At 65.4% G+C, this 56470-nt stretch carries 49 protein-coding genes and 2 pseudogenes; 24 read left to right on the plus strand and 27 right to left on the minus strand.

The annotated features are described in order from the left end of the window. Positions 1–582: 582 nt before the first annotated feature. The 3 genes from AB4Y42_RS06180 to AB4Y42_RS06190 are packed head-to-tail and all read left to right on the plus strand — an operon-like array spanning position 583 to position 2364. A complete protein-coding gene (locus AB4Y42_RS06180) occupies positions 583–1260 on the plus strand; it encodes a CsgG/HfaB family protein (RefSeq protein ID WP_368693667.1) in 678 nt (225 codons plus the stop codon). A gap of 58 nt (positions 1261–1318) precedes the next feature. Then, positions 1319–1684, plus strand: a complete 366-nt coding sequence (locus tag AB4Y42_RS06185; protein WP_368693668.1) for a DUF4810 domain-containing protein — start codon at positions 1319–1321, stop codon at positions 1682–1684. A 14-nt stretch (positions 1685–1698) separates the two neighbouring features. After that, entirely contained in the window at positions 1699–2364 is a 666-nt protein-coding gene (locus AB4Y42_RS06190; RefSeq protein WP_368693669.1) for a DUF799 domain-containing protein, read from the plus strand. A 92-nt stretch (positions 2365–2456) separates the two neighbouring features. Here the strand turns inward: AB4Y42_RS06190 and rpoD are convergent, their stop codons facing one another. The 4 genes from rpoD to AB4Y42_RS06210 all read right to left on the minus strand — a co-directional run bounded on the left by rpoD (position 2457) and on the right by AB4Y42_RS06210 (position 6626). Then, the gene (gene rpoD, locus AB4Y42_RS06195; protein ID WP_368691809.1) at positions 2457–4439 is read right to left on the minus strand and encodes an RNA polymerase sigma factor RpoD; all 1983 of its coding nucleotides are present in this window, start codon (positions 4437–4439) and stop codon (positions 2457–2459) included. Between the two features lie 411 nt (positions 4440–4850). Next, positions 4851–5441, minus strand: coding sequence for a class I SAM-dependent methyltransferase (locus AB4Y42_RS06200; RefSeq protein ID WP_368693670.1), 591 nt, complete (start codon positions 5439–5441; stop codon positions 4851–4853). A 146-nt stretch (positions 5442–5587) separates the two neighbouring features. Continuing rightward, positions 5588–6025 carry a GFA family protein gene (locus AB4Y42_RS06205; RefSeq protein WP_368693671.1) on the minus strand — a complete coding sequence of 146 codons (438 nt, stop codon included), beginning with the start codon at positions 6023–6025 and terminating at the stop codon, positions 5588–5590. A gap of 259 nt (positions 6026–6284) precedes the next feature. Then, positions 6285–6626, minus strand: coding sequence for a helix-turn-helix transcriptional regulator (locus tag AB4Y42_RS06210; protein WP_342923052.1), 342 nt, complete (start codon positions 6624–6626; stop codon positions 6285–6287). Positions 6627–6705: 79 nt separating this feature from the next. On the opposite strand from AB4Y42_RS06210, the gene AB4Y42_RS06215 reads away from it, so the two are divergent. Both AB4Y42_RS06215 and AB4Y42_RS06220 read left to right on the plus strand, forming a co-directional pair. Continuing rightward, complete coding sequence (locus tag AB4Y42_RS06215) at positions 6706–7602, plus strand: hypothetical protein (RefSeq protein ID WP_368693672.1); 897 nt, start codon at positions 6706–6708, stop codon at positions 7600–7602. Beyond that, a complete protein-coding gene (locus tag AB4Y42_RS06220; RefSeq protein ID WP_368693673.1) occupies positions 7550–7798 on the plus strand; it encodes a hypothetical protein in 249 nt (82 codons plus the stop codon). The genes AB4Y42_RS06215 and AB4Y42_RS06220 overlap by 53 nt, the downstream gene beginning before the upstream one ends. Before the next feature lie 112 nt (positions 7799–7910). Here AB4Y42_RS06220 and bcsR read toward each other — a convergent pair whose 3' ends face one another. The 9 genes from bcsR to bcsB all read right to left on the minus strand — a co-directional run bounded on the left by bcsR (position 7911) and on the right by bcsB (position 23172). Next, the gene (gene bcsR, locus AB4Y42_RS06225) at positions 7911–8120 is read right to left on the minus strand and encodes a BcsR/BcsP family cellulose biosynthesis protein (RefSeq protein WP_368693674.1); all 210 of its coding nucleotides are present in this window, start codon (positions 8118–8120) and stop codon (positions 7911–7913) included. Next, the gene (gene bcsG / locus AB4Y42_RS06230; RefSeq protein ID WP_368693675.1) at positions 8120–9706 is read right to left on the minus strand and encodes a cellulose biosynthesis protein BcsG; all 1587 of its coding nucleotides are present in this window, start codon (positions 9704–9706) and stop codon (positions 8120–8122) included. The genes bcsR and bcsG overlap by 1 nt, the downstream gene beginning before the upstream one ends. Before the next feature lie 39 nt (positions 9707–9745). Continuing rightward, positions 9746–12340 (minus strand): UDP-forming cellulose synthase catalytic subunit, encoded by a 2595-nt coding sequence (gene bcsA, locus AB4Y42_RS06235; protein WP_368693676.1) that lies wholly within the window; start codon positions 12338–12340, stop codon positions 9746–9748. Beyond that, positions 12337–13170 (minus strand): cellulose biosynthesis protein BcsQ, encoded by an 834-nt coding sequence (gene bcsQ / locus AB4Y42_RS06240; RefSeq protein ID WP_368693677.1) that lies wholly within the window; start codon positions 13168–13170, stop codon positions 12337–12339. The genes bcsA and bcsQ overlap by 4 nt, the downstream gene beginning before the upstream one ends. Beyond that, positions 13167–13370 carry a hypothetical protein gene (locus AB4Y42_RS06245; protein WP_368691800.1) on the minus strand — a complete coding sequence of 68 codons (204 nt, stop codon included), beginning with the start codon at positions 13368–13370 and terminating at the stop codon, positions 13167–13169. Before AB4Y42_RS06245 ends, bcsQ begins: the two co-directional genes overlap by 4 nt. Before the next feature lie 9 nt (positions 13371–13379). After that, on the minus strand, positions 13380–15233 hold the full coding sequence (gene bcsE / locus AB4Y42_RS06250; RefSeq protein ID WP_368693678.1) for a cellulose biosynthesis protein BcsE: 1854 nt from the start codon (positions 15231–15233) through the stop codon (positions 13380–13382). Positions 15234–15305: 72 nt separating this feature from the next. Continuing rightward, positions 15306–19319, minus strand: coding sequence for a cellulose synthase subunit BcsC-related outer membrane protein (locus tag AB4Y42_RS06255; RefSeq protein ID WP_368693679.1), 4014 nt, complete (start codon positions 19317–19319; stop codon positions 15306–15308). Between the two features lie 101 nt (positions 19320–19420). Beyond that, on the minus strand, positions 19421–20752 hold the full coding sequence (bcsZ, locus tag AB4Y42_RS06260; RefSeq protein WP_368693680.1) for a cellulose synthase complex periplasmic endoglucanase BcsZ: 1332 nt from the start codon (positions 20750–20752) through the stop codon (positions 19421–19423). Between the two features lie 2 nt (positions 20753–20754). Then, the gene (bcsB, locus tag AB4Y42_RS06265) at positions 20755–23172 is read right to left on the minus strand and encodes a cellulose biosynthesis cyclic di-GMP-binding regulatory protein BcsB (protein ID WP_368693681.1); all 2418 of its coding nucleotides are present in this window, start codon (positions 23170–23172) and stop codon (positions 20755–20757) included. Positions 23173–23640: 468 nt separating this feature from the next. Here bcsB and AB4Y42_RS06270 point away from each other — a divergent pair. Further along, a pseudogene (locus tag AB4Y42_RS06270) lies at positions 23641–24308 on the plus strand (O-methyltransferase). A 107-nt stretch (positions 24309–24415) separates the two neighbouring features. Here the strand turns inward: AB4Y42_RS06270 and AB4Y42_RS06275 are convergent. Beyond that, positions 24416–26646: pseudogene (locus AB4Y42_RS06275) on the minus strand (TonB-dependent receptor). A 511-nt stretch (positions 26647–27157) separates the two neighbouring features. Between AB4Y42_RS06275 and AB4Y42_RS06280 the strand changes: the two are divergent. Beyond that, positions 27158–27889, plus strand: a complete 732-nt coding sequence (locus AB4Y42_RS06280; RefSeq protein WP_342923025.1) for a PIG-L deacetylase family protein — start codon at positions 27158–27160, stop codon at positions 27887–27889. After that, positions 27886–28581, plus strand: a complete 696-nt coding sequence (locus AB4Y42_RS06285; RefSeq protein WP_368691793.1) for a 4-carboxy-4-hydroxy-2-oxoadipate aldolase/oxaloacetate decarboxylase — start codon at positions 27886–27888, stop codon at positions 28579–28581. Before AB4Y42_RS06280 ends, AB4Y42_RS06285 begins: the two co-directional genes overlap by 4 nt. Before the next feature lie 127 nt (positions 28582–28708). On the opposite strand, the gene AB4Y42_RS06290 is transcribed toward AB4Y42_RS06285, so the two are convergent. The 3 genes from AB4Y42_RS06290 to AB4Y42_RS06300 form a co-directional block, all read right to left on the minus strand. Next, positions 28709–29836 (minus strand): aminotransferase class V-fold PLP-dependent enzyme, encoded by a 1128-nt coding sequence (locus AB4Y42_RS06290; protein WP_368693682.1) that lies wholly within the window; start codon positions 29834–29836, stop codon positions 28709–28711. 113 nt (positions 29837–29949) lie between these two features. Continuing rightward, on the minus strand, positions 29950–31449 hold the full coding sequence (locus AB4Y42_RS06295) for a sensor histidine kinase N-terminal domain-containing protein (protein WP_368693977.1): 1500 nt from the start codon (positions 31447–31449) through the stop codon (positions 29950–29952). Further along, positions 31446–32129, minus strand: a complete 684-nt coding sequence (locus AB4Y42_RS06300; protein ID WP_368693683.1) for a response regulator — start codon at positions 32127–32129, stop codon at positions 31446–31448. The genes AB4Y42_RS06295 and AB4Y42_RS06300 overlap by 4 nt, the downstream gene beginning before the upstream one ends. A gap of 139 nt (positions 32130–32268) precedes the next feature. Between AB4Y42_RS06300 and AB4Y42_RS06305 the strand changes: the two genes are divergently transcribed. The 4 genes from AB4Y42_RS06305 to AB4Y42_RS06320 all read left to right on the plus strand — a co-directional run bounded on the left by AB4Y42_RS06305 (position 32269) and on the right by AB4Y42_RS06320 (position 37465). Beyond that, entirely contained in the window at positions 32269–33363 is a 1095-nt protein-coding gene (locus AB4Y42_RS06305; RefSeq protein WP_368693684.1) for an ABC transporter substrate-binding protein, read from the plus strand. A gap of 137 nt (positions 33364–33500) precedes the next feature. Beyond that, positions 33501–35237 carry an ABC transporter permease gene (locus AB4Y42_RS06310; RefSeq protein ID WP_368691820.1) on the plus strand — a complete coding sequence of 579 codons (1737 nt, stop codon included), beginning with the start codon at positions 33501–33503 and terminating at the stop codon, positions 35235–35237. Continuing rightward, a complete protein-coding gene (locus AB4Y42_RS06315; protein ID WP_368691789.1) occupies positions 35230–36297 on the plus strand; it encodes an ABC transporter ATP-binding protein in 1068 nt (355 codons plus the stop codon). Before AB4Y42_RS06310 ends, AB4Y42_RS06315 begins: the two co-directional genes overlap by 8 nt. Before the next feature lie 97 nt (positions 36298–36394). Next, complete coding sequence (locus AB4Y42_RS06320) at positions 36395–37465, plus strand: porin (protein ID WP_368693685.1); 1071 nt, start codon at positions 36395–36397, stop codon at positions 37463–37465. 20 nt (positions 37466–37485) lie between these two features. On the opposite strand, the gene AB4Y42_RS06325 is transcribed toward AB4Y42_RS06320, so the two are convergent. Next, positions 37486–37908, minus strand: a complete 423-nt coding sequence (locus tag AB4Y42_RS06325; protein WP_368693686.1) for a hypothetical protein — start codon at positions 37906–37908, stop codon at positions 37486–37488. A 236-nt stretch (positions 37909–38144) separates the two neighbouring features. Here AB4Y42_RS06325 and AB4Y42_RS06330 point away from each other — a divergent pair, with 236 nt between their 5' ends. Next, positions 38145–39233, plus strand: a complete 1089-nt coding sequence (locus AB4Y42_RS06330; protein ID WP_368693978.1) for an NADH:flavin oxidoreductase/NADH oxidase — start codon at positions 38145–38147, stop codon at positions 39231–39233. A 34-nt stretch (positions 39234–39267) separates the two neighbouring features. Here AB4Y42_RS06330 and AB4Y42_RS06335 read toward each other — a convergent pair whose 3' ends face one another. After that, positions 39268–39660, minus strand: a complete 393-nt coding sequence (locus AB4Y42_RS06335; RefSeq protein ID WP_342923020.1) for a cupin domain-containing protein — start codon at positions 39658–39660, stop codon at positions 39268–39270. A 2-nt stretch (positions 39661–39662) separates the two neighbouring features. Next, positions 39663–40253, minus strand: a complete 591-nt coding sequence (locus AB4Y42_RS06340; RefSeq protein WP_368691785.1) for a LysE family translocator — start codon at positions 40251–40253, stop codon at positions 39663–39665. Between the two features lie 101 nt (positions 40254–40354). Here AB4Y42_RS06340 and AB4Y42_RS06345 point away from each other — a divergent pair, with 101 nt between their 5' ends. Next, the gene (locus tag AB4Y42_RS06345; protein WP_368693687.1) at positions 40355–41245 is read left to right on the plus strand and encodes a LysR substrate-binding domain-containing protein; all 891 of its coding nucleotides are present in this window, start codon (positions 40355–40357) and stop codon (positions 41243–41245) included. 27 nt (positions 41246–41272) lie between these two features. On the opposite strand, the gene AB4Y42_RS06350 is transcribed toward AB4Y42_RS06345, so the two are convergent. Next, on the minus strand, positions 41273–42163 hold the full coding sequence (locus AB4Y42_RS06350) for a LysR family transcriptional regulator (RefSeq protein ID WP_368691783.1): 891 nt from the start codon (positions 42161–42163) through the stop codon (positions 41273–41275). A gap of 122 nt (positions 42164–42285) precedes the next feature. On the opposite strand from AB4Y42_RS06350, the gene AB4Y42_RS06355 reads away from it, so the two are divergent. Further along, positions 42286–43026, plus strand: coding sequence for an SDR family NAD(P)-dependent oxidoreductase (locus AB4Y42_RS06355; protein WP_368693979.1), 741 nt, complete (start codon positions 42286–42288; stop codon positions 43024–43026). 65 nt (positions 43027–43091) lie between these two features. Continuing rightward, a complete protein-coding gene (locus tag AB4Y42_RS06360) occupies positions 43092–43685 on the plus strand; it encodes an NADPH-dependent F420 reductase (RefSeq protein ID WP_368691782.1) in 594 nt (197 codons plus the stop codon). A 103-nt stretch (positions 43686–43788) separates the two neighbouring features. On the opposite strand, the gene AB4Y42_RS06365 is transcribed toward AB4Y42_RS06360, so the two are convergent. Together AB4Y42_RS06365 and AB4Y42_RS06370 are read right to left on the minus strand one after the other, a co-directional pair. Further along, positions 43789–44337 (minus strand): hypothetical protein, encoded by a 549-nt coding sequence (locus AB4Y42_RS06365; protein ID WP_368693688.1) that lies wholly within the window; start codon positions 44335–44337, stop codon positions 43789–43791. Between the two features lie 105 nt (positions 44338–44442). Continuing rightward, positions 44443–44796 carry a glutathione binding-like protein gene (locus AB4Y42_RS06370; protein WP_368693689.1) on the minus strand — a complete coding sequence of 118 codons (354 nt, stop codon included), beginning with the start codon at positions 44794–44796 and terminating at the stop codon, positions 44443–44445. Positions 44797–45144: 348 nt separating this feature from the next. Here AB4Y42_RS06370 and AB4Y42_RS06375 point away from each other — a divergent pair, with 348 nt between their 5' ends. The 3 genes from AB4Y42_RS06375 (at position 45145) to AB4Y42_RS06385 (ending at position 47856) form a co-directional block, all read left to right on the plus strand. Beyond that, complete coding sequence (locus tag AB4Y42_RS06375) at positions 45145–45780, plus strand: glutathione S-transferase family protein (RefSeq protein WP_368693690.1); 636 nt, start codon at positions 45145–45147, stop codon at positions 45778–45780. A 253-nt stretch (positions 45781–46033) separates the two neighbouring features. Next, complete coding sequence (locus tag AB4Y42_RS06380) at positions 46034–46651, plus strand: LysE family transporter (protein WP_342923049.1); 618 nt, start codon at positions 46034–46036, stop codon at positions 46649–46651. 320 nt (positions 46652–46971) lie between these two features. Then, positions 46972–47856 (plus strand): GNAT family N-acetyltransferase, encoded by an 885-nt coding sequence (locus tag AB4Y42_RS06385; RefSeq protein WP_368693691.1) that lies wholly within the window; start codon positions 46972–46974, stop codon positions 47854–47856. Positions 47857–47924: 68 nt separating this feature from the next. On the opposite strand, the gene AB4Y42_RS06390 is transcribed toward AB4Y42_RS06385, so the two are convergent. Both AB4Y42_RS06390 and AB4Y42_RS06395 read right to left on the minus strand, forming a co-directional pair. Continuing rightward, positions 47925–49184 (minus strand): LysR family transcriptional regulator, encoded by a 1260-nt coding sequence (locus AB4Y42_RS06390; protein ID WP_324157845.1) that lies wholly within the window; start codon positions 49182–49184, stop codon positions 47925–47927. 40 nt (positions 49185–49224) lie between these two features. Beyond that, a complete protein-coding gene (locus tag AB4Y42_RS06395; RefSeq protein WP_368691777.1) occupies positions 49225–49962 on the minus strand; it encodes a GntR family transcriptional regulator in 738 nt (245 codons plus the stop codon). Between the two features lie 373 nt (positions 49963–50335). On the opposite strand from AB4Y42_RS06395, the gene AB4Y42_RS06400 reads away from it, so the two are divergent. From AB4Y42_RS06400 to AB4Y42_RS06420, 5 genes are all read left to right on the plus strand, one after another. Beyond that, entirely contained in the window at positions 50336–51181 is an 846-nt protein-coding gene (locus AB4Y42_RS06400) for a gallate dioxygenase (RefSeq protein ID WP_368693692.1), read from the plus strand. After that, a complete protein-coding gene (locus AB4Y42_RS06405) occupies positions 51178–51537 on the plus strand; it encodes a protocatechuate 3,4-dioxygenase (RefSeq protein WP_324157852.1) in 360 nt (119 codons plus the stop codon). Before AB4Y42_RS06400 ends, AB4Y42_RS06405 begins: the two co-directional genes overlap by 4 nt. A 254-nt stretch (positions 51538–51791) precedes the next feature. Further along, positions 51792–52847, plus strand: a complete 1056-nt coding sequence (locus AB4Y42_RS06410; protein WP_368693980.1) for a porin — start codon at positions 51792–51794, stop codon at positions 52845–52847. A 160-nt stretch (positions 52848–53007) separates the two neighbouring features. Continuing rightward, positions 53008–54117, plus strand: coding sequence for an NAD(P)/FAD-dependent oxidoreductase (locus AB4Y42_RS06415; RefSeq protein ID WP_368693693.1), 1110 nt, complete (start codon positions 53008–53010; stop codon positions 54115–54117). A 50-nt stretch (positions 54118–54167) separates the two neighbouring features. After that, positions 54168–54461 carry an antibiotic biosynthesis monooxygenase gene (locus AB4Y42_RS06420; protein WP_368693694.1) on the plus strand — a complete coding sequence of 98 codons (294 nt, stop codon included), beginning with the start codon at positions 54168–54170 and terminating at the stop codon, positions 54459–54461. A gap of 24 nt (positions 54462–54485) precedes the next feature. Here AB4Y42_RS06420 and AB4Y42_RS06425 read toward each other — a convergent pair whose 3' ends face one another. Together AB4Y42_RS06425 and AB4Y42_RS06430 are read right to left on the minus strand one after the other, a co-directional pair. Next, on the minus strand, positions 54486–55607 hold the full coding sequence (locus AB4Y42_RS06425; RefSeq protein ID WP_368693695.1) for a CmpA/NrtA family ABC transporter substrate-binding protein: 1122 nt from the start codon (positions 55605–55607) through the stop codon (positions 54486–54488). 20 nt (positions 55608–55627) lie between these two features. Next, positions 55628–56212, minus strand: coding sequence for an ANTAR domain-containing protein (locus AB4Y42_RS06430; RefSeq protein WP_342923004.1), 585 nt, complete (start codon positions 56210–56212; stop codon positions 55628–55630). Positions 56213–56470: the final 258 nt, after the last annotated feature.

A 56470-nucleotide genomic window follows, 5' to 3' on the forward strand; every position in this document is an offset into this window, starting at 1 on the left:
AAACAGCTCCACGCCGATGATAGTGCGGATTGCCCGTGTGAAAGTAGGTAATCGTCAGGCTCCTTATGCAGTACGTCCAGAACCCCGGTGGCTCCGAAAGAGCACCGGGGTTCTGGCGTTTGGGCGCAAGAAAAAACAATCATTTCCAGCGACCTGATTTATTCGCGGCCAATACCAAAAATCTCCAAACCGCTTTAAATCGCATTTCATGCATGCGTCAATACGCCTCAGAAATCGCGCAAATAAAAATCTGATTCGCATTAAATTGCAATTTTCCTAAAGTTTCTCCCTAATCCGGCCGATAGACGCGTGTGTAGTCATTAACTACAAACTAAAGATCACACGCTACACCAATAAAAACCGGGGAGCTTCCGCGCATGCACTCGCCTGCGGGAAGCGAGAAACATGCACGACCGATGGAATGACTTGCGCGCGCAGCGAAGCTCTGCGCCCTCTATCTCCGCCGCAACGACGCTTGCGGGGACGCCCTGCGTGCTCAGCGTGCACGCCGCCGCCGTCTGGCACCGCATCTCGCCAATCTCCCTTGTCCAGCCGTTTTTGCCCTGACAACAAGGAGAATTCATGAAGTCGTCCAAAACGTGGGGTGCGCTTCTCGCCGCCGCCACCATCGCAGCCCTCGGCGGTTGCGCGACGGAGTCGTCGCGTTCGCTGCCAGTGCCGCCTGTCACCAGCGCGCAGCGCCCTGCCGTCGGCAAGCCGGTGCAGATCGCAGTCGGCAAGTTCGATAATCGCTCGAGCTACATGCGCGGCATCTTCTCCGACGGCATCGACCGGCTCGGCGGGCAGGCCAAGACCATCCTGATCACGTCGATGCAGCAAAGCGGTCGCTTCAGCGTGCTCGATCGCGACAACCTCGACGAGATCCGCCAGGAAGCGGGCTTCACCAAGAAAGCCCAGGCGATCAAGGGCGCCAACTATGTCATCACCGGCGACGTCACTGAGTTCGGTCGCAAGGAAGTCGGCGATCACCAGCTGTTCGGCATTCTCGGCAGCGGCAAGAACCAGATCGCCTACGCGAAGGTGAGCATCAACGTTGTCGATACCACGACTTCGGAAGTCGTCGCATCGGCGCAGGGCGCGGGCGAGTACAGCCTTTCGAACCGCGAGATCATCGGCTTTGGCGGCACCGCGAGCTACGACTCGACGCTCAATGGCAAGGTGCTCGAGCTCGCGATCCAGGAAGCGGTCAACCATCTGGCCGACCAGGTCGACGCGGGCGCGCTGCGCATCGCGCACTGACCGTCCACGTTGTCCGCGCTTCACGCTGAATCAGAACAACTACTCATACGGGGTTTTCATGAAATACATCGGCACGCTTCGGGGACTCTGCCTGCCCATCACGGCGGCAACGCTGCTGCTCGCAGGCTGCGCGAACACCACGCCGCCGCTCTACCAGTGGAGCGGCTATCAGCCCGGGGTCTACGACTACCTGAAGGGCGAGAAGGCGCCGCAGCAACAGATCGATGCGCTCGAGAAGTCGCTGCAGGAGATCCGCGCGAAGGGCAACATGCCGCCGCCCGGATTCCATGCGCAACTGGGCCTGCTCTACGCGAACGTTGGCAACGACACGCAAGCCATGCAGGAATTCGACGCCGAGAAGCACCTGTTCCCGGAGTCGTCGACCTATATGGACTTCCTCATGAAGAAACCGAAACAACAATAAGCGAGCGTACCGATATGTCCAGATTTTCCACACTCAAGCTCTGGCTGGCTCTGTCCGCGCTCGCATTACTGGCCGCCTGTGCACAGCCGGTCAAGCACGCGGATTACACGGCGTTCAAGAACGCGCGCCCGCGCTCGATCCTCGTGCTGCCGCCCGACAACGCGACGACGGATGTGAATGCATCGAACAGCATGCTCTCCCAGATGACGATGCCGCTCGCCGAGGCGGGCTACTACGTGATTCCGGTCGCGGTCATGGAGGAGACGTTCAAGCAGAATGGGCTGACGACGGCAGGCGACATCCAGCAGACCCCGCCGGAGAAGCTGCGCGAGATCTTCGGCGCCGATGCGGTGGTGTACTCGAAGATCACGCAATTCGGGACGCAATACCGTGTGCTCGACAGCGCGACGGTGGTGACGGCGACGGCGAAACTCGTCGATCTGAAAACCGGCAAGGTGCTGTGGCAAGGCGCGGCAAGCGCCAGCAGCAACGAAGGCAACAACAGCAGTGGCGGCGGCCTGATTGGCATGCTGGTGGTGGCGGCAATCAAGCAGGTCGCGAATTCGCTGACCGACAAGAGCCACGATATCGCCGGTGTCACGAGCTATCGTCTGCTGCACGCGGGCCCGCCGACGGGCCTGCTCTACGGTCCGCACTCGCCGAAATACGGCACGGACTGACTGGCGTTCGCGTCGCATAAAGAAAAAGCCCGTCACCGGAAGGTGACGGGCTTTTTTCAATCCGGCTCCAGAGAGCGCAGCGATAAATCCGCTTAGCGCTCGAGGAACGGACGCAGCTTGTCTGCGCGGCTCGGGTGCATCAGCTTGCGCATCGCCTTGCTTTCGATCTGGCGGATACGCTCGCGCGTCACGTCGAACTGCTTGCCCACTTCTTCGAGCGTGTGGTCCGACGTCGTGTCGATGCCGTAGCGCATACGCAGCACCTTCGCTTCGCGCGGCGAGAGAGCCTTGAGCGCCTCGTCGATGGCAGCACGCATGTTCGCGTGGATCGCGGCATCGGCCGGCGAGGCCGAACCTGCGTCCTCGATCATGTCGCCGAGCGTCGCGTCGCCGTCGTCGCCCACCGGGCTTTCGAGCGAGACCGGCTGCTTGGCGATCTTGAGGATGCCGCGCACCTTCTCTTCGGTCATGCCCATGCGCGCGGCGAGGTCCGCCGGATGCGCTTCCATACCCGTTTGTTGCAGGATCTCGCGCGAAATGCGGTTGAGCTTGTTGATCGTTTCGATCATGTGCACCGGCACGCGGATCGTGCGCGCCTGGTCGGCGAGCGCACGCGTCACGGCCTGACGCACCCACCACGTCGCGTACGTCGAGAACTTCCAGCCGCGGCGATATTCGAACTTGTCCACCGCCTTCATCAGGCCGATGTTGCCTTCCTGGATCAGGTCGAGGAACTGCATGCCGCGGTTCACGTACTTCTTCGCGATCGAGATCACGAGACGCAGGTTGGCCTTGACCATCTCACCCTTCGCCTGACGCATCTTCGATTCGGCGACGGTCATGCGGCGATTGATCGCCTTGATCTGCTGCAGCGACAGCGATGCGGCCGCTTCGATCTCGGCGAGCTTGCGCTGCTCTGCCTGGATAGCCGGCAGGCTGCGCTCGATCGACGGACCGTACTTGCTCGACGCGGCTGCGGCGCGCACGCCCCAGTCCAGATCGGTCTCGTGGCCCGGGAACTGCTCGACGAAGGCTTCGCGCGGCATGCCGCAGCGATCGACGACGATGGAGAGCACATTGCGCTCGATCGCGCGAATCTGCGCGACCTGCTCGTGCAGCAGCGAGCACAGGCGGTCGATGGTGCGGGCCGTGAAGCGGATCGGCGCGAGTTCCGTCTGGATGTCGGCGCAGATCTGCATTTCCGCGGCCGAGGCGCGCGCATTCGCGTCCGACGTGCAGGCCATCTGTTCGAACAGCGTGCGAACGCGCGCGAAGATCGCGAGGCTGTCTGCCTTCAGTTGCGCGAGCAGGGCTTCGTTGGCCTTGCTGTTGTCGGCGTCGCTGTCTTCGTCGTCGTCCGAGTCGTCCGACTCTTCTTCTTCCGATGCCTGGGCTTCGACTTCTTCGCTCGCGTCTGCGTCGGCCGCCGCGGCCGGTTCCTGCGCGGCTTCGTCGCTGCCGATGCCGTCGACGAGTTCGTCGATGCGCATCTCTTCAGCCGCGACGCGGTCGGCGTCAGCGAGGATGGTCGCGACGATCGACGGGCATGCCGCGATCGCCTGGATCATTTCCTGGAGGCCGTCTTCGATGCGCTTCGCCACTTCGATTTCGCCGGCGCGCGTGAGCAGCTCGCTCGAACCCATTTCGCGCATGTACATGCGCACGGGGTCGGTCGTGCGGCCGAATTCGGAGTCGACGGTCGAGAGCGCGACTTCGACTTCTTCGTCGGCTTCGTCGTCGGCCTGCTGGTCGGCGCGGGAATCTTCGTTCAGGAGCAGCGTGTCGGCGTCGGGCGCCTGTTCGTACACCTGCACGCCCATGTCGTTGAACGTGGCGACGATCGTTTCCAGCGCGGCCGTCTGCGCGAAGTTGTCGGGCAGATGGTCGTTGATGTCCGCGTGGGTCAGATAACCGCGTTCACGGCCGAGCTTGATGAGCGCCCGCATTTGATGCTGGCGTTTTTCGAGTTGCGAACCTGCGTCCATGGGCGTCGTATCGCCGGTCTTGTCTTTGGACGAGCGGCGTGCGGGGCGGGCAGACGAGGTCAGCGCGTCGTCCCGGTCATGGCTTGTCAATACATTCTCCTCGAAGGGATAGCCCGACAAGGGCAAAAAGGGTCACGCGCCAGCGGCGTGGCGTCCTGGCGATGACGAAATTGCAGGGGAGTGGGCGGGGCGCATGCCGGTCCCGCCAAGCGAGCGCCAAACGTCTGACGACGTGGCAGCCTGGATTTTCGTGCAATGCAGAAAGACCGCGTATGGTAGTGCGTTACGGCATGCGAGGCAACCCGAATCGTCGTGTTTGCGGCACATTGTCCGCCTTTAGGGTCGTACCGCTTGATAGCGTTCCACCTTACATATTTCCTACATGAGTCCCTTAGACCAATTTTCAAGCGAGAAGTTCACGTTTTTGTCACTCGCCTCGCCTATGGCACGCTGTTATTCCCCGCGAATTCCCCGTTGTCCGATCGTCATGCGCGGCAGCGCTCACGCGCGAATCGCGACAATACGTTGAACGCGTTTGCCGGAGGACCGGTTGACCGTCTCCTCGTCGAGCGCGATGGTCGTGCCCTCGAGCGCGCCGGTGATGAGCGCCGGATCGAACGCACTATATAGACGTCCCGCCGGGTCGCGTGCGCTGTCGCCGTCGGTTACGCGCCAGCTCAGATAGAGCACGCCGCCGGGCCCGAGCAGTTCGACGAGACGGCGGCAGGCCGCGCCGATCTGTGCGACGGGCAAATGCATGATCACGGTCTCGCAGAGGACGTTGTCAAAGCTCGCGGCGGGCACATCCTTCAGTTCGGGCAACGCGGCAAGACCGAAGGCGTACTGCGGGTAGTCGGCGGCGGCCTGTGCGATCAGACCCTCCGACGCGTCGTAGCCCGTCGTCGGGTAACCATGGGCGTTCAGCCATGCCACGTCGCGACCCGACCCGCAGCCGATGTCCACCGTCCTTCCCTCCCGCCGGAAATACTGCATGAGACGCGCATAGAGGTCGTCGGGCGCAGGCTGGTTCGCCCATTCGGCTGCGTAGTCTGCAGCGCCACTCGTGTACGTCTCGATCGTCATGGAGTCCATATGGGGCTCGCCGTTCTTGTGACAAGAGGACAGGACGCTTCGAGACTAGCCGATCAACGCAAAGACAGGCAGTTGCGCGGCGATACCGGGATGGCCGCTGCCACGCTCGCCAATGGCGCCATGCGACAGAGCCGACGCACGCAGCGTCAGGGCGGGAATTTGTCGTACTGGGGCAGCGAATCGGCGATCTCGAACCACGGCGCTTTCGAGCGCACGAAGATATGGCCGGCGGGGCGGATGTCGGGCGGATCGGTCAGCGTGCCGAGCGTCACGTGCACATAGGCCCCTTCGCGCACGACTGAATAGAGCAGCGAGCCGCAGCGGCCGCAATGGATGTCGTGGGCGGCCTGCGGGTCGCCGTAGACCAGCGTCTGCCCTTCGCCCGCGGTGAGTCGCAGCGCCCCGCTTTCGATGCCCGCAAACGGCTTGAACGCGGAACCCGTGGCGCGGCGGCACTGCGAGCAGTGGCAATTGAATGCGTAGCGGAACGCATTGGCTACCGCATAGCGCACGGCGCCGCAAAGGCACTGGCCGCGCAGCGTGGCGGGAGCATTCGTGTGGGTGGGGGCAGTGTCGGCGGACATGATGGGCGCGGTGCTCTGGTGGCAAGTGTCGAACATTGCGATCGGGCGGCTGCGATGTGCGCACTCACATCATACGTTTGAGTCGCCCGCAGCGCAGGAAAACGCAAAGGTCACCACATATGGGGATTGGCCGGCCAGTCATGGCCTCCGCACGGTTCGTGGCGCCCCCGTCGCCCCGAAATGCAGGGCAAATTTCCCATGGATGGCTACCTTTGGCGCCCTCGCGCAAAACGCACCGCCCAAGCCCACCCAGGCGAATCTACGCGCCCCGTTCCCTCAACTCCTTCAATCCCTTGATGACGACGAGCAGCGCGCGGCCGTGCTCTTCCGAGCCGTCCCACGCCTCGACGATCGCATTGCGCAGCAATTCGTTGTAGGCGGCGGCGTGCCGGCTCGACGGTCGCGCCTGCACACCATAGAAACTGCATAGCTTATTGAATGACGCGCTCCGGCGTACCCGCCGCCCGTTCGACGTGCGAAGACGCGAGACAGTAGGCTGGCTGACCCCGGAAAGCCGCGCAATTTCGCTGGCAGAGCGTGAATCGTCCGATAACCGCCGCAGCAGTTCCTGCACCGGAAAATGAGTATCTGGGGCTTCCATGTCATGCATTATACCTATACAGTAACGGTTATTGAATTGCCCGCCAAAATCGGCGGGCGGCTGCATTCCGAGGAAGTCGATGGCACTACAACACCTACCGCCCACGTTTTGCTGGTCCCGAATCGGGCCAGAGGCCGGCGTCGATCTCCCCACGCTGGTCCTGCGCAAGGAGTGGGAGCGTCGGCAGGGCGGCGGGCGTTTCCTGTGGGGCATCGGCCAGTCGCTCGGCAACAGCGCTCAAGTCGCCGCGCTGCGCACGGGCTCGCTGCTCGCCCTGTTCTCGCCGGCGGCGAGCCGCCCGCGCGCCACGCAAGACAAGTGCGCCAAGCGTGCCGGCGTGGTCGTCTGGAATGCGTGGGTCGATGCGAGTGGCCAGGTGCGCCAGCTCCCGCAGCACGTGTTCGTCACGAGCAGCGCCACGCTGCCCTCGGGCGCCGCGCGCGAGCATCACTACGCGCTCGTGTGCGTCTCGCCAACCGAACTGAGCGTCGGCAGCTCGCTGCGGGTGGTTCCGGAGCGGCTGCGCAGCGTGAGCACGGCGAAGCCGCCAAGCCGCTCGCAGGGCACGGTAGTGGTGGATTGCGTCGAGCGCGCCGCCCAGGCGGGCGGCAAGAGCCATCCGCTCGTGTTCACGGCGGAGCTGGAGGCGCCGTACTTCGTGCGGCTCACGCAGCCCACGCTCGTCAAGGCGCGCGACCTCGCGGCCATTCACGAGGCGTCGCGCATGGGCGACTTCGACACCTACGCAGATCTCACCAAACGCGTGCGCAGCGAGGCCTGCGCGCAGCAGGCGCGCGGCGTCACGCGCGATCTCTTCGACGTGCCGCCTGCCGAGCACACGGCGTCTTCACGGCTTGGCGGCGCAAGAACGCGCCATGTCTCCCGGGCGGGAGACTGGACACAGCTGACAATGGAACTCTTCCATGGCGATTCACATCCGTTCACAAGAGGCCGAGGCCGCGCAACGCTTTTTTGAGGCGAGCCGCAACGTCGACCGGGCATTTCGCGCCCTGCGTGGCGAGGCCAACGACCACGTGGCCGCGCCGCCTGGCTATGGCGCCGCGCAATCGCGCCTCGACCACGCGCTGGACGAACTGGCGCGTGCCGAGGCGTTGTTCGATTCGGTTACCGAATTGCAGGCGCGTCAGACCAGGGATCATCAGGACCACTGAGGAACTGGCGCGATGACCCGCGAAGCGGCGCGCACCGGCACGGGTCCCACGACGCTGGTCGCCGTCGAGCAAAAACGGCGGCGGGTCGTGGCCCGCGAGTTCGCGCGCTAACTCAGTCCTTTTCCCCTTCAACCGGCAGCTCCAGCACGGCCGCCACCAGTGGCCAGCGCTGCGCGGCCGCCTGCCAGGCGTCCTCGGCTTGAACGTCGAGATAACGGTCGCGGTCCACGCCCTCGACGAGACGCGCGAGCGCGTCGATATCGCTCGGCAGCGCGGGACCACTGCGCGAACGCCGGCCGGACCCCCACAAGCGCATCGCCATTACTTGCCCTCCACCCACACGCCGTCCGGCGTATGGATCACGTAGCCGGTGGGCGTCGTCATCGTCACCGTGCCTTCGTTTTCGCCGACCATGCGCGTTTGCGGCAGGTTGTTCGCATACTGCGCGAGCGGCGGCGCGCCGGTGGCGAACGGGCTGTGCGCCACGAGATTCGACAGCAGCTGCGCGAGCGCGAGATAGCTCGTGGGCGTGTCGATCGTCGTCACGCCGCCGGTGTGCTCGCTGCCGGCCGGCAGACCCACCACCTTCACGCCCACCGGCACGTGGACGATGTTCGGCGTGGGGATCTCGCGCATGCCGGCAATCTGGTTCTCTTCGCCCTGTAGCGCCGCGCCGTGTTCGGGTACGAAGACGATCACCGCCTTGCGCCCCGACTGCGCGACGAGGTCGATCAGCTTGTCGACGTCTCCGAGCAGCCGCTGCAGGCGAATCGGGTAGGACTGCAGGCTCGTGAGCTTGTCGTTCGGCGTGGGCAGCCGGTTGCCGTCGTGCATCGAGACCGTGTTGTAGTAGAGCGCGACTGGCCCGCCGCCAGCGGCAATGCGCTGCTTGTACCAGCGCGCGAGCACGTCGTAGTCGTCGGCCAGCGTGGAACCGTCGAACTCCTTCATGAACTCCGGGAAGCCTTCGTTCGCGGGGATCGTCACGCCCGGCACGCCGATTTCACTGATCACCGTGCTGCGGAAATTGTCGAAACGGCCGTTGTGGTTGAGCATCGCGTTCGGCGTGTAGCCGGCCTGCGCGAGCTGCGCGAACAGGTGGCACTCGGCAGGCGCGGGGTCATAGAGCGCCTTGTGCGGCTCCTGCCCGCAGGTGGCGCGCAGCACGCGGATCGCGGCGGGCCCGCTATAGCTGGCCCCCGAGCTGAAGTTCTGGAAGATGTAGTCGAAGCGCGAGAAGAGCGGGTTGTTGCGCATCTTCACGACATCCATGTCGTTCCACGAGAGCGAGCAGATATGCACCACGATGATGTCGAACTGCGCGCTCGCATCGGTGGTGAGCGGCGTGAAACTCACGTGCCGGCCTTCTTCGTTGGCGCGGAACGCCGCGAGCTGCTGGTCGTAGCTGCCCGACTGCTCGTCGCGCTTCTTGCCCGTGCCGCTGTCCTCGTCGCCGGTGCTGGCGAGCGAAGCATTGGCGGTGGCGTTCGCCACGAACGTGCCCACGCCCTGCCAGACCGGCATGACGACGAGCGCGATCAGCACGAGCGTCGTCACGCGCACCCAGCGGTTGATGAGGAAGTAGAGCAGCACGGCGATCACCGCCGACACGACCATCGAAAGCGAAATCACGCGCCGCGTGAGTTCGAACATGTACGAGGGCGTGAAGGTGAGGAGCACGGGGATCTGCGAGATCGCCCGGCCGATGTCGGGCATGCTCGACTCGTGGTACGCAATGGCGATGCCCACGATCACGGCGATCCCATTGCGCGCGATACGCAGCCACCGGTTGTGCAGCGGCACGAGCAGCAGGATGACGAAGGCGAAGTTCATCCACCACTCGGGCTTGAGCGTGCCGATCGAGTAGAGGTACAGCTTGGCGAGGAAGTAGAGATTCCAGAGACCCATAGTGTTTCGCGTTCCAGGGTGTAGCGGTGGTTCCGGTGATCAGGGCTGGCGGACCTGGCCGGCCCGGCGTCGCGTGAAGAGGTTTTCCAGCGCGTCGAAGAACGCGTCGATGAGGCGCATGTAGCCTTGCCAGCTCAGCTCGATCAGCTGAATGAGGCCGTGCAGCGGCGCGTCGGAGGGCGGCACGTCCTCCCATTCGAGCCAGGCATCGGCGCGGCCGAACGTGCATTCCACGAGCTTGCGCTCCATCTCCATCGTCATGCCGACGAAGCGCACGCCGAGGCGCCGGTCGGCCAGACGCGCGACCACGGCGGGGAAGTCGTGCTCCAGCACGCCGCGCGCGAGCGTCACGTTGATGCGCTCGCCGGGCTCGAGCTTCGCGACGGCGTCGGCGGGCAGCATGAGGCCGATGCCGCCCATCGAATAGTTCTCGGTCTTGCAGGCGAGCGTGCGGCCGTCGGGCAGCGTGAGCATGGCGGGCACGCGCAGCGGAATGCGGTGCGCTACGCGCACCTGCTTCGCTTCTTTGGCCACGCCGAGCGCGAGCCCGAGAATGGTGAGATTCACGCCGGCCCAGAAGAGGTTCATGAACACGGTGGCGGGTTCCTCGGACCGCCAGATCGTGAGGCGGCCGATGCCGGCGAGCACCGAGCACACATTGATCGCGAGCAGCACGAGGTAGGGCTTCGAAATCGTCCAGTCGAGATACTCGTGCTCGATATGGCCGCCCTTCGAGGTCACGTTGAACTTGCCGAGCTTCGGATTGATGAGCGCCATGGTGGTGGGCAGCACGATGTACCACGCGAGCACGGACTCATACGCTTCGGCCCAGAACGAATGCCGGTAGCGTCCCTGGATGCGCGAGTTGGCAATCGCGGCAATCACCAGATACGGCACCACGTAAGCGAGGATCACGGGCGCAGGCGTGTTGATCACGTGCAGTCCGAAATACAGGTACGCGCCGGGCATCACGAGGAAGATGAGCCGCGGGAAGCCGTAAAAGAAGTGCAGCATGGCGTTGCTGTAGCACATGCGCTGGAAGAACGAGAGCCCCTTGCCGATCCACGGATTGTCGACGCGGAAGATCTGCGTCATGCCGCGTGCCCAGCGGATGCGCTGGCCGATGTGGTCGGCGAGGCTGTCGGTGGCGAGGCCCGCCGCCTGCACGGTGCGCAGGTAGGCCGACGTATAGCCGTGGCGATGCAGCCGCAGCGAGGTGTGGGCGTCCTCGGTCACGGTCTCGGTCGCGATGCCGCCAATGTGCTCGAGCGCCGAGCGCTTGATGACCGCGCACGAGCCGCAGAAGAACGTGGCGTCCCAGAAGTCGTTGCCGTCCTGGATCAGCCCGTAGAACAGGCTGCCTTCGTTGGGCACGCGGTGGAACGTGTCGAAGTTGCGCTCGAACGGATCGGGCGAGAAGAAGTGGTGCGGTGTCTGCACCATCGCGCATTTTTTATCGGCGAGAAAGACGCCTATGGTCGTTTGCAGGAAGGAGCGCGTGGGAATGTGGTCGCAGTCGAAAATCGCGATGTATTCGCCTTCCGTGAGCGGCATCGCGTGATTGATGTTGCCCGCCTTCGCATGTGTGTGTTCGTCGCGGCGCAGGTAGCCCACGCCCGCCTCGCGCGCGAAGTCGCGGAATTCGTCGCGGTCGCCGTCGTCGAGAATGTAGACGCGCAGCTTGTCGCGCGGCCAGTCGATCGAGCTTGCCGCGAACACGGTTGGCCGCACCACCGAAAGCGGCTCGTTGTAGGTCGGAATGTAGAGGTCGACGGTCGGCCAGTCGGCGGGGTCGTCGGGCAGCGGCTGCGGCTTGCGGCGCAGCGGCCACGCGGTCTGCACATAGCCGAAGATCAGCACAATCCACGTGTAGAGCTCGGCCGCGTAGAGGATGTAGCCGACGATGGCCTCGGCGGGGCTCGAAAGATGCAGAGTTTGCGTGCTGCGCCACCAGACGTAGCGGCCCGTCATGAGGATCGAGAGCATCACCATGAGCATGGTGGCGAGGCGCCCCGGCAGGCGGCGCGCGATCATCACCACGACGTACACGAGCAGGAACAGCAGCACCTGGCCGGCGAACGGCAGCGGCGTCGTGCACACGGCGACCGCCGCGACGAACGCGAGCCACAGGAGGCCCTGGCGCAGATAGGGCACGCTGTCGAGCGCCGCCGAAAGCTTTTCGAGTTGCTGCTCGATGCCTTCCCACGGCACGTCGGGCAGGCGCGCGCCGACTGCCGCGCTCGCGCGCGCGGCGCGGCGATAGATCGGTTCGAGCCGCCTGTCGAGCCACGCGCGCAGCGCGAAACGATGATGCCCTTGCGGCGCCTTGTGAAGCTTGCGCAGATCGGCGGCGAGACGCTGACGCGCGCGCCGCGGGCGCAGGAAGATGCGCAGGAGCCACGCTCCAGCGGTGCGGTCGCGGCCGATGTTCAGGCGCTGGCGGATGTCCTTGCCGAGCTGCGCGAAGGCGAGCGCGGGCACGTCGCGCTGGCCTGGGCGCGGCGGCCGGAAGAAGGCGCGCAGCAGCCACTGGCCACCCGGCGCGTCGGGCGCGAGATTGAGCTCGGGCGCGCTCAGGTGGCGCAGTGACACCCAGAACGCCGTCCACAGGCCGACGATGCGCTCGCGGATCATGGCGTGCTCCCGCGCGCAACGTGTTGCGCGAGCAGTTCGTCGGGTGCGTCGAGGCTCGCACCCGTGCTCCAGTGCGAGAGCCACGAGGCGATGCCGTGAAGGTCGTGCGCGGCCTGCGAGCTGGGCGCGCTCAGGCAGAAGTTCTCGCCGGCGGCGAGCGCGGCGGGCACACCGGTGTCCGCATGCACGAGATACGGCAGCATGGCGGCGCCGAGGCGCGCGCGCAGCAGTGAAACGACGTCCATGTGCAACTGGCGCGCGGGCACGACCGCATTGGCGACGAACACGCTGCGCTTCTGTGCGCGCACGAGCGCGGCGATCAGGCGCGGCAGCGTCGCGCAGGCGGTGGCGCAGGGCGTGAGGACGCCGAGCACGAGGTCGGCGGCATCGATCGCCTGGCGTGCGTGTGCCGAGGGCCACGTGCCCGCATCGACGAGCGCGATCGCATGCGCCGGCAGGTCAACGCGGGCGAGCAGTTCGCGCAGCCAGCCGGGGCGCGCGTCGAGCAGCGCGCTGGCGTCGTCGTCGCGCGGGTCATCGGATGCATGGCCGCCCGCGAGGCTGCCCCACGGCAGCACGAGCACGCCGTCGTCGCTTTGCAGCGCGGCGCGCGACCAGGCGTCGCCGGCGCCGGGGCCGCCTGCCAGATGCGTGACGAGCCCTTCGCGCGCGCTCTCGCGCAGGCCGAAATGCAGCGCCAGCACGTTGCGCGGGTCGCATTCCGCGGCGAGCGCAACGTGTTCGCGCGCTGCCAGCAGACCGGCGAGCGCGGCGGTGAGGGTGGTGCGGCCCGCACCGCCCACGCTGGAGACGATGGCGATGGTCTTCATCGGCGCGGCCCCGTCTGGCCGAAGCGGCGCTGGCCGCGAATCAGCAGGGCGTCGACCTGCGGCGGGAGCTGGAGCGGGCGCGAGCGCGCGGGGCGCAGCCACATGGGCACGAAGCGCGCGAGACGCAGGCGCCAGCCGATCCAGTAGAGCGGCACGGCCAGTATCAAGCCCCAGACGAAGTAACCGAGGAAGATGTTCATGTCGCTCTCCTATGCTTTGAGCGGCAGCGGCGCGCGCTGCGGCGCGGCGCGCGGTTTCGCGTTGTCGGTGCGCGCGGCGGCGTCGAGCGCGGGCAACAGGTTGCCGTTTATGGGAGCGATGTTGACGGGCACTGCGGGTTCCGGCACTGCGGTTGCCGTCGTGGCTGCCGTCGCTGCGCCCGGTGCAATCGCGGAAGCCGCCGCCGGCGGCACGGTCTGGCCGTTGGCCTGCACGGAGACGGCCGCGGCCGCGGCGGGCTGCCCCTCGTTGATCGCGAGCCAGCCCGAATAGTCGGGCGGCGGCGTGCTGTCGATTTCGTCGCCGAGCGTGGTCAGCGCCTCCGTGATCGCGCGTCCGTCGCCGTAGCGCTCCTCGCCCTGGAACAGTTCGGCGAGCGGCCGCTGGAACACGCGCTGGCACACGGCGTCGGCGTCGCTCAGGCGGCAGGCGAAGAAGAACACGTAGAGGCTGTCGCCGCTCGCCGTCACGATGTCGCCCGCGCGGCGCAGATGGCACGCCTTGAGCGCATCCACGTGCGCGACTTCCGGCATCAGCGCGAGGCGAATCAGCACGCTCGGCAGCTGGATCACGCGGCTGCGCTCCACCGCCGCGCTCACGAGTTCGACGAAGTGCGCGGCGCCTACGTAGCCGCTCTCCTCGCCGTGCACCACGGCGGCGAGCGCCGCACGGTAATCGGCGGGCATGGGCCGCGAATACACCTGGCCCTGCAGACTGTCGACGATGGCCTCGACCTGCGCGAGCGGCGTCTGCCGCGCGATCACGCGGTTCGCGCCGAGGTTGAGCATGAGCGACTCGTAGCGCATGGCCACGGCGTCCTCGCGGACGATGATCTTGAGCGCTTCGCCGCACTGCAGGCGCAGCGTGTGCACCTGCTCCGCGAGCATTTCCAGGTCGCGGTTCACGCTGAAATCGAGAATCACCGTGGCCGCGACCGAGGTGCGCGCGGCGGCCACCGCGGCCTCGTTGTTATCGACGATCTGCCAGGCGGGCGGCAGGACGCGCTCGTGCAACAGCGCGTCGCGCGAAACGATCACGCGGCCTTCGTCGGGCGCGAGCAGGCCCGCCTCGCCGATCTCGGTTTCGAAGGTGCCGCCCGAAACCGTGAGCCGGTGATCGGCGGCGGAAAAGCGCAGCGGCACGCTCTGGCTGCCGTGCACGGCATCGCCCGCGCGCCAGAACGCGACTTCCCAGTGATACTGACCCTGCACCTGGTGCAATTGCGCGGCGCCCGCGAAGCGCGCCTGGAAGGCGGCCAGCTCGGGATGCTCCTGATCGTCGCCGAGGCCGGGCGGCGCCGCCACCATCAGCACACCATAGCGATGCTGTGCGCACCAGCCCGCGAGTTGCGCGCCCTGCGCTGCAAGCGCGGCGGGGTCCTGCCAGTTGAAGAACACGTCCGCGCCTTCGATGAAGAACTGGCTTTCGGGCGCGGCGCACTGCTCGGCGAGCGCGTTGAGCGCTTCGATCAGCACCTGCGCGCCGTCGCGCTCCGGCAGCGGGCGCAGCGCGCATACGTTTGCCCACGCATGCGTCGAACCGCTCCTGTCGAGATCGACGCCATGGTCGAGCAGCGCGGCCGCGAGGCTCGCGCCGTCACGCGTGGAAAGGACGGTGGCGGGGCCCGTGAGCGCGGCGGCGGCGGTTTGCCAGAACAGCGCGTCGCGCGCCGGCGAGGCGCTCGCGTAGACCACGTGCACCTGGCCCGCGCCGAGCGAAGCGAGCGAGGCCGGCAGGCCGTCGATCGCGAGCGGCTCGCGGCGCGCGAGCCGCGAGAACAGCGAGCGGCGCGTATCGCGGCCGGCGCCGGCGGGCGCAGCGGAGAGGGTGGCGGGATCGTTCATCGTATTGCTCGTCTCGCGGATTTCATCGTCGCGGGTTTCATCGTCTTCATGCGCGCTCGCTTCGTGGCCATGTCAGTAGGCCGAATAAGGGACGACCGGCCGCGGCGGGAACGGCACCGGCCCCTTCTGTGGCGAGAAGAAGTAGCGCAGGTAAAGCACCCCTACGTTCGGCGCGTAGTCGCGCGAGCGGTCGAGCCGGAAGCGGCCGCCTACCACGAAGTGCTCCGTCACGCGATATTCGGCCGCCGCTTCGACCGTATAGCTGAAGCCGCCGCCCGAGCCGCCGCCAAAGAACGGCGAACCGAGGTCGTTGGCGCTCATGAACGCGAGCGCCTGGGCCTGCAGGCCTGGCCGCGTCGGGTAGAACGGCGACTCGTTCTCGTTGGTGAACGACATGCCCACCGATCCGTCGATCTCCCAGGAAAGCTTCTTGTAGCGGCCGGTCCAGTCGAGCGGAATGCTGACCGAAAAATAGCTTTGCGGACTGTAGTAGCCGCCGTTACCGAACGTGTAGTTGTGTTCGTTCTTCGAGTACTTCCAGTAGTTGAGCGTGAGGCCGCTCGACACGATCTGGTCGGGCCGCTTGAACACCGACCAGTCGTAGCCGCTGCGAACCTTGAACTCCTGGTTGGTCTCCACGTTGGTGCCAGTCAAGAGGCCGAAGCCTATGCTCGTGAAGATCGTGCCGGGCCCGAAGTCCTGCGCGCCGCGCACGGTGAAGCCGTTGCGCACCACGCCGCCCCACTTCTCGCCCGTGACCGGATCGATGCCGCCCGCATAGGAAACCAGGCTGGCGGTCACAGGGCGGCGCGAGACGTCGAGCGAGAGCGACGAACCGCTCGGGAAGTCGTGGCGGTACTGAATGCCGCCCAGCACGCTCGTGATCGGGAAGCCCACCGGCGTGCTGCCGATGTCGGCGCGCCAGCTGTTGTTCGCACCGCTGAACTCGTAGCCCGCCGCGAGCGCGACGCCCGTCGCGGTCTCGTTGACGGATCCGAGCCCGGCGTTGCCGAGCGCGGCGATCTTGCCGTACTTGTACGCGATGTCGAGGTCGTTGCCGGGCAGCGTGCCCGCGTTCAGATAGACCGTATCGGCGTGGAAGAAGTAGTGGCCCGTATAGCCATCAGGAATGCGAACGTATAGCGGGACTTCGGTGGCGTGCAGCTCGGAAATGCCGGGGTCGCCCGAGAGGTTCGACTGATACCAGCCGGTCGCGACCTGCCCCTGCTTGCGGTCTTCCAGGCTTTGCAGCGCGCGGCCCGCCGAGGTCGTGCCGTCGGCGTCGGGCTGCGTGCCTTCGGCCACTTCCTGCGAGCGCGAGGTGCGATAGAGGCTCGCGGCTTCGTTGTAGTTGCCGCGCGCCTGCGCAACGCGCCCCGCCTGGATCGTAATGTCCGGGTTGTCCGGATACTGCTCGCGCAACGGATCGACCACGGCGGAAGCCTCGTCGTTCAGCCCGAGCGCGGTGAAGCGCCGCGCCACGGCAAGGCGCGTGTCGATGTCGTTCTCCGCGGTGTCGGCCAGCACTGCGCGCACCATGTCGGCGGCCTCCCGGTCTCGGCCCATGCGCTCCAGCATACGCGCAACGGCGAGGCGTGCATCGGCGTCGTCGGGTTGCGTCACGAGCACCTTCTGCGCGGAGGCCATTGCGCCCTTGTAGTCGCCCTTCGCTTCGCGCAGATCGACGTCTTCGAGCAGCCAGCGCTTGGTCGTTTTGAGGCGGTCGGGCACGGCGTCGAGCGTATGGCGGGCGGCCGTCAGGTCGCCCGCCTCGATCTGGCGGTCGGTTTCGCGCGCGACGAGGCGCAGCTCCTGGTCGTCGAGGCTGGCCTTCTGTTCGTCGGTGAGGCCGGGCTGATCGCGCGTCGCGTCGATCCAGTTCGCCCACGCGTCGTCGCGGTTGGCCGCCGCGAGCAGCTCGCCGTAGCGCACGCGCGCGCCGTTCGCCGCCGGGTCGTCGGGGTGCGCCGCGAGCCAGTCCTGCACGAGCTTCAGGCCCCGGTCCGGCTCGCCGATCGCGATCCACTCGCGCCCGACGGTGGCGAGCATCTGCGGATCGTTGGCGGCGTTCGCGTCGGCGGCGGCGGAATCGAGCAGCGCGCGCGCCTCGTCTTCCTTGCCCTGAGCGATGAGCTGGCGGGCCTGCGCGATCTTCTTCTGCGCGGCGAGATTGCCCATCAGTTCGCGCATGCCTTCGCTGCGCTGTGCTTCGGGCACGGCGTCGAGTTGCGCGGCGGCCGCATCGACGTCGTCCACGGAATTCAGATAGAGCGCCGTGGCGTAGCGCATGTCGGGCGCCTGCGAGACCTTGAGGCCGTCTTCCATGACCTGGCGGCCCAGTGCGGGCAGGCCCAGATCGCGGTACTGGCGCGCGAGCCTGAAGCGCGTCCAGGCGTCGTCGGGCGTGAGCCGCACGGCCTCTTCGAGTTTCGCGATGGCCGGGCTCTTGCGGTTGTCGGCGAGCAACTGGTCGGCCTGGATCGACAGCAGTTCGGCGTGCAGCTGCTTCTGCCCGGCACTCGAACCGCTCACGCGCGGCGTCGTGGCGGCGATGAGCGGCTCGATCTCGCTTTCGCGACCCGTCTCGCGCAGCACCGTCACGAGGCCGCGCAGCGCGTCCATGTCGGGCTTCGGCGCGTTTACGAGCGGACGCAGCACGGCTTCGGCTTCGGGCCACTTTTTCTGCGCGATGAGCGCGCTGCCGAGGATATCGCTGGCGGTTGTGTTGCCCGGATCGAGCTTGAGCGCCTCGCGCGCGAGCGTTTCGGCTTCTTCCGGTTTGCCTTGCGAATTCGCCTCACGCGCCTTCGCAATGGTGCCCCAGATGGTGGCGGTCTTTTCGAGGCTGCGCCACTTGCCGGCGTTGTCGGGGTCGAGCTTGAGGGCGCGCGCGAACAGCTCGCGTGCCTCGTCGTGGCGGCCTTCGCGCAGCCGCACGAGACCGAGCGCGCCGATCGTTTCGCCGTCGTTGGGGTTCGCGCGCTGCGCATTTTGCAACGAGGTTTCGGCGTCCTTGAGATCGCCGCGATCGAGTTGCGCAAGGCCGCGCGCGCGATCGGCGGCGCCGGGGCCGGGACGGGGGCGTGCACGCGCCTGGGTGGACGCTTTTGCGTTGCCCGCGGCCGCGCCCGGCGGCGCGCTGATGACGGCAGATGGGTTCTGCGCGAGGGCTTGCGCCTGCGCCTGGCCCATCGCGCCGAGCTTCTTGCCGAGTTCGGCGACGGTCTGCTTCGCGTCGGCGTCGTCGGGCACTTCCTGCAGGTAGCGCAGATACCACACGTAATAGGCGGGATCGTCGTGCCCCGCGCTCGCGAGCGCGCGGCGCCACAGTTCGAGCGCGAACGCACGGTTGCTGTCCTGGCGCTGGTACACGTGATAGATCAGGTTGAGGCCTTCCATGCGCGTATCGGCGCGGTCGGTGAGCAGGTCGCCGAGGATCAGCGCGAGGCGGGGATCGTTCGGATTCTGCTTCACGCGCGTGCGCAATTCGCTGATCGCCTGCGCGCGGCCCGCGGTCGTGCCGGCCAGGATGCGGTAGTAGTCGCCCGCGAGATCGCCCGCGGGCGCGCCGTTCGGAAAGAGCTTGAGCAGGCGCGCCGAAGCTTCCTCGCTCTTGCCGGCGGCCGAGAGCAGGCGGATCTGCGCCATCTCCATCTTGCCGCTCGTGGCGACGCGGTAGGCGTCGTCGAGCTCTTTCGTTGCGCTCGCACTGGGCGCGATTTTCTTGAGCTGCGCGAGGATTTTCGCGGCTTCGGCCGGGCGGTTCGAGCGCAGCTCGATTTCGCCGAGCAACGCGAGCGCCTCGGGCTGCTGCGGGTCGAACAGCAGCGCTTTTTGCACGAGCCCGCGCGCGATATCCGGACGATTCTTGCCTTCCCACATGCGCGCCGCCGAGAGCAGCTGCGCGGCCTGCGCTGCCGGCGTGGCGGCATTGGCCGCCGGCTGCGGGCCTGCCTGCGCCGAGGCCAGATACGGCGAGGCCGCGAACAGCAGCGCGACGATCGGCGCGAGTCTGGGTGCGAATTTTGGTACCAGTTTTGGCACGAAACGCGGTGCGATGTTCGGCAACAAGCGTTGCTGCGGCATGCGTGAAACCGCCTCGCCTCGCGATGCGTGCGCAGCCGCGCGCCGCGCCTCACGGCGCGCGCTGCGCACACGGGCGGCGCGGCGGGCAGATGCCAGGGCGTTCAGCGCGGCGTGGGGCATGCGCTCGTCCATGCGGGGGCAACGCGGCCTTGCGCGTCGAAATGGTAGAGCCCGTCGAGGTAGCCGAGCCCGAACAACATCAGCACGCTGCTGTAGTAGCCAGGCGGCGACTTCTGCGCGAGCGTGCGGCTGCGCTCGACCTGGGCGTTCGCGAGATCGCTGCGGCCGAGCGCAGCCAGATACGGCGCGACCGCGGCGGAAAACCCGCCGTTGCCCTCGTTGGGCCCCGGTGTGCCCGTGGTCGTGTCGACGCGCTCGGGCGGAAAACCATGCGCGCCGACGAAGTCCGCGAGCGGCTTGAAGGTGGCGAGCGTGCTGGCGCGCAGTGGGTCGTCGCCCGCGAGCATGCCGGCCCACAGGTACACGCGGATCGCGTTGTAGGCGCTTTCGGCGTGCGTTTGCGCGTCGGGGGCGAAGCCGCCTTTCGCGTGATATTCGACCCAGTCGGGCGAGTAGCCCTTGGGCGCGGTCTCGTTGACGAGTCTCGCCGACGAAGCGAGCAGCGCCTTCCATTCGCCCGCCTCGGGCAGCGCGAGCATGAAGCGCCGCATGACCTGGAGCGGCACGTAGCTCGGGTTCAGGCGCCAGCCGTCCGTGCCGATCGTAAAGCCCACGGGTCCCGGCAGCACCGTACGGCCAAGACCCGGCAGCACGGCGGTTTCCTCGCGCACGATGTTGCGGGCCATCACCGTGCCGAGCGCGGTGTAGCGGCGCTCGTTCCAGAGGCGACCGGCTTCGAGCAGCGTGTAGGCGATCCAGAGGTCGGCGTCGCTGGCGGGGTTGCTGTCGATCACACCCCACTGCGGCGCTGCGCCCGAGGCTGTGGACGCCGCAACCGGCTTGCCGTCCTCGCCGATGTCGCGCCTCCCCCAGATCCATGCGGGCAGATGCGTGGCGAGGTCGCCCTGGGCGAGATTGTTTTCGGTCCACGTGAGGACCTTGTCGAAGCTCGCGCGGTCGTTCGCGACCAGCGCGAAAAAGAGCGCGTAGGACTGGCCTTCGGAAACGGTCACCTGGCGCGGCGTGCTCGCATCGATCACGCGGCCATCGGCGCTCAGCAGCGTGCTGCGAAACGCGTTCCACGCGGGCCAGGCGCAGGCCGCGGGGCTGGCGGATTTTGCAGCGCTGGCGCTGGCGCTCGCGTTGGCGGCCGGCGCGGCCGCGTGCGCCGTCGCCGCCGGCATCAGCAGCGCCAGTGTTGCGAGCGGTGCGAGCGGCGCACAGGCGAGCGCGCCCGCCGCGAGCCAGCGCATGAGCCGGGGCGCAAGCCGTGGCGCCAGAGCGGGCGCGAGCGTAGCCAAACCCGGGCGCATCGTCAGGTCCCGGAGCGGCGGGAGGCCATGCGGCCGAGCGCCCAGAACACGGTGAGCGCAACGATCAGACCGGCCAGAATGCCCGCGAGCGCCATCAGCGCCGGGTAGCGCGAGATAAACACCCAGGCGCGCGCATACCACGGCAGATCGCCGACGAAATAGCGGTTGCCCACGCGCAGGCCCTCCACCTGGCCTTCGCGGACGAGCGTGAGATCGCCGTGCATCTGCGAGATCTTGCCGCCGTCCTGGAGCGCGTCGAGCACGTCGCCGAGCTGCGCCGACGAGGTAGCGGCGAGCGCCACCACGCTCCTGCCCGACCTGAGCGGCGACTCGAAGCCGATCAGTGCCGCCATCGGTCCGCCGAGCGTGACGATCGAGCGGCCCGACGGCGTCGGGTCCTCGTCCTCGGTGCCGCCAAGCCAGCCGGGCCAGCCGCTGCGCTGGTCGCGCGTGGTCACCTCGGTCTTGCCGCGCTCGATGAGAAGCGGCAGGTCATTGCCCCACTTCTCGAGCAGTTGCGCGCCCGAGCCCGAACCGATCACGAGCAGGTTGCTGTCGCGCACGCTGTCCACCTGGCTGGCGGGCACGATCGTCAGGCGCAGCGAGGGCAGGCCGGTCCACTGGCCCATGTGGCCGAGCAGCGTGAGCACGGCTTCCTGATCCGTCGTGTCGGGCTGGTTCGGAATCACGAGGGCCGTGTCGGAGAGGTCGGCCATACGCGTGAACGGATAGCCGCTGTTCGCGAAGTAGGCGAGGTTGGGCAGCGCCGTGTAGTGCGCGAAGCCGCTGAAGTCGATGACCGAGTCGGGATCGACGGCCGCGCGCGCGACATCGTTGGCAGTGGAGGTGCACAGCCCCGTCTTCTGCGAATCGATATGAAACTGGAACTGGAACTGGTTGTCGCTGCCCACGCGGAATGCGGGGATCTCGAGGTTAGTGGCGGCGCGCGTGTCCGAGCCCGAAAGCAGCGGCACGTTGATGCGCGCTTCGTCGGAGGCGCGCGTGACGGGCCGCAGCCGTTGCGAGCGCACGAGCTGATCGTTGATGCTCACGTTGAGCACCGAGTCGTTCCACGCGGAAGGCGCCGTGTAGCGATAGCGGATGTCGAGCGGCACGTTGCCCCGCGCCCACGCATAGAGGTCGGCGGGCACGCGCAGATTCACGCGGATCGCGGGCGGGTTGTAGCCCGACACCTGCAGCTGCTGCGGGTCGGTCACCAGCTCGCGGAACAGCACGGGGCGGTCGGTGGGCACCCAGTTCGGCGCGTCGTAGGGCTTGCGCGCCGGACCGAGATCGATCGATTTCACCATTACGCTGTTGCCCGCCATGCCGGCCTGGCCGAGCGCGACCGCGTAGGCGGCGTTCATCAGTTCCTCCGGCGTGCGCCCCGCGAGCACGAGCAGCTTGCGGCCCGACTGCGGATCGGCGGCCGGGTTCGCCATGACCGAGACCGTGGGGCCCTTGATCTCCGGCAGGTTCAGCCCCTCGGGCACCTGGCCCGGCAGCACGAGCGCGATGGCGTTGGCGTCGGGCGGCACGGTGCGCGAGACCGGGAAGCGCGAGCCGCGATAGCTCGCGAGCGCGCCAAGCCACGACGAGACGACGCCCGCCGCGTGCAGCACGGGCACGCCCGCGTTGGCGGCGAGCACGAACGGCACGCGCACGAGGCGGTTGTCGTGGCGGTCGAAGAACGGCACAGGCAGAAGCCCGAGGTTGTCGGGCAGCACGATGCCCGCCGTGTTGAGCGTGAGCGACGTGTCGGGACTAATGTCGGCCCAGAGGCTCGAATGATAGGGATCCTCGCAATGATCGAGCGTGTAGTGCGCGATCATCTGCACGTTGATGCGGTTGTAGTCGGTGAAAAGGCGCGGGTCGAGATCGATCTCGCTCGTGACGAGCTGCCCGGCCGTCTCCTTCACGAGCGGAATCGTCGCGACGACTTCACCGTTCACAAACACCCTGAGATGCGAAAGCGACCAGATCAGCGAGGGCGAGTAGGTGTAGACGAGCTTGAGCTTCGCGCGGGTCACGACTTCGTCGGTGCGCACGTCGACGTTCATGCCGCCGGTGGGATCGAGGCCGCGCAGCGGGATCGGCCCGTACGCACCCATCTGTCGCAACGTGAACGTGCGCGTGCGCGGCTGCCCGAGCGGCGTCGACGCGGCAGGCTCGGGAATGACGGCGCCCGGGGCCGTCTGGATGACAACGGGCCCCGTGACGGCGGTTGACGCAGCGGCCGGAGCAGAGGCCGCAACTGGCGCCGCGGCGGGAGCGGAGGCGGGAACGTCGCTTGCGCCCGGCGCGGCCGCCCTGGTCGTCTGCGTAGCCGCGACTGCCGATTGGTCCACCGCGAAAAGGCTCGCCCCCAGCAGCAATCCGGCGACGAGCGCGCCCAGCCCAACTTGAACGGAGAGTCGCATCGCAACAGCCCTTTGTTTTCTTCGCAGTGGCTGTCTTTATCTCGCAAAGACAGCGGCCATGGATATTGGCGGCGTGGTGCCGCCAGGCGTTATCTCGAAACGGCGTCAATGTGTGGTGGAGTTTAACGGAGAGCCGTGGATCGCGCCCTATGAATGCACGTGTTTATGCCCGTTGCGTAAAGCGCGCAGATGACGGGCTGGCGCGGCCTCGCGACCGGTTTGACAGTTGGGCGCACGGGTTGGGCCGGCGGGTCGGAGCGCCTGACAATTCGTGCGCGCGCAACGAATGGCGGCGGCGTTGCGAGCGCGCAACGCGGGCGTCGGAGATCATGCGCCGAGAGCAGCCTTCCGGTTCATGTAATTACTCAGGATATCGAATCGAAGAGGCGCGCAACGACCGCGCGCTTGTGCCGTGTCGCGAGCGGGTGAGGTAATCTTGGCGGCTCGATCCAGAAACGGAGCAGGGTGATGAACGAGCAAACGTGGCAGGCAGTGGACGACTGGTTCTGCGACCGGCTGATCGGTCCCGACGATGCGCTCGACGGCGCGCTCGCGGCGAGCGCCAAGGCGGGCCTCCGCGCGATCAACGTGGCGCCGAATCAGGGCAAGTTTCTGCATCTGCTCGCGCGCATTCAGGGCGCGCGGCGCATACTCGAAATCGGCACGCTGGGCGGCTATAGCGCGATCTGGCTCGGTCGCGCGCTGCCCGACGACGGCGCGATGGTGTCGCTCGAATTCAGCCCGGAAAACGCGGCCGTTGCGCGCGCGAACATCGCGCGGGCCGGGCTCGATGCGAAGGTGACGGTCATGACGGGCCTCGCGCTCGAATCGCTCGATGCGCTCATCGCGCAAGGTGTACCGCCGTTCGACTTCGTGTTTATCGACGCGGACAAGAGCAACAACCCGAACTACCTCGAACGCGTGCTGAAGCTTTCGCGTCCTGGCACGGTGATCGTGGCCGATAACGTGGTGCGCGAAGGGCGCGTGGCCGACCCGCGCATCACGAGGACGACGTGGTCGGCTTGCGTCGCTACTTCGACATGCTTGGAAACGACAAACGGCTCGCGACCACGGCCGTGCAGACGGTGGGCAGCAAAGGCTGGGACGGGTTTGCGATCACGGTGGTGGGCGGGTAACAAACGTCGAGCGCCCATACACATACACATGCGCCAAAGACAAAAAGGGCCTGGCAGATGAACTGCCGGGCCCTTTGTCCGTCTAGCTACGCGCTGACGCTTGCCGGTCAGAAGTCCGTCGTCATCGAGAACAGCACGGTACGCGGCGCGCCCATCGTCAGATAACCACCGTTGGTCGACGACCAGTACGCCTTGTTGGCCAGGTTATAAACGTTGGCGCGGAACGTAGTCGGACGGCCGAACACGTTCGTCGCATAGCGCGCGCCGATGTCCACGGTGTCCCACGCCTTGATCGACATGGTGTTGGCCGCATCGAAGTACTGCGGACCCGTATGCGTCCAGCGCGCCGAAAGCGTGAGGCCCTGCACCCCGGGCACGTCGTATTCGGCGCCCAGGTTGAGCAGGAAGCTCGGCACGCCCACCGGCGTCTTGCCGTCGGTCGAACCCCCTTCGGTGTCGAGCTGCACGGCGTTGATCAAGGTTGCACCCGCGATCAGACGCACGCCCTTGTACACCTCGCCGAACACCGACGCTTCCACGCCGCGATGGCGTTCGTTGCCGTTGGCCACATAGGCGCCCGCGCTGTTGGTGTAGGTCTGCGGCTTTTCGAGCTGGAACAGCGCGAGCTGCACGCCGTATTTGCCGTTGTCGTACTTCGCGCCCACTTCATACTGCTTCGTGCGCTCCGGTGCGAGCTGGTCGCCGTAGTTCGTCGTGCCCTGAGGCGCAATGCCGCCCGCCGAAAGCGACTCGCTGCGGTTCGCGTAGATCGACACGTTCTCCCACGGCTTGACGACGAGGCCGAACAGCGGCGTGGTGATCGAGTCGTTGTAGTTCGAGGTCTGCAGCAGCGTCGACGACGAGTAGCCGTTCGACAGAATCTCCTGGTGACGCATGCCCACGGTGAACAGCACGCGGTCATGGAAGAAGCCGAGCGTATCCGATGCCGAGACGCTGCGCATCAGGTTCAGCGCCGTGATCGGCGGGTTGCCGTCCATGCCGGCCTGATAGGCCGTCGCCGGATACGGCACCTGCACGCCGCTGTAGAGGCTGGTCGGGAACGAATCGGAAAGCGTCCAGCCCGACTGCGTTTCCACGCGCACGATCGAGGCGCCCGCGGTCACGAAATGGCTCACCGGGCCGGTGTTGAAGTGGCCGCGCACGCCCGCTTCCGCCGAGGTCGCGCCTTCCTTGCGCACGACGCCGAGGCGCGAGCCGGTGGTGGTCGTGGGATCGGTGTAGTAGGGCGAGAAGTATTCGCCGTGCTCGTTCGTGTGGCGGCGCCGCCCGTCACATACGCGGTCCAGCCGGGCAGGAAGTCGTATTCGGCGCGCAGGATGCCGACGGTGTCTTCCGCGTCGCTGTACGACCAGGTCTGCGCGTAGTTGTGCGTGGCGGAGGGCACACCGGGAATCTCGTCGCCGAGCACGTAGACGACGGGGCGGCCGTCGGAAACGTGCTGACGCTGATACATGAAGTCGCCTTCCAGACGCAGCTTTTCGCCGCGCCAGTCGAGCGCCACGGCCGTCTGGTTGGCGCGGCGCATTTCGCTGTCGATGCTCGTTTCGCCGTCGCGGTTGTACTGGTTCACGCGAATGCCGAACTGGTCGTTGTCGCCGAAGCGGCGGCCCACGTCGATATGCGTACCGAACTCGCCCGAGGCGCTGCCTTCGAGCGTCACGCGCGTGAGCGGCTTGTCGTCGGCGCGCTTCAGTTGCAGGTTCACGCTGCCGCCGATCGAGGTGCCATTGGGCGCCGCGCCGTTCAGGAATGCGCTCGCACCCTTGAAGATGTCCACGCGCTCGAGCGCAGCCGTCTCGACGAGCTGGCGCGGCGTGATGCCGTACAGGCCGTTAAGCGAGATATCGTCGCTGTCGAGCGTGAAGCCGCGAATGACGTATACCTCCTGGAAGTTGCCGTAACCGTAGGCGGTGCGCACGGCCGGATCGTTCGACAGCACGTCCGCGATGGTACGAGCCTGCTGGTCCTCGATCAGCTTCGCGGTGTAGGTGGTCATGCTAAACGGCACGTCGATGTTCTTCTGCGAACCGAGCACGCCGAAGTCGCCGCCGCGCGCCACGTGGCCGCCGCCAAAGGTCGGCTGCAGGTCGCCCGGCAGCGTTTCCTGGGACGCCTGCACTTTCACGGTGGGCAGCGTGGCGTTGCTCGCGTTACCAGTTGCGGCGGCGCCGCTCGCGGCGGCGGGCGCCTCGGCGGTTTGCGCGAACGCCGCGGCGGGCAGGCTGAACGCGACGGCAATCGCGGCGAGGATCGTGACGCGGGAAGCGGGGAGGCGCGAAGGCAAGTTGAAGGGCGTGTGCAGACGGGATGCGGACATAAAAAGGGTCGTAGCGAAGATAGCGCTGGCGCTCCGTGATGCCTTGGCGCTGCGCGCAGGCTCCGGGCGAATGGTTATGCTTTGCCGGTCAGACAGGGCTCGCGGAGCTGGCCCCATGAGCGGCCCGGAAAGGTATGCGGATTGTATTGCAAATGAGAATGCTTGTTATTTAAATATTGCGGTCAATAGGTGTATTCAGCGTTTACGCAACAATTTCAGTACGAGGCATTCGATGTGGGCGCAACGAAAGGTTGGAAAAATTCGGGGTCGCAAGAGTTGGGTGCGCCACGCGGGCGCGCGGCTTCGTCCAGCGTCGTTGCGCGCTCAACCAATGCACCGCGCGACGCTTGCCGCTGCATGGGCAAGACGCGGCATGGCCCGTTTTCGAGGCGCGTTCCCTGCGGCGCCGATAAGCAGATTCGATGCCTTTCGGCAGTCCTTTCGTTGGTTCGCGCAGTGCGCCCAAACCTACAATGGGGCTTCGTGATGATCGACGTCTGGTGAACCGGAAATGACTGAAAAATCGATGCTCGTGGTGAGCGCACACAGCGCGGATTTCGTATGGCGCGCGGGCGGTGCGATTGCCCTGCACAAGAAGAACGGCTATCGCGTGAAGGTGGTGTGCCTCTCGTTCGGCGAGCGCGGCGAGTCGGCGAAGCTCTGGCGCAAGGGCCCCGACATGACCATCGAGAAAGTGAAGGCCGCGCGCCGCGAGGAGGCGCTCGCCGCCGCCGGGATTCTTGGTGCGGAATGCGAGTTCTTCGACCTGGGCGATTACCCGCTGCGCGTTTCCGATGAAGCGCTCCTGCGCCTCGTCGACGTCTATCGCGACGTGCAGCCTGCGTTCGTGCTGAGCCACTCGCAGAAGGACCCGTACAACTTCGATCATCCGCTCGCCATGCACGTGGCGCAGGAAGCGCGCATCATCGCCCAGGCCGAAGGCCACAATCCGGGGCAGAAGATCGTCGGCGCGCCGCCGGTCTACGCGTTCGAGCCGCACCAGACCGAGCAGTGCGAGTGGATTCCCAACACCTTCCTCGACATCACCGAAGTGTGGGACGTGAAGCGCCGCGCCATCGAGTGCATGGCGGGCCAGGAGCACCTTTGGGAGTACTACACGCGTGTCGCGCAACAGCGCGGCGTGCAGGCCAAGCGCAACATCGGCATTACGGCGAAGCGCGACATTCAATACGCGGAAGGCTATATGCGCCTGACGCCCGCAGTGGTGGGAGATCTGTCATGAAACGTGGTGTCGTCGTCACCCAGGTTCCGCGCGCCGACGCGCGCCATATCGAAATCCTCAAGGAAGCCGGCACGGCCACCGTGCACGAGGCGCAAAGCCGCCTCGGCCTGCTCGCCACGTATCTGCGGCCCATCTATTCGGGCGCCGCGATTGCGGGCCCGGCCGTGACCGTGCTCATGCCGCCCTCGGACAACTGGATGCTGCACGTGGCCGTGGAGCAGTGTCGCGAAGGCGACGTGGTCGTGGCCGCGCCCACTTCGCCCTGTGAAGATGGCTATTTCGGCGAGCTGCTTGCCACCTCGCTCGCGGCGCGCGGCGTACGCGGCCTGATCATCGACGCCGGTTGCCGCGACGTGCGCGCACTGAAGGCGATGGACTTCCCGGTGTGGTCGAAGGCCGTGTCGGCGCAAGGCACGGTGAAGGAAACGCTCGGTTCGGTGAACGTGCCGGTGGTGTGCGCGCAGCAGATCGTGCATCCGGGCGACGTCATCGTGGCCGACGACGACGGCGTGGTCGTGGTGCCGTTCGCCACGGTCGCGAAGGTCGTGGAAGCGACCCAGGCGCGCCTCGCCAAGGAAGAAAAGACGCGCGCGGTGCTCGCGGGCGGCACGCTCGGCCTCGACTATTACGGCATGCGCGAGCGCCTTGCCGAAAAGGGTCTGCGCTACGTCGACACGCCGGCAGACGCTTGAGTCCGCAGCGTTCGATAGCTGCACACGAATCGCACCATAGCAAGAACGACAACGAGCGCCGCAAGGGCGCTCGTTTCGTTTCGCGACGACCTAAGGAAGCGCGTGGCGCGCCCCGATGAAAAGCGCGTTAAAGAATGCGGTCCAACGCCTTCGCGAACCTCGCGACCGTGCCTTCGATGTCATGCAGTTTTTCGAGGCCGAACAAGCCAATGCGGAAGGTCTTGAAGTCTTCAGGCTCGTCGCACTGGAGGGGAACGCCGGCCGCGATCTGCAGGCCGGCATCGGCGAACTTCTTGCCGGATCGAATGCCGTCGTCGTCCGAGTAGCTGACCACGACGCCGGGCGCCTCGAAACCTTCGGCGGCCACGCTTCGGAAACCCTTGCTAACCAGCAGCGAGCGAATGCGCTTGCCGAGTTCGAGCTGCTCCGCCATCACCTTGTCGAAGCCGTATGCCTCGGTTTCCTCGATCACGTCGCGCAGCGTCGCGAGACTGTCCGTGGGCATGGTGGCGTGGTAAGCGAATCCGCCGTTCTCGTAGGCTTCCATGATCTGCAGCCACTTGCGCAGATCGCAGGCGAAGCTGGTGCTGGTTGTGGCGTCGATGCGCTCGCGGGCGAGCGGCCCGAGCATGACGAGCGCACAGCAGGGCGATGCGCTCCACCCCTTTTGCGGGGCGCTGATCAGGATATCGACGCCGCTTTTCTCCATGTCGACCCAGACCGTACCGGAGGCGATGCAGTCGAGTACGAACATGCCGCCTACGGCATGCACGGCGTCGGCCACCGCGCGCAGATACGCATCGGGCAGCATCATTCCGGATGCGGTTTCGACATGCGGCGCAAAGACGAGATCTGGCTTGTTCTCCTTGATCGCCGCGACGACTTCTTCGACCGGGGGCGGCGCATAGGCGGCCTGCCTTCCCTGTTCGCCCGGACGCGCTTTCAACACGATCGATTCAGAGGGAATGCTGCCCATGTCGAAAATCTGCGACCAGCGGAAACTGAACCAGCCGTTGCGAATCACGAGGCACTTCTTGTTCGTCGCGAACTGCCGGGCAACGGCTTCCATGCCGAAGGTCCCGCTGCCCGGGACGACCACGACCGACTTCGCGTTGTAGACTTTTTTCAGGGAGCGGGAGATATCTCGCATGACGCCCTGAAAGAGCTGCGACATGTGATTGATCGAGCGGTCGGTGTAAACCACTGAATATTCGAGGAGTCCCTCGCGGTCGACATTGGGAAGTAAACCTGGCACGCTCGCCTCCGATAAGAAAATGAATAATCGAATCGACAACCGATTCTAACCAAAGCCGTCTGCAATTGCGGCGACAAGGCGGCTCGCCATGTTGCACGGGTATTAGATCACGCTCATTGCCCCTTCGCGGCAATGTTGGCGAGCCCACGCTTTTTTGCGGAGCAGCAAATATCGACTGGCGCAGGCGCCGCCATCGCGTTCGTGGCGGTTGCAACTGGAGCGTCAGCCGGGAACACGACACTGACTGCGAGACCGCCGCCGGGGGCTTCGTCGAGTGTAACGCGTGCCTCGTGCACGCGCGCGATCTCCGCGACGATCGCGAGACCCAGCCCGTTGCCCTCTATGTTCTGCGTCGATTCGCAACGGTAGAAGCGCTCGAACACGACTTCGCGCTCGTGCCGGGCGATGCCCGGCCCGTTGTCGGTGACCTCGAGCACGGCACAGGTATGGCGCCGCGCCACGCGCACCGTGATGACCGCGCCGTCTCCCGAATAGCGGATCGCATTGTCGATCAGGTTGCCGATCAGCTCCTTCAACAGGTCCCCGTGACCCACCAGCTCGACCGCGTCCTGCTGCTCGAAACCGAGATCGATGCCGCGCGATCGCGCCACCGGCGACCAGTCGAGCGTCACGCTGCGTGCCACCTTGTGCAGCAGCAGCGGTGCCCGCTTCGTCGCCTGATCGCAGCCGGCATCGAGCCGCGAGAGCGAAAGCAACTGCTGCACCGCCCGCACCGCCTGGCGCACCGCCCGGTTCAGACGCCGCAGATGCAGGCCGGTGCTGGCGTCGAGGTTGCCGCGCTGAGCCAGTTCCGTTTCCGCCTGAATCACTGCCAACGGGGTCTTCAGCTGATGCGCGGCATCGGCAAAAAACCGCCGCCGCGATTCCTGCATGCGCCGCGAGCGCGAGATGTACTGATTGATCGCCTCGACAAGCGGCATGACCTCGCGTGGCAGGCCCGCGGCCGCCAGTGGCGCGCTGTCGTTCTCGCTGCGCGTCGCGACCTTTGCCGACAGGCGGTTGAGCGGACGCAGGCCGCGCCCGACGCCGAGCCAGACGATGCCGAGTGCGAGCACGACCAGCAGCCCCTCCTGAAGCAGCGAACCGATCAGGATCTGCTGCGCCAGCGCCTGACGAGGTTCGATGGTTTCGCCAACCATGATCTGGACCATGCGCGTCTGCGCGGCGGGCACGTCGTGAATGGGCAAACGCAGTAACGCCATGCGCAAGGGCACGCCCCGATAGATCGTGTCGTAGAAGCGGATCGCGAAAGGATCGAGACGGCGCACCGCAGGCTGCGGCAAATCTGCGTAGCCGGTTACAGGCCGCCCGTCCTGACCCGCCTCTTCGCGAATCAGGTAGTAGATCTTGCTGTCGTTGCTGGATTCGAACATCTCCAGCGCGAGATAAGGCAGATCGACATGGACCCGCCCCTCGCGCAGATGCACCCCCTCGCGGATCGAACGCAGCGAAAACTCGAGCGTGCGGTCGAACGCGGCATGGGCCGACTGGATTGCGCGCTGATAGGTGAGCCACGCATCCAGCGCGAGCAGGCCAAGCAGCGGCAGCAGCAGCCACAGCGACATCCGCATCCGCAGATCGGGTGCCCTCAGACGGGCCTGCACGCCTGCCTCGCTTCGAGCAGATAGCCGAGCCCGCGCAGCGTCACGATCGCCACGGCACTGCCTTCGAGCTTTTTTCTCAGCCGGTGCACATAGATTTCGATTGCCTCGGCATTCACCGATTCGTCGATGCCGAAGATCTTCTCCGACAGCGTCTCCTTGTTGATTGCCCGGCCATTGCGCAGGATCAACACTTCGAGCACCGCGCGCTCTCGCGGCGTGAGCGGGAGCGGCTCGCCTTCGAGACTGAAGCCGCGGTCGGCGGCGTCGTAGACGAGTGTTGCGCAGGCCACGCGCAGACAGTCCTGCCCCTGGCTGCGTCGTATCAGCGCACGCGTACGTGCCTCCAGTTCGCTCAGATCGAAGGGCTTGGCCAGATAGTCGTCGGCGCCGAAATCGAGTCCCCTCACGCGATCCTCCACCGATCCGTGCGCGGTCAGAATCAGCACCGGTACCGTGTTGCGGCGCGCGCGCAGCCGGCGCAGCACTTGCAGACCGTCGAGCCTGGGCAACCCGAGGTCGAGGATCACGAGCGCGTAGTCCTGGGTGCGCAGCACGTGATCGGCGGACTCGCCGTCATGCATGCAGTCGACCTTCAGATGCGCGCTGGAGAGCGCATCGGTCAGTGAACGGGACAGGATCGGGTTGTCTTCAACAAGCAAAACACGCATCGCCGCCCCCAGGGAAATCCATGAGAAAAATCATTCGTTTTCCTTCCGGTTATCGCTATGACTGAAAGCATCCAGAAAGTATCCAGACCTTACCATTCGCCAACACAAGATAAAAGCCCGTCTTGACCTGGAGGAAGACATGCCGATGTCGTTCAAACGCCGTGCCGCTACGCTCGCACTTGCACTCACCGTCAGCCCGGTCTGGGCGCAGGTTCCTGCCGGCTACCCGAGCCACTATCAAGCCTCGGTGGAAGCCGCAAAAAAAGAAGGAAAACTGATCGTCTACGCCGCGACGGATGCCGCCATCGCGAAGCCCCTCATCAAGGATTTCGAAAGCCTGTATGGCGTGAAAATCGAATACAACGACATGAACAGCACCGAGCTCTACAACCGCTTCATCAGCGAGAACGCCGCGAGCAGCACGAGCGCCGACGTGCTCTGGAGCTCGGCCATGGACCTGCAGGTCAAGCTCGTCAACGACGGTCTGATGGCGACCTACGAGTCGCCCGAGACGCCGCATCTGCCGGCGTGGTCGCAATATCAGAAGCAGGCCTGGGGCACGACCTTCGAGCCCCTCGCGATCGTCTACAACAAACGCCTGATGCCGGCAGGCGAGGTACCGCAAACGCGCGCCGACCTGATCAAGCTGTTGCAGACCCAGCCGGCACGCTACCAGGGCAAGGTCACCACGTATGACATCGAGAAATCGGGTACCGGCTTCAACTATCTGACCCAGGATGCACGCGTGAACCCTCAGGTCACGTGGGCACTCGTGCGGGCAATCGGCGCGACCGGTCCGAAGCTGCAGTCGAGTACCGGCGCCATGATGGAGCGCATCTCCTCCGGCGAAAATTTGCTTGGCTACAATATTTTGGGATCCTATGCGTATAGCAAGGCCAAAAAAGATCCATCCATCGGCTATGTCTATCCGAAGGACTACACGCAGGTGGTCAGCCGCCTGCTCACCATTTCGAAGAAGGCCCAGCACCCCAATGCGGCGCGTCTGTGGGTCGACTACCTGCTCTCGAAACGCGGTCAAACGTTGATCGCGAACGAAGCGAACCTCTTCTCGATCCGCGCCGACGTGACCGGCGAGACTTCGATGGCCGGCTTGACCGAACAGCTCGGAGACTCGCTCAAGCCGATTCCGGTCGGTACCGGCTTGCTCGTCTATCTCGACCAGGCCAAGCGCCTCGAATTTCTCAAGCAATGGCAACAGTCGATCAAGCGCTAGCGCACGCCTGACACGGCGAACGCCGTGAAGCGCCGGACGCTTCGCGGTGCGCTCTCCCCTGTTTCCCTTTTCGATATGCGGCTGCGTGCCGCAGGAGGACCCTCATGCTTTCACGACGCGCGCCCATCCCGGCCGCGGTGCCGCTCCATGCCAGGGAGAAAGACGACATTCCGGCGCTGCCCGAGGGGCCGCTGCGCCCCCTGGCTGGCTTACTGCGCTGGCTCGTCATCGCGGTACTGACCATCGCTGTCGCGCTGCCGGTTGCGCTCATCGTGTTCCAGAGTCTGTTGAGCGCCCCCTTCTTCGACGCGAGCCGCACCTTCGGCCTGGCCGGCTTCGCCTTCATTTTTACCGACCCCGATTTCTGGTCGGCCGCGGGCAACTCCTTCACGATCGCGAGCGGCATGCTGTTCATCTCCATTCCGCTCGGCGGCATCCTGGCCTTCCTGATGGTGCGCACCGATCTGGCTGGACGCCGCTGGCTCGAACCAGTCCTGCTCACGCCCATCTTCGTTTCGCCGATGGTGCTCGCCTTCGGTTACGTGATCGCCGCAGGCCCGGCCGGCTTCTACTCGATCTGGTGGAAGCAGTTGACCGGCATGGAGAGCGCGCCCTGGAACGTGTATTCGGTCTTCGCGATCACCGTGATCGTCGGGTTGACGCACGTGCCGCATGTCTATCTTTATGCCGCGGCGGCCTTGCGCAACCTTGGCTCCGACGTCGAGGAGTCCGCGCGCGTATCGGGCGCCCGGCCGCTGCGCGTGGCCCTCGACGTGAGCCTCCCCATGAGCATGCCCGCGCTGCTCTTTGCCGGCGTACTGGTGTTCTTCCTCGGCTTCGAGGTGTTCGGCCTGCCACTCGTCCTCGGCGACCCCGAAGGGCATCTCGTGCTGGCCACTTATCTTTACAAGCTCACCAACAAGCTCGGCGTGCCCTCGTATCACCTGATGGCCGCGGTCGCCGTGTGCATCATCGCCGTGACCTTTCCGCTCGTGCTGCTGCAGCGGCATCTGCTCAGGAGCGCCAATCGCTTCGTCGCGCTCAAGGGCAAGGCCACGCGGCAGACCGTGCTGGCACTCGGTACATGGCGTTGGGTCGCGCTCGCCGTCGTCGCGTTCTGGTTGCTGCTCACGATCTTCGTGCCGCTTTCCGGCATCGTGCTGCGGGCCTTCGTCACCCACTGGGGCGAAGGCGTGGACCTCGTCGAGACGTTGACTCTCGCGAACTTCTCCGAACTGTTCGAGCACAGCAATCTGGTGCGGGCCATTTTCAACACCTTCGGCATCGGCGTGCTGGGCGGCGCGCTCGCGGTCGGGTTCTACACGCTGGTCGCCTTCGCGGGCCATCGCCAGCATGACTGGGCCGCCCGCCTGCTCGATTACATCGTGCTGCTGCCGCGCGCCGTGCCAGGTTTGCTCGCCGGACTGGCGTTCCTGTGGGTCTTTCTCTTCGTCCCCGGCCTCAAGGAGCTCAAGAACTCGATGTGGAGCATCTGGGTGGCCTACACCGTTGTGTGGCTCGCCTACGGCATGCGCCTGATCCAGAGCGCGCTGCTGCAGGTCGGCCCCGAACTCGAAGAGGCCGGACGCAGCGTCGGCGGCACACGTGCGCGCGTCAGCCTCGATGTCACGCTGCCGCTCGTGCGCTTCGGGCTGCTCGCGGCATGGCTACTCATTTTCATGATCTTCGAGCGCGAGTATTCGACCGCCGTCTACCTGCTCTCTCCCGGCACCGAGGTCATCGGCGCCTTGCTCGTCTCACTGTGGGCAGCCGGGTCTGTCGATCAAGTCGCCGCCCTTTCCGTCATCAACATCGCAATGGTCGGCGCCGGTCTCGCCGTGGCCTTGCGCTTCGGAGTGAAATTGCATGGATAGGCTCTCGGTCAACGACCTCCATCTGAGCTATGGCGCGCATCCGATCCTCGAGGGCGTCTCGTTCGAACTGAAGGCGGGTGAAGTCGTCTGTCTGCTCGGCGCATCGGGCAGCGGCAAAACCACGCTGCTGCGTGCGGTGGCCGGTCTCGAACAGCCCTCATCAGGTCGCATCCAGCTGGACGAACGCGTCTTCTTCGATCGCGCAGCCGGCATCGATCTGCCCGTCGAGCAGCGCTCGCTCGGTCTCGTGTTCCAGTCCTACGCGCTGTGGCCGCACCGCACCGTGGCCGAAAACGTCGGCTATGGGCTCAAGCTGCGTCGCGTGTCGGCCCCGGAGCGCAAGCGTCGGGTTCAGGCCGCGCTCGATCAACTCGGCCTCGGTGCTCTCGCTGCGCGTTATCCGCACCAGCTGTCGGGTGGGCAGCAGCAGCGCGTCGCCATCGCGAGGGCGCTCGTGTACAACCCGCCGGTGATTCTGCTCGACGAACCGCTTTCGAACCTCGACGCGAAGCTTCGTGAGGAAGCGCGCGCATGGCTGCGCGAGTTGATCGTCACGCTCGGCCTCTCGGCGCTATGCGTGACCCACGACCAAACCGAAGCCATGGCGATGTCCGATCGCATCCTGCTGCTACGCAACGGTCGCATCGAACAGGAAGACTCGCCGGCGGATCTCTACGATTCGCCCCGGACGCTGTACGCCGCCGATTTCATGGGTAGCAACAATCGCTTCGAAGGACACGTCTGCACTGTCGAACCGGGCCATGTTGTATTGAGCGGCGCGGGCTGGACGTTGCGGGCGTCCGCGCGCGAAGCGCTTACGCCCGGTCAGGCGGTCGAAGCGGTGATCCGGCTCGAGCGTCTTCAGGTCGTCGACGGTCCCGGGCAGAACCGCCTGCGCGCCGAACTCGTCACGTCGATGTTTCTCGGCGATCGCTGGGAATACCTGTTCCATTGCGGCGAACTGCGCTTGCGTGCCTTCGGCGTGCAGCCTCGCGCCGCCGGCGAGCACTGGCTCGAACTGCCGGCGAACAACTGCTGGGCCTTTGCCCAGGCGGGCTGACAAGGGGCTCGTGCCGTTCAGGTTCATTTGCAGTTGCAGTAACCGTGGGTTGGCGCATGCCGCCAGCGGAATCCATCGCAGAAACCGGGAGCAGACAATGAAGTCGCATATCACAAGAACAATCATGCTGGGTCTATCATGCGCGGGCATCGCCGCCGTCGCGCAGGCGCAATCGACGGTCACCCTCTATGGGATCGTCGATGCCGGCGTCGAATACGCAAATCACACCAGCGCAAACGGTGGTTCTGCACGGCTCGTTTCGGGCGGCAAAAATACGTCGCGCTGGGGTCTGCGCGGCGTCGAGGACCTGGGTGGCGGGCTGAAGGCGGTATTCCAGCTCGAAAGCGGCATCAACATCGCGAACGGCACCTTCGACGACGGCCCCGGCGCAATCTTCGACCGGCGCGCGACGGTCGGGCTGAAGAATCGTTTCGGGCAGTTGACGCTCGGGCGCACCTTCACGGTGACGTACGACTACATGCTGCCGTTCGATCCGATGGGCTACGCGCCGAACTATTCATGGGCGACATCATCGAGCGCGACGGGCGGCCGCAAGGACGGTCTGTTCACCCGCTCGGCCAACGCCGTGCGCTACGACGGCGAATTCTCCGGCATCAAGCTGGGCGCGCTGTATGGGTTCGGCAATGTGCCGGGGAGCGTGAAGACGAGTTCGAAATACGACTTCGCGCTCGGCTACGCCGGCGGTCCGTTTGCTGCCGTGGTCACCTACGATCGACAAAACGGCGCGGCGGACAGCGTCACGCCCGTCGATCAGACCCGCTACATTCAGGGCATCCACGCGGGTCTTTCCTACGACTTCGGCGCGGCGAAGGCGATGGCCGGTTACCGGAACTATCGCAAGACATTCAGGACTGCGGCGGCAACGCTGCAAAGCGATATGTACTGGATCGGCGGCTCGTACGATTTCAACCCGTACTTCACGCTGCTCGGCGCGATCTATCATCAGAACATCAAAGGAGCGAGCGACGCCGATCCGACACTGTTCTCGCTGCGCGGGCAATACTCGCTCTCCAAACGGACGCTGCTCTATGTCTCCGGCGGATATGCGATGGCTCAGCACGGTCAGAAGGTGGGCTTGTCGCGCGACCTCATCGGTGCGGCCGACACGCAAACAGGCATGACGGCTGGCGTTCAGCATCGGTTCTGAGTGCTACGTGGGTGTCTGTCTCACGTGCGCGCGGGGGGCTGCGGATTGTTGGCCGGGTTCGTGTCGAACCGGTTCACGCTTTCGATGCCCACCTGGCCAGCGAGGGCCGAGAGCCGCGCATACAGCCCGTCGGCGCTTGCCCGGTCGTAGACCTCTGCACCGCGTACATACACCGCAAACGACTTCAGGTACTTCGCCTTTTTCCCTGGATTGGCGATCGTCTCTTTCGTCCATTGATACAGCGGATAGCGGTCCGGCCCGGCGCGTTCCGCCTCTTCGACATAATCGGCGAACGCGTCGAACTGGCACGTCAGGGAGGCGTCGTAATCGCGCAAGACGGCTTCAAGTAAATCGCGCCCCGCATAGGCGCGGCTCGCCCGCAGCGCATCGGCCAACTCGGGCACGACGGTGATGCGGACCTGGAATTGCCACGTTTCTGCCATGCATACCTCCTGCGTTGACGAACAGCATAGCCGCTCAGGCGCGGCCGAGACTCGCCGTTCACGATTATTCCCGTCGGGAATCGGCCTTATGAAGAATCTGCGAATTATCGCTCCGCCATGTGACCACTACGATCTACCTGTCACTCATCACCCGACAGAAGATTTTCATGCCCACACTCGCAGGCAAAGTCGCCGCCAATAGCGGCGCAACAACCGGCACCGGCTCGAGCCATCCCATGCTGTTCACGCCGATACAAGTCGGCAACCTGAACCTGGCCAACCGTATCGTGATCGCCCCGATGGCCCAGTACTCGGCCGAAGACGGGCAGATGAACGATTGGCACCTGATTCATCTCGGCCAGCTGGCGCTTTCAGGTGCGGCGGCGCTCACCATCGAGGGGACGGCGGTCACCCCCGAAGGCCGCACGAGTTATGGCGACGTGGGGCTCTATTCCGACGAGAGCGAAGTCGCCATGGCGCGCGTGCTGCAGAGCGTGCGGCGCTGGTCCGACACGCCGGTTGGCATCCAGCTCAACCATGCTGGCCGCAAAGGGTCGCGGCAGAAGTTATGGGACGGCGGCGCACAGATTCCCCATGGTCGCGAGAATGGCTGGAACACCTACGGCCCATCGCCGCTCGCTTTCGCGTCCGGAGAGACACCACCCACCGCCCTGGACCGCAGCGGACTGGCCGCCATTCGCGATGCCTTCGCGGCCGCCGCACAACGCGCCTCCCGGCTCGGCTTGAACTTCATTCAAATCCTCGGCGGGCACGGCTACCTGCTTCATCAATTTCTCTCGCCGCTCTCGAACCACAGGGACGACGAGTACGGCGGCTCGCTGGAAAACCGCATGCGTTTTCCGCTCGAGGTGTTCGAAGCCGTGCGAGACGCGTTTTCACACGAGCGCCCCGTGACGATGCGGATTTCCGCGACGGACTGGATGGACGGCGGGTGGTCCGTGCACGACGCGATCGCCTTTGTCCACGCACTGGAGGCCAGGGGCTGCGCGGCGGTCAATGTCTCGAGCGGCGGCTCGAACCCGGCCGCACAAATTCCGGTCGGGCCCGGCTATCAGGTTCCCTTCGCGCGGGCCGTGAAGCAGGCGACGACGCTGCCTGTCATCGCCGTCGGCATGATCACCGAATTCGAACAAGCCGAGTCCATCCTCCGCACGGGAGACGCCGACCTGATCGCGCTGGCCCGGGCCGTGCTCTTCGACCCGCGCTGGCCCTGGCACGCTGCCGCTCACTTCGGAGCCCAGGTCAGGGCGCCGAAGCAGTATCTTCGCGCTCAACCCAGCCGGCTGCGAAAGGTGTTCGTTTGAAGCCGTCTTGTCGATGTCCGCGCGCTGGGCCGTTTTAGCGCGCTTTGCCTAGCTGCTCTTCGATCGTCCTCGTCAACGGCGATTCCACGCGCCCCGTATGCAATGTCTGCACGGGCTCGATCAGCACGACCCAGCATTCGTCCGCTGCAACGGGATTGTGCAGCGTGCCGCGCGGCACGACGTGCATCGAGCCCGCGGGCAGATCGACGACACGCCCGCCTTCATACTCGATCTTCAGATGGCCGCGCACGACGAAGAACAGTTCGTCCTCGTGCTCGTGGTCGTGCCACACGAGCTGCCCGCGCACTTTGGCGACCTTGACGTACTGATCGTTGACCTGGGCGACGACTTTCGGCGACCAGTAATCGGACACATCGGCGAACGCGGCTTCGAGGTCGAACGATTCGGCAAACGGATGACCAGGCATCGTTATCTCCATGCTGGAATGACGGATGCGGCGAGCAGGACGCCCATCGCAAGATTAAGGATGCGCCAGTGGCGCGGCGTGCGAAAGAGGCGCGCGAGCAGCACGCCGAGCGCGCACCACAATGCGAGCGAGACGCACGCGGCCACGCCGAACGAGGCACCGAGCAGCAGCGCGAGTCGGTTCGGACTGCTTGCAAGCAGCGCGAACGACGCCGCCGCGCCGACCGTCATCGCCCAGCTTTTCGGGTTGAGCCAGAGCAGCAGGAAACCGTTGACGAGCGTGATGGGGTGCGCGGGGCCGTTACCTGCGTTCGGCGGCCCGCTGCGCGCGATGCGCCACGCGAGCCACAGCAAATATACGGAGCCGACTGCCTTGACGGCCGTTTGCAGCGACGGCAACGCGAGCAGCAGACCGCCCAGCCCGAATCCGGCAACGGCGGCGAGCACAGCCAGGCCGATCGCGATGCCGAGCATCAGCGGAATCGAACGCGCGAAGCCGAAGCGCGCGCCCGAAGCGGTGGCGAGCGTGGTGGCGCCGCCGGGCGTCACGGTCGCAATGACGACAAACAGGAGAAGCGGCAGGATCGAGGTCATCGGTGTAAATCCGGGCGAAGAAAACTTGCACTGTACGGATCGCCGACGCATCATCAAAGGCAATAATTCTGATGCGATCCATTACGCGGCATAATGCGTCAATGAGCCGAAACCTCGACCTCGACCTGATCCGCACCTTTGTTGCCGTCGCCGATAGCGGCAGCATGACGGTCGCCGCGAATCTGCTGCACATGACGCAAGGCGCCGTGAGCCAGCAGGTGAAGCGTCTCGAAGACGTGCTGGATTGCCTGCTGTTCGTGCGCAAGACGCGCAGGCTGGAGCTGTCGCGCCATGGCGAGCAATTTCTCGTGAAGGCACGCCAGCTGCTGCAGCTCAACGACGAAATCTGGGCCGACATGACCGGTCGATCCCTGCGCGGCAGCCTGCGTGTGGGCGTGCCATACGATCTCGTGACACCGCTCGCGCCCGCGATGAAGGCGTTCGCCGATGCGCATCAGCAAGTGGAGATTTCGCTCGTGTGTGCGGCGTCGCCGGAGTTGAGCGAAGCGGTGCATAGCGGCCGCGTGGATCTATCGCTGGTCGAATATGTCGCGAGCGAAGGCGAAGGCGAAGTGGTCCGCATCGAGCCGCTGGTGTGGGTCAAGGGGCGCGGCAGCGATGCCTGGCAGAAGCGGCCGCTGCCGCTGTCGATGGTGGACGAGCGATGTGCCTTCCGGCCGGTCGTGCTCGGTGCGCTCGCGGACGCGGGCATTGCGTGGCGCACGGTGTTCGAGAGCGGCAACATCGAGGCGACCGCCGCAACGGTGCGTGCGGGCCTCGCGATCACGACGTGGCTCGCCTCCACGGTGCCGGCCGACCTCGAGACGCTCGCGCCTCAAGCAACCGGCTTGCCCGCGCTGCCGCCGTTTGCGATCTGCCTGCGACTGCCCGCGACGGTTCAGCCCGCGGCGCAGGAATTCGCGCGCCACGTGCGCGAATCGATGTCGAACGACGCAGGCGCTCGACGCGCGCAGCTTGCGAGCGTTGCGTGACGTCTTGCGTGTGAGGCCGTCGCGCTTCTACAGGCGCTGCGGCAGCGCAGCCGCAAAAAAGTCGGTGATCCGGCGCACGCGCGCAGGCACGAAACGGCGCCTCGGCCACACGATACTGACATCACGGGCGTCCCCAATGAAGTCGTCCAGCACGGTGACGATGTCGGGATGCTCGAGTTCGTCGGTGAGCGAGAGCTTCGCGAAGAGGCCGATTCCCACGCCCGCGAGCACGGCCGACCGTATCGTCTCGACGCTGTTCGACGACAGGTTGCCTCGCACCGGCACGCTGAACCGGCCTTGCGGCCCATGAAACGGCCAGTTCGCCGATTCCATCAGACCGCCGTAGACGAGGCAATTGTGCCTCGCGAGATCTGCAGGATCCTTTGGCATGCCGTGCTGCTCGAAATAGCGGCGCGATCCCACGCAGACCAGCGGGGTGCTGGCGATTTTCCGCACGACCGAATCGGGATCGTTGACGGTGCCCACGCGAATCGCGAGGTCGATTCGATCCTCCACCATATCGCGGACGAAATCCGACAACACGAGATCGACCCGAAGCCCGGGATGGCGCGACAGCAGGTCGGGAATGAGCGGGAGGACGTGCAGGCGGCCGAACGTCGAGGCGGCGGCGATGCGGACAAGGCCCGAGACATCGAGCGTGCTGCTGCTCAGTTCGTTGTCGGCTATTTCGAACTCGTCGAGCAGCGGCTTGGTGCGCTCGTAGTATTTCTGCCCCTGATCCGTGAGGGTCACGCTGCGTGTGCTGCGGTTCAATAGCTGCACGCCGAGGCGCTTTTCCAGCGCACCGATCGCCTTGCTGATGGCGGACTGTGAGTCGCCGGTTCTACGCGCGGCGGCGGAAAAGCCGCCCGCTTCGACAACGGCGATGAAGGCGTTCAATTCGTGAAACCGGTCCATTGCATGTCTCTCGTGAGACCCATTCCCTCGAAGAATAGATCTCATGATAACTCCGCTGATTATCATTCGTCGGGGCGGCAATTACGATGTCTCTACCATTCACCACGAGGCAGAAATTTCCCATGTCCACTCTCACAGGCAAGGTTGCCGTCATCAGCGGCGCGACGACGGGTATCGGCTTGGCGATCGCCCAGCGGTTCGTCGCCGAAGGCGCGCACGTCTTTATCTTCGGCCGTCGGCAAGGCCAGCTCGACGAGGCCGCCAAACTGATCGGACGCAACGTGACTGCGATCCAGGCCGACGCCGCGAATCTCGATGACCTCGACCGCGTCGCCGCGGCAGTCAGGGAAGAAAAGGGTGTCGTCGACATCATCGTGTCGAACGCGGGCTTTACCGAGCAGGCTTCCATCGACACCATCACGCCAGCGCATTTCGACAAGGCATTCAACCTGATGGCGCGCGGCCCCGTCTTTCTGGTGCAGAAGCTGCTGCCGATGATGACGGGCGGTGGATCGATCATCCTGGTTTCTTCGGCCATGCACGTCATGGGCATTCCCGGGCACACCGCCTACGCGGCGACCAAGGCCGCGTTGCGTTCCTATGCGCGCACCTGGGCCGCCGAATTCAAGGATCGCGGTATTCGCGTCAACATGCTCAGCCCTGGCGTCACCGACACGCCGATCCTCGATGCCCAGTCGGCGACACGCGAGGATCTGGTGAGCATGTACCAGAGCATGGTCCCGCTCGGTCGACTCGCCCGGGCCGAGGAGATGGCCAGCGCGGCGCTCTTTCTCGCCTCCGAACAGAGTTCCTATATGACGGGCGCGGATTTGATGAATGACGGCGGCATCGGCCAGGTCTGAGACCTGAGGTGTACCGTCCGCCAGAGTGATTTTTGGGTTACTTAGGAAAACGAATGGAGAGTTCAGTGAGCTACGCAATCATCGGGCTTGGCAAGATCGGCACGGCCATCGCGCAGGCATTCGCCGATCAGGGTATCGAGGTCGCCGTGGCAGGCCGGCGGCCGGTCGACGCGCTCGCCGCGCAGATCGGGCCGTCGCTGGTTGCGCAGCGGATCGAGGACGCGGTCGAGGCTGACGTTGTCATCCTGGCTGTGCCGTTCGGCGCTCACGAGGACGTCGCGCGGGCCGCTGAAAGCTGGCAGGGGAAGATCGTGATCGACGCCATGAACGCGTACGGCGTGCCTGTGAGGGAGCTGGACGGTCTGCCTTCTAGCGCGGCCGTTGCAAAGGCGTTTCCAGGCGCGAAGCTGGTGAAGGCCTTCAACCACCTGCCCGCAGGCACACTGGCACAGGGGCCAACGACGCCGCATGGCGGCCGGCGCGTCGTGTTCGTCGCTAGCGACGACGATGCGGCTAGCGCTTCGGTGTCGGGTCTCGTCGAGCGGCTCGGGTTCGCGCCGGTCGAACTCGGGAAGATCGGCGAGGGCGGTCTCCTCGTCCAGGCACGCGGCAACAGGTGGGCCCAGCTGGTTTTCCAGGATCTGGTCAAGTTCGATTGACCGGCCGCACGCTATCGCGCTTCCGGCGAGAGCGCTTTCATGACGGGCACAGCGTTGCTGGTGGGCGGACGCTACCCGTTCGTCACGCGGGACCCTTGGCTCACTATAGCGGTTCCGGCTGGGCCCGAAGCTTGTCCTTGATTGCCGTCAGGCAGTTCGTGAACTGGGTGCGAAGCCCCACGGAGTTGCCGCTCGGTGCGGAAAGACTGTCGGTTGTCACAGTCCATCCGTCAGGCGTACGCGAAACATCGAGTTCGAAGTACTCGGCCGATTCGCTATCGAGGACCACCGACACGCGAAAACTGCCCTTCGCCGCACGTACGACCGCCTCGCAGCCCTGCTGGAGCCGGGCTGGCGCATGAGCGGACAAACCGGGTGAGCCGTCGCGAAAGGGGACCGCGCCGTACATGCGGAACGCCTCGAACTGCGCCGGCATGGCGGCCGTGACGAACTGGATGTCCGAATCCGAAACGGCATTTCCGCATCCCGCGAGGATGGCGACATAAGCTGCGAGCGTGATGCGGGCGAAATGACTCCGGAAAGTGAGTTCGTGGATCCTGCCTGGTCGTAGTCTCTGCGCAAACGTTAGCGTTCTCATCTCCAACGGGCCAGCCTCGATGTAAGAATTAGTATTACGGCGTGCGTTATGCATATATTTATCGAGGTTAACCCTGGGGTGGCATGGGTCGAGTCGGCGAGTGGGCGTCAACGGATCACTTTTTCCAGTCGACGCCGGTGCCGGCTGCGGCGCGATCTCTTACAGTCGGTCCCGCAGTAGACCTTCCGCCAACAACGCTCCCCGTACATGCGGACGCTCACCCACGCGTTGCTGAAACGCCGATATGGCGGGCAACTGTGAACTATCCAGGCCAACATGCGGAGCCCAGTTTGTCACTGTGAAAAGGTAGGCGTCCGCTGCCGAGAAGCGCTCCCCCAGCAACCATGGCTGAGTCGTCAGCAACTTCTCCAGCAATCCATAATATTTAGAAAGCGTCTCTTGTCTTTCTCGGCGGACCAACTCGGGCGTCGTGGAATTGAAAAGCGGGGAGTAGCCTTTGTGCAAATCTGAATTAACGAAACCGAGCCACTCCTGCAGGCGATAGCGCGCCATCGTGCGGCACGATGAGCGATGTGCGCCGATATAATCCGGTAACTTCCAGGTTACTCAACACAACGAGACAAGACGATGGGATTGCCTGTCCGGAAAAGCAAGGCGCCCGCGCCGCCTGCATGTCAGGTGACTGACGCCCTCGGATTTTTACGGGGCGCGTGGGCCTTGAATGTCATTTGGCAATTGCGTCATCAGGCGCGGCGCTTTCGCCGGCAAAGCACATCCGCAGACCCCATCCCGGCTTCACTTCGCGCGGGCTGCGTTACCCGATGAATTTGAGCGCAATATCTGGAGTGCAGAGCGCGGGCCACATCCGTCATAGTTGGGCTTCGTCACTCAGGAGTCGACATGCTGCGCTTATACGATTATCTGCCCTCCCAGAACGCCTGGAAGATCCGGGTTCTGCTTCGCCTTCTCGGCATTCCCTATGAGACCCAGGAGGTCTCCATTTTCGAGGGAGCGGGACAGACCGACGCATTCCTCAAGCTCAACCCCACAGGCGCCGTGCCAGCGCTCGAACTGGAAGACGGCCGCGCTTTGTCCGAGTCGAATGCGATCCTTCAGTTTCTGGCTGATGGAACCGACTTCCTGCCTGCTGACCGCTTCGGGCGCGCCAAGGTTGCTCAATGGCTCAGCTTCGAGCAGTACTACATCGAACCGGTCATCGGCTCTTTGCGTTTCTGGACATTGACGGGGCGCTTAAAGCGCAATGCTGCGATGGTCCCAGACAAACAGGAGACCGCCGCGAAGGCGCTGCGAGCCCTCGATCGGTCCCTGACGGATGCGACCTTCCTGGTCGGTGATGGCCTGTCCGTTGCCGACATATCGATCTACGCATACTCCCACCTCGCAGGCGATGTCGGTATCGACCTGGCGGCCTACCCAGCACTCGCTGCCTGGCTGTCGCGCGTCGCTGCCGGGATTGGTCCCAACCATCCCGTGCATCCTTACACCATCGATCCGCACGCCATCGTGCGTGACTAGCGGGCGCTCGAGGTGACACCCGCGGCTGTGTCTGCCTTGAAATGTCGGATCCGAGCGGAGCCTGGGGTTGGGAGCGAACAAGGTAGGCGTTCAATGGCGCCATGCTTGCGAGCTGACGAATCGCCCGTCGAGCGATTGAGCGTCTGGTCTGCCTCCAGAGTCGGCCAGCAGCGGTCAGTCGTGAATTGCTTCAGAATACCGGTGGATGAAGCGGCTCCACGTTTTGTACAACCACAATTCACTGAGGCTACAAATGGTTAATGCGTCTGCGATTGCGACAGTCTTTTCTGTCTATGCGGCGGCTGTCGTCATACCCGGGCCGAACTTTGTCGCAATCACCCAGAAGGCGGTAGCCGGCAGACGCTCCGATGCGCTCGCGCTTGTCGCCGGGATCGTGACGGTGAATCTGTTCTGGGCGACTTGCGCCATCCTTGGTATCGGCATGGTGTTCGCTATTTTCCCGTGGCTCGCTGTCGGTATCAGGCTTGCTGGCGCGGCCTATCTGATCTGGTTCGGGCTGCGGCTCATTGTGTCGGCACGGGCAACCCCCTCAGAAGCACGTCACCCAACGAAGGCGCCTCTGTTTCGTGCCGCGTTCCTGCAAGGTATCGCGACAAATATCGCGAATCCGAAGTCCATCGCCTTTTATGCGGCGGTGTTTTCCTCAGCGGTGCCCAGCCACGTTTCCACGCCGACGTTCTTCGCGATGCTTGCTACTGTCGGTGTATCAGCGACGTGCTGGTACGGAGCAGTCGCGCTCGTTCTATCGCACGCGGCGATTGCGACGGCGTATCGTCGCGCGAAGGCATGGATCGACCTCACATGTGGAGGGCTCATGATTGCGCTGGGAATCCGGCAGGCATTGCGATAACGAAGCGCCGGGCGGCGCCTGGCTGAACGGCACACGGCTTGCGCGCTTTGAACATTACAGGTCTTGCAGAGGGATTTTCTGAAACCGCTTTGTCGAAACAAGGCGCCTCAAGTGCAGTCCGACAGGGACCCTCTCAAGTAAAGAATTGTCCCTTGTGGTCTCTACGCCATGGACACTCCCAATGCGGTGTCGGAAGAGGACTTCCAGCTCCTCTTCGAATCCACGCCCACGCCCTTGCTGGTTCTGCGGCCCGGCAACGCTTTCACGCCCGCTTCGGCTCGAGGTTGACGGATTCGATATCTCTGACTAAAGTCAGAGATATGAGTGCGTCCTCCATTCCCCAGATTCGTCGCTTTAACCGCATAGTCGCCGAAAGCATCGGCGCTATCGACGATCATTTCCTCGGACGAGGCCGCCCGATGGGCGAATCTCGCCTGCTCTGGGAGATCGGTGTCGAAGGCGCGGATATTCGTACGCTTCGCGCGCGGCTAAGTCTTGATTCGGGTTATGTCAGCCGTACCCTGGCGTCGCTTGAGCGGCAAAAACTTGTCGCTGTCCTCACTGATCCGAACGACCGCCGGGTTCGCCGGGCTTGCCTGACTGAGGCAGGTCTCATCGAAAGGGCCGAACTCGAACGGCTCTCCGACGCGGTCGCGTTGCGCGTGCTCGAACCTCTCGGCGACAAGCAGCGACGGCGACTGATCGAAGCCATGTCCGAGGTCGAACATCTGCTGCAGGCATCGCTTGTGCATTTTTCGATTGAGGACCCGGATAGCGATGACGCGCGGTGGTGCTTTGAACAGTATTTCAGCGAACTCGACCAACGCTTTGAAGCCGGGTTCGACCCATCCATGAGCCTGTCGGCGGACGCTGTCGAACTGACGGCGCCGGCTGGCGCGCTAATCATCGCGAGACTCCATGGACACCCGATCGGCTGCGTCGCGCTGAAGTTCCACAAGAAGTCCCCGGCCGAACTCAAGAGAATGTGGGTGAGTCCTTCCGCGCGAGGCATGGGCGTTGGGCGCCGGTTGATCGTCGAGGCGGAGAAACGTGCCCGGCAGGCCAAAGCGCGCGTGATTCGCCTGGAGACTAATCAGACTCTGCATGAAGCGATATCGCTATACAGGCAATCCGGATTCGTTGAAGTCGATGCCTTCAATGCCGAACCGTATGCCCATCACTGGTTTGAAAAGCGCCTGGACTGAACAATCGCAACGCTTTGCACTACGGACTTTCGATTCTCGCTGACGATCGTCTCATGCGGGTTGCGGATTCAACCCGCGCGCCGCCCCTCCACCACACGCGTTGCGGGTGCAACATCCATCACCGCGAGCCGGATCGCGTCGATCAGCGCGCGTGCCGCAGGCGAGGGCGAACCCTGTGCGCGCAGCGTGAGTCCGATATCGCGGCGCGTGTGCTGCAGCGGCACGTCGAGAATCACCAGCTGCCCCGACTCGATTTCGTAGTGCAACTGCTGCGCCGAGAGCGCCGTGATCATGTCCGTGCCGAGCAGCAACCCGCGAATCACGGCGAGATCGGCGGTTTCGACGGTGGGCAGGGGCGGCTTGAGTTTCACGCGGCGGAACTGCGCTTCGAGCAGACCGCGCGAGGGCGAATGCGTGCGCGAAAGTATCCATTGCGCATCACGCAGATCGTTCAGCGTGAGGCCGTGCTTTTTCGCGAGCGGATGGTCGCGCCGCGCGAGCACGACCATGTCTTCCGACATCAATCGTTCGTTGCCGAGGCCGCTCGCCGCATCGTTTTCGCGCAGCGCGCCGAGCACGAAGTCCACGTCGCCGGCGCGCAGGCCTGCCACGAGCAGTTCATAGGCGCTTTCGTCGGTCACCACGCGCACGCCCGGATGCTGCGCGGAAAGGCGCGCGATGGCGGCCGGCAGGATCAGCGTGCGGCCCAAAGGCAGCGCGCCTACCGTCACCGCGCCCTGGATATTGCCGTGCAGCGCCGCGATATCGTCGGGCACGTGACGCAGTTCGTTGAGCGCGCGGCGCACGTGCAGCAGGAAGGTCTCGCCCTCGGCCGTGAGCAGCACGCCGCGCGGCCCGCGATGGAAGAGCGTGACACCCGAGCCGCTTTCGAGCACGCGCATGGCGCTGCTCACGGCGGGCTGGCTGATGCCGAATGCATTGGCCGTGCTCGGCATATGGCGGTGCCGCGCGAGGGCGACGAATAGCTGCAGCCGCCGCGTGTTGAGCAGATACGCGGGCAGCGTGCCTTCGCTCAACGCGCGCCGGCGCGCCTGGCGCGCGGCGCACCACTGCGCGAGTTCTTCCAGTTCGCCGAAAATGCGCGCGCAGCGCTCGAGCACCACGCGGCCCACGGCCGTGGGCAGCATGCCCGAAGGCTTGCGCTCGAAGAGCGGCGCGCCCAGCGCCGTCTCCAGTTCCTGCACCGAGCGTGTGACGGCCGACTGGGCGCGATACAGGGCCGAAGCGGCGCGCGTGGCGCTGCCGGTGTCGGCAACGAGGCGAAAAGCGCGCAGGTGCGCGAGGTTCAGGAGTTCGGGCTGGCTCACGGCTCGATCATGTCGTTTTGAGTGGGATACGCGCCGTGTCTCATGCGGCGACCGTGGCAACCGTGCCAACTGCGGCGGCGTCGCCGACCGCGCTCAGATGCAGCCGGTCGACCGAGAGATTGAGGCTCTCCTTCGAAATATGCGTGTGCTCTTTCATCAGCGCCTCGACGCGCGCGCCTTCGCCGTTCACGAGCGCGCCGACAATGGCGTGATGCTGGCGGTGCGCATACGAGAGCATCATGAACTGACGCTGCTGCGCGGCCTTGTCGAACACCACCGTGCCCGGCGAGACGAATGGAATCTTGTCGTTGAGCCCGAGCGCGGCGCTCACCGCAAGATTGTGCGCCGCTTCCACAATCAGTGCGTGGAAGCGGCCGTTCATCGCGGCGTAGCGCGTTTCCGCTTCGCTGTCGAGCACGCCGGCCGCGAAAATCGCGTCGCCTTCGCGCAGGCAGTCTTCGAGCGCGTGCGCGAGCGCCGCGTCCACGCCGCGCTCGGCGACCGTGCGTGCGGCGAGCCCTTCGAGCACGCCGCGCACGTCGATGGCGTTGAGCACGTCGGTCACCGAAAAGCGCCGCACGGTGTAGCCGCGCGCGCCCGAACGCTCGACGAGGCCTTCGGTGGCGAGCACACTCAGCGCATAGCGCAGCGGCGTGCGCGAAATGCCGAGGCGCTCGGCGAGCTGCGCCTCGACGAGCCGCTCGCCGGGCTCGAGTTCGCCGGAGAGGATGCGCGTGCGCAGCGCCTGCACGATGGTTTGCTGGGTCGTCCCGTTCATGTCATGTGTGAATCGCAGCGGGCGAGGCGCGCGGCGCATGGCGCGCGCGGCCCTTGCGAGTTCGTTCTTTTGATATCTGTTTCGTTTATGAGGGGGTTGCCGGGGCGGATCGGCCGCAGTTCCCGCAACCGGGTTTCAGGATACCAAAATCCTTTGCGGCGCGCGGGTTTGCGCGATCGGCAGAGTGTGCGCAAGCGCGCACAAGCCTTGAATTCATGAGGGAAAGGGAAATATTCGTGGTTAACCCTTGCTTACGCTCTGGGCGGCGTTTTTGTAATTTCGTATCCCAAGTGATGGAGCGAAGGCGTCTGCCGACGCATCCGGTCCAGCGCGGCGCCAGTGCGCCGCATGAACAGCAGCAGAGGGCAAGATCATGGCAAGAATAGTGGGCGGCATCGGCACATCGCACGTGCCGACAATCGGCATGGCATACGACAAGGGCAAGCAGAACGAACCCGCGTGGGCGCCGCTCTTCCAGGGGTACGAACCGGTCGCGCAGTGGCTCGCCGAGCGCCAGCCGGACGCGCTCGTGATGTTCTACAACGACCACGCCAACAGTTTCTTCTTCGACTGCTACCCGACGTTCGCGCTGGGCGTTTCCGCCACGCACGAGTTCGCCGACGAAGGCGCGGGCAAGCGCGCGCTGCCGGACATCGCGGGCCACCCCGATCTCGCGATCCATATCGCCGAGCAGCTCGTGAACGACGAGTTCGATCTCACGATCTTCCAGGACAAGCCGCTCGACCACGGCTGCAACTCGCCGCTTTCGCTTATGCTGCCGCACGAGGGCGGCTGGCCCGCGGCGCTGGTGCCGATCCAGGTGAATGTGCTCCAGTATCCGCTGCCCACGGCAAACCGCTGCTACCGGATCGGCCAGGCGCTGCGCCGCGCGATCGAATCGTTCGAGCAGGATCTCGACGTGGTGGTGGTCGGCACGGGCGGGCTTTCGCACCAGGTGCACGGCGAGCGCAGCGGCTACAACAACACCGAATGGGACATGGAGTTCCTCGACCTGATCGTGAACGATCCGGAGCGCCTCGCACGCATGAAGCACGTGGACTACGTGCGCCTTGGCGGCGCGGAGAGCGTGGAGACGATCATGTGGCTCGCCATGCGCGGAGCGCTGGGCGGCAAGATCCGCGAAGTCCATCGCAACTACTATCTCGCGACCAGCACGGCGATGGCTGTCACGGTGTACGAAGAAGAGGGCCGGCAATGAATCCACAACTGGTTGGCATCGAGGAACTGACGGGCACCTACCCCTTCGACATTCGCCAGAGCATGAAGGCCATGCGCCTGAATCGCTTCTTCTGGGAAATGCGCCTGCCGCAGGCGCGCGACCTGTGGCTGCGCGACCGCACGGCCGCCTACGACGCCGCCGCGCTCACCAGCGAGGAGCGCGCGCTCGTCGACGCGACGGACTGGCTCGGCCTCATTCAATACGGCGTGTGCTTCTTCGTGCTCGAAAAGTTCGCGCGCGTGGTGAAGATCACGAATCTCGGCATGTACGCGAGCATGCGCGGCGAAACCCTCGAAGCGTTCCTGAAGACGCGCAAGGTGCCCGACGCGGTCTGAGCGTTTGCCGGGCCGCCTGATTTCCTGAATCGCTTTTGCGTTCGGGCGGGCGCTTCGCCCACCCGGACGCGTTTGACCCGCGCGGCCCCACATGCCGCGCGCTTCTCTTGCGTCTCGCCGGATCTCGGGGCGGCGAGAGCGCTACCCTTCGATGCTCGAATAAACAGGTTTGTTCAAAACAGGAGACTTGGAGAATGCAGGATCATAAGCAGTACAAAAAAATGGCATTGGCGATCACGGGGGCCATCGGTGCGATGGCGTGTGCCGCACCGGCGTTCGCACAAAGCAGTGTGACGCTCTACGGCATGATGGACACGGGCATTACCTACGTTAGCAACCAGGGCGGCAAGCACAACGTCAAGATGGACGACGGCGTGAACGGCCCGAACCTCTGGGGCATGACCGGCACGGAAGACCTGGGTGGCGGCACGAAGGCCTTCTTCCAGCTCGTCAACCAGTTCCAGGTGGACAACGGCGCCTTCATGCCGAACAAGAGTCTCTTCAGCCGTACGTCGATTCTGGGTCTGAGCAACGACAAGCTGGGCAAGCTCACGCTCGGTAACCAGTACGACTTCATGACGGACTCGCTGTATTTCGCCGGCAACGATCCGGCGGAGCTCTCGGGCCACTTCTACGATTTCCGCGCGGGTCCGTTCCAGAAGCTCGCGCTGCCGAACAACCCGACCGGTTCGTTCGACTGGGACCGCATGGCCGGCGAGACCGTCAACAACTCGGTGAAGTATCTGTCGCCGACGTTCGGCGGCTTCAGCGCGGGCGCGATGTACAGCTTCGGCGGCGTGGCGGGTTCGATCGGCACGGCCAACGGCACGAGCTTCGCGCTGAACTACTCGGCGCATGACTTCGGCGTGAGCGCGGCCTATACGAACCTCAAGACGGTCGTGACGGGCGAAGGCGACGTGAGCGTGCGCAACTGGGGTATCGGCGCGCACTACCGTTTCGGCGGCTGGATCACGAACGCGCTCTTCACCACCGTGCACAACTCGGCCAACGGCGGCTCGGTGTATCAGGGCTCGGCGGGCGCGCACTACAACTTCACGCCGGCACTCAGCGCCGGCGCGTCGTACATGTACATGAAGGGCAACGAGGTGGTCGACAACAATCACGCGCACCAGGTCGCGGCGATCGTCGATTACGCGCTCTCCAAGCGCACCAGCGTGTACGTGCTGGGCGTGTACCAGCGCGCCAGCTCGGGCGGTCTTGCGCAGATCAACGGCATGAACTCCTCGGATGGCGCTTCGAGCGGTCAGACCCAGGCGGTTGCGCGCGTGGGCCTGCATACGCACTTCTGATGCACCGCTAGCTTCATCATCTCCGGCAGTTGTTTGACGCCGCCCGATCGGCCGATCGGGCGGCGTTTTTTTCATGGTGCGCATCCTTTCACGAAGGCCCGCCAATTGGGCAAAATAGCGCCAGTCGCAACAGCACTCGCGTGTCGAGGAAGGAAGTCTCATGACGGATACCGTGGATTGCGTCGTAATCGGCGCGGGTGTGGTCGGGCTCGCGGTTGCGCGCGCGTGCGCCCAGCAGGGCTGGGAAACCGTCCTCGTCGAGGCGGAAAACGCCATCGGCACGGGCACCAGCTCGCGCAACAGCGAAGTGATACACGCGGGCATTTACTACCCGCAAGGCTCGCTCAAGGCGCGGCTGTGCGTGCAAGGCAAGCACCAGCTCTATGCGTATTGCGAAGAGAAGGGCGTGGAGTTCAGCCGTTGCGGCAAGTTCATCGTCGCGACGCACGAAGGGCAGCTCGACGCGCTGCGCGCGATTCGCGCGGCGGCCGCCGCCAACGGCGTGGACGACCTGCGCTGGCTCGATCGCGGCGAGGCGCGTGCACGGGAACCCGCGCTCGCGTGCGTGGCGGCGCTCGAATCGCCTTCCACGGGCATCGTCGACAGCCACGGCTTGATGCTCGCGCTGCAGGGCGACTTCGAAGCGGCGGGCGGCATGCTCGCGTTTTGCTCGCCCGTCACGGGCGGCCTCGCGCGGCCGGGCCAGCCGACGCTCCTGAGGGTAGGCGGCGACGAGCCGATGGAACTGCTCGCCACGCGCGTCGTGAACAGCGCGGGCCTTTACGCGCAGCAGGTCGCGGCCTGCATCGAAGGCGTGCCGCCGCAATCGATCCCGCCGGGGCGCTACGCGAAGGGCAATTACTACTCGCTGGCGGGCGCGGCGCCGTTTTCGCGGCTCATCTATCCGGTGCCGGAGGAAGGGGGCCTGGGCGTGCACCTGACGATCGACCTTGGCGGCCAGGCGCGCTTCGGTCCCGACGTGGAGTGGATCGACACGATCGACTACACCGTGGACCCGGGCCGCGCGGCGAAATTCTACGAGGCGATTCGCACCTACTGGCCCGCGCTGCCTGACGACGCGCTGCAACCGGGTTATGCTGGCATTCGCCCGAAGCTGGCCGAGGGCAGGCATGGCGGCGACTTCGTGATCCAGGACGTGCGCGAGCACGGCGTGAGCGGGCTCGTGAACCTCTACGGCATCGAGTCGCCGGGGCTGACGGCTTCGCTCGCGATTGCGGACGAAGTCATCGAACGGCTGAACACACACTGACTGTAGTGGCGGATCAAACGCGAATCAACGCGAATCACAAGGAGAACAGGATGGTCTACGAGATGGCGCACATCACGGTGAGCGCAGGCAAGAACGCCGAATTCGAGGCAGCCGTGGCGCAGGCGCTGCCGCTCTTTCACCGCGCACGCGGCTGCCACAGCGTGGAGTTGCAGCGCGGCGTGGAAGAGCCGAACCAGTATGTGCTCGTCGTGCAGTGGGACACCGTCGAGGATCACATGGTGCACTTTCGCGAGTCGGATGACTTTCAGGAATGGCGCCGCCTCGTCGGCCCGTACTTCGAGAAGCCGCCTGTCGTGGGGCATACGCAGGTCGTCGTGAAGTAAGCGGCTGAGCGCGGCTAGCCGCGCTCACGCCTTGATGCCGAACCCCTCCACATACCCCACCGCATCGTCTCCGTCCCAGACGCGTCCATCGACGAACGGCGCGGTGGCCGTCCCGGCCGGCAGCGCGATGCCCATCGCCGCCGCCGCTTGCCCGTACAGCGCCGTCTGGTTCAAGCCGCGCGCGATCTCGCGATAGTCGCTTCGGCGTGCGAGCATGCCCCATCGCTCGAACTGCGTCAGAAACCACACGCCTTCGGAGTCGTGCGGATAGTTCACGCGGCCTTCCGCGAAGAACTTCATGCCCGGCGTGCGCGATGCCGTATCCGCTTCGAGCCGCGCGGCGATCAGCGCGGCGTCCACACCCAGCATCTCCGGGCGCGCGAGCCACTGCGCGATCTCGCGCCGATTGCCTTCGCCGTCCAGCCAGCGGCACGCTTCGAGCATCGTCTGCACGAGCGCGCGCGCCGTGTTCGGATGGCGTTGCACGAAATCGCGCCGGCAGGCGAGCACCTTCTCGGGATGATCCGGCCAGATCGCCCCGCTCGCGATGATCGTGCGCCCCACGCCGCGCTGCTGCGCGAGCCCCGGCCACGGCTCGCCCACGCACAGGCCGTCGAGGCGATCTTCGGCGAGGGCCGCCACCATCTGCGGCGGCGGTATCACCACGCTCTCGATGTCGCGCAGCGGATGCACGCCCTGCGAAGCGAGCCAGTAGTACAGCCACATCGCGTGCGTGCCGGTGGGGAAGGTCTGCGCGAACACGGGCTTGCGCGCCAGCGTGGCGAGCGCACGCGGCAGCGAGCCGTGTTCGGCGAGCGCATCCGCGAGGCGGTTCGAGAGCGTAATGGCCTGGCCGTTGCGGTTGAGCACCATCAGCACGGCCATGTCGGTCTGCGGGCCGCCCAGGCCGAGCTGCACGCCATACACGAGCCCGTAGAGCGAATGCGCGGCGTCGAGTTCGCCGGACAGCAGCTTGTCGCGCAGCGCGGCCCACGAGGGCTGGCGCGAGAGTTCGAGCGTGAGGCCGTGCGCGTGGCCGAACTCCAGCAGCTTCGCAGCGACGAGCGGCGCGGCGTCGGCGAGCGGCACGAAGCCGATCTTCAGATGGGTTTTCTCGGGCGCGGCGAGGGTAGGGGTGGCGTTCATGGGCGGCGCTTCGTTCCTGCTCAATCGGGTCGTTCCTGGGCCTGCGCGAGCGCGACGATCTGGCGGGCGACCTCGGCGAGCTTCACGCTCTGGTTCATCGCGCGCTTGCGCAGCGCCGCGTAGGCGGCGGGCTCGGTCAGCTTCTGTTGCTCCATCAGGATGCGCTTCGCGCGGTCGATCAGCTTGCGCTCGGCCAGTTCGTTTTCGGCCTGCGTGAGACGTTCGCGCAACTGCGCTTCCTGAGCGAAGCGCGCGAGCGCGACTTCGAGGATCGGCGCAAGGCGCTCGCTCGCGAGCCCTTCCACGAGATAGGCGGTCACCCCCGCGTTCACGGCCGAGCGGATCAGCTGCTGGTTGGCGTCGTGGCTGAACATCAGTACCGGGCGCGGCGCGGTGGCGTTCATCACCGCGAGCTGTTCGAGCGTGTCGCGCGAGGGCGACTCGGTGTCGATGATGATGACGTCGGGCCGCTCGCGCTCGACGACGCGATGCAGCGCCTGCGGCGTCGCGGGCTCGGCGAGCATGTCGTAGCCGAGCCTGGCGAGCGCGTCGCGCAGGTCGCCGATTGGCTTGTCGGTGTCGGTTACGAGCAGTACGCGCAGCATGGGGATTCGGTGATCGTCGGCATGAAGTCTTCGACGGTTAATCGGTGCATTACGCGCCATCGCTGGGCGCGCATGACAGTTCAGCAAGGTGCGTGCCAGTTTGTCCGTTGGCCGCAAAGCCGTGCCGGGCGGGGTTTTGGGCGCGCCGCGCGGAAACGCGGCGCGCAACGCGTTGTGCACCGCAGCAGTGCGGGGGCGATGCGTCGCACCCAGTTGGCGCAGTGGTGGCAGGCGATGCCCGAAAAAGTGCGGGAGGGC

It is taken from the genome of Paraburkholderia sp. EG286B, from assembly GCF_040965655.1.
GTDB lineage: Bacteria > Pseudomonadota > Gammaproteobacteria > Burkholderiales > Burkholderiaceae > Paraburkholderia.

Excerpts from the sequence above, each read along its gene's own strand:
- AB4Y42_RS06180 (WP_368693667.1), top strand. The coding sequence starts at position 583 with ATGAAGTCGTCCAAAACGTGGGGTGCGCTTCTCGCCGCCGCCACCATC.
- AB4Y42_RS06185 (WP_368693668.1), top strand. The coding sequence starts at position 1,319 with ATGAAATACATCGGCACGCTTCGGGGACTCTGCCTGCCCATCACGGCG.
- AB4Y42_RS06190 (WP_368693669.1), top strand. The coding sequence starts at position 1,699 with ATGTCCAGATTTTCCACACTCAAGCTCTGGCTGGCTCTGTCCGCGCTC.
- AB4Y42_RS06200 (WP_368693670.1), bottom strand. The coding sequence starts at position 5,441 with ATGGACTCCATGACGATCGAGACGTACACGAGTGGCGCTGCAGACTAC.
- AB4Y42_RS06205 (WP_368693671.1), bottom strand. The coding sequence starts at position 6,025 with ATGTCCGCCGACACTGCCCCCACCCACACGAATGCTCCCGCCACGCTG.
- AB4Y42_RS06210 (WP_342923052.1), bottom strand. The coding sequence starts at position 6,626 with ATGGAAGCCCCAGATACTCATTTTCCGGTGCAGGAACTGCTGCGGCGG.
- AB4Y42_RS06215 (WP_368693672.1), top strand. The coding sequence starts at position 6,706 with ATGGCACTACAACACCTACCGCCCACGTTTTGCTGGTCCCGAATCGGG.
- AB4Y42_RS06220 (WP_368693673.1), top strand. The coding sequence starts at position 7,550 with ATGGCGATTCACATCCGTTCACAAGAGGCCGAGGCCGCGCAACGCTTT.
- bcsR (WP_368693674.1), bottom strand. The coding sequence starts at position 8,120 with ATGGCGATGCGCTTGTGGGGGTCCGGCCGGCGTTCGCGCAGTGGTCCC.
- bcsG (WP_368693675.1), bottom strand. The coding sequence starts at position 9,706 with ATGGGTCTCTGGAATCTCTACTTCCTCGCCAAGCTGTACCTCTACTCG.
- bcsA (WP_368693676.1), bottom strand. The coding sequence starts at position 12,340 with ATGATCCGCGAGCGCATCGTCGGCCTGTGGACGGCGTTCTGGGTGTCA.
- bcsQ (WP_368693677.1), bottom strand. The coding sequence starts at position 13,170 with ATGAAGACCATCGCCATCGTCTCCAGCGTGGGCGGTGCGGGCCGCACC.
- AB4Y42_RS06245 (WP_368691800.1), bottom strand. The coding sequence starts at position 13,370 with ATGAACATCTTCCTCGGTTACTTCGTCTGGGGCTTGATACTGGCCGTG.
- bcsE (WP_368693678.1), bottom strand. The coding sequence starts at position 15,233 with ATGAACGATCCCGCCACCCTCTCCGCTGCGCCCGCCGGCGCCGGCCGC.
- AB4Y42_RS06255 (WP_368693679.1), bottom strand. The coding sequence starts at position 19,319 with ATGCCGCAGCAACGCTTGTTGCCGAACATCGCACCGCGTTTCGTGCCA.
- bcsZ (WP_368693680.1), bottom strand. The coding sequence starts at position 20,752 with ATGCGCCCGGGTTTGGCTACGCTCGCGCCCGCTCTGGCGCCACGGCTT.
- bcsB (WP_368693681.1), bottom strand. The coding sequence starts at position 23,172 with ATGCGACTCTCCGTTCAAGTTGGGCTGGGCGCGCTCGTCGCCGGATTG.
- AB4Y42_RS06280 (WP_342923025.1), top strand. The coding sequence starts at position 27,158 with ATGACTGAAAAATCGATGCTCGTGGTGAGCGCACACAGCGCGGATTTC.
- AB4Y42_RS06285 (WP_368691793.1), top strand. The coding sequence starts at position 27,886 with ATGAAACGTGGTGTCGTCGTCACCCAGGTTCCGCGCGCCGACGCGCGC.
- AB4Y42_RS06300 (WP_368693683.1), bottom strand. The coding sequence starts at position 32,129 with ATGCGTGTTTTGCTTGTTGAAGACAACCCGATCCTGTCCCGTTCACTG.
- AB4Y42_RS06305 (WP_368693684.1), top strand. The coding sequence starts at position 32,269 with ATGCCGATGTCGTTCAAACGCCGTGCCGCTACGCTCGCACTTGCACTC.
- AB4Y42_RS06315 (WP_368691789.1), top strand. The coding sequence starts at position 35,230 with ATGGATAGGCTCTCGGTCAACGACCTCCATCTGAGCTATGGCGCGCAT.
- AB4Y42_RS06320 (WP_368693685.1), top strand. The coding sequence starts at position 36,395 with ATGAAGTCGCATATCACAAGAACAATCATGCTGGGTCTATCATGCGCG.
- AB4Y42_RS06325 (WP_368693686.1), bottom strand. The coding sequence starts at position 37,908 with ATGGCAGAAACGTGGCAATTCCAGGTCCGCATCACCGTCGTGCCCGAG.
- AB4Y42_RS06330 (WP_368693978.1), top strand. The coding sequence starts at position 38,145 with ATGCTGTTCACGCCGATACAAGTCGGCAACCTGAACCTGGCCAACCGT.
- AB4Y42_RS06335 (WP_342923020.1), bottom strand. The coding sequence starts at position 39,660 with ATGCCTGGTCATCCGTTTGCCGAATCGTTCGACCTCGAAGCCGCGTTC.
- AB4Y42_RS06340 (WP_368691785.1), bottom strand. The coding sequence starts at position 40,253 with ATGACCTCGATCCTGCCGCTTCTCCTGTTTGTCGTCATTGCGACCGTG.
- AB4Y42_RS06345 (WP_368693687.1), top strand. The coding sequence starts at position 40,355 with ATGAGCCGAAACCTCGACCTCGACCTGATCCGCACCTTTGTTGCCGTC.
- AB4Y42_RS06350 (WP_368691783.1), bottom strand. The coding sequence starts at position 42,163 with ATGGACCGGTTTCACGAATTGAACGCCTTCATCGCCGTTGTCGAAGCG.
- AB4Y42_RS06355 (WP_368693979.1), top strand. The coding sequence starts at position 42,286 with ATGTCCACTCTCACAGGCAAGGTTGCCGTCATCAGCGGCGCGACGACG.
- AB4Y42_RS06365 (WP_368693688.1), bottom strand. The coding sequence starts at position 44,337 with ATGCATAACGCACGCCGTAATACTAATTCTTACATCGAGGCTGGCCCG.
- AB4Y42_RS06370 (WP_368693689.1), bottom strand. The coding sequence starts at position 44,796 with ATGGCGCGCTATCGCCTGCAGGAGTGGCTCGGTTTCGTTAATTCAGAT.
- AB4Y42_RS06375 (WP_368693690.1), top strand. The coding sequence starts at position 45,145 with ATGCTGCGCTTATACGATTATCTGCCCTCCCAGAACGCCTGGAAGATC.
- AB4Y42_RS06380 (WP_342923049.1), top strand. The coding sequence starts at position 46,034 with ATGGTTAATGCGTCTGCGATTGCGACAGTCTTTTCTGTCTATGCGGCG.
- AB4Y42_RS06385 (WP_368693691.1), top strand. The coding sequence starts at position 46,972 with ATGAGTGCGTCCTCCATTCCCCAGATTCGTCGCTTTAACCGCATAGTC.
- AB4Y42_RS06395 (WP_368691777.1), bottom strand. The coding sequence starts at position 49,962 with ATGAACGGGACGACCCAGCAAACCATCGTGCAGGCGCTGCGCACGCGC.
- AB4Y42_RS06400 (WP_368693692.1), top strand. The coding sequence starts at position 50,336 with ATGGCAAGAATAGTGGGCGGCATCGGCACATCGCACGTGCCGACAATC.
- AB4Y42_RS06405 (WP_324157852.1), top strand. The coding sequence starts at position 51,178 with ATGAATCCACAACTGGTTGGCATCGAGGAACTGACGGGCACCTACCCC.
- AB4Y42_RS06410 (WP_368693980.1), top strand. The coding sequence starts at position 51,792 with ATGGCGTGTGCCGCACCGGCGTTCGCACAAAGCAGTGTGACGCTCTAC.
- AB4Y42_RS06415 (WP_368693693.1), top strand. The coding sequence starts at position 53,008 with ATGACGGATACCGTGGATTGCGTCGTAATCGGCGCGGGTGTGGTCGGG.
- AB4Y42_RS06420 (WP_368693694.1), top strand. The coding sequence starts at position 54,168 with ATGGTCTACGAGATGGCGCACATCACGGTGAGCGCAGGCAAGAACGCC.
- AB4Y42_RS06425 (WP_368693695.1), bottom strand. The coding sequence starts at position 55,607 with ATGAACGCCACCCCTACCCTCGCCGCGCCCGAGAAAACCCATCTGAAG.
- AB4Y42_RS06430 (WP_342923004.1), bottom strand. The coding sequence starts at position 56,212 with ATGCTGCGCGTACTGCTCGTAACCGACACCGACAAGCCAATCGGCGAC.